We start from the raw sequence: 56,838 nt of genomic DNA, 5'->3' as shown, positions 1-56,838 counted from the left end.
GGGGCACCACGGCCAGGCCCTGCATGGCCATGCCGAGGTTGGAGCGGATCATCGTGGACAGGCGGTTGGCCTTGCCCTCCAGGGAGAGCTGGGCGCCCTCCACCTTCTCGAAGTGCTCCAGCTCCAGCTGGAACAGCTTGACCATCTCCACGGCGATGCCGGCCGTGCCGGCGATGCCGACCGCGGAGTACTCGTCGGCCGGGAACACCTTCTCGATGTCCCGCTGGGCGATGACGTTGCCCATCGTCGCCCGCCGGTCGCCGGCCAGGACCACGCCGCCCGGGAACGTCACGGCCACGATCGTCGTGCCGTGCGGCGCCTCGATCGTGCCCTTGACCGGCGGCAGCTGCCGGTTGCCCGGCAGGAGCTCCGGCTGGTGCTCGGCGAGGAAGTCCATGAACGAAGAGGATCCAGGCGTCAGGAAGGCAGCTGGTAGACGCCCGGCGCCACGAGAGTTGGCTTCCACGAGTTTCCTTCCACGTATGCGGCAGCCCGCCTTATGACGTCGGGCCGATCCTTGAACTGCCCCAGTGCGGCGGTGCAGCTGAAGCAAAGTACGCCACGGACCCTACCCGTCTCGTGACAGTGATCCACATGAGTGGGCGGAGCCGGGAGACAGGGGCGCCGGACGCCGCCCCAAGCGGCGACCCGCGCGTCACGCCCGGCTTCGGTGAGGCCGTACCGGCACTCGGGAGGGAGCTTTCGGCCCTGCGCCGCCCGGCACGCCCCGCACCGCGTGGACAGCCCGCGGGAGGCGCCGGCGTCGCGGTGCCGTCCACCGTGCGGTTTGATCCCGCCGCCTGTCCGGCAGGGCTGGTGCCCGGACGGGACGTCCGCCTTCTCCCGCACCGGCTCGCCCAGGGCCTCCCGGTGCTGCCGGGAGTGCGCGGCGCCGTGCTCCGCCACGCACTTCCGGCAGTGCGCCCGGAGGCCGTCACGCCGCTTCCCGTCCCGCGCATCTGCGGCACGTGGCGGGACCCGCTTGCATGTCCCACCCTGCTCCGCGTCCGCACCGCCGGCCACCCCTACCCCCCATTGCTTTCAGTTCGAGGGCATCAGCGCGCCGACGACCTTCACTCTCCGCCCTTCTGCACGAAACTCCGCACGAAATCCTCGGCGTTTTCCTCGAGTACGTCGTCGATCTCGTCCAGGACGGAGTCCACGTCGTCGCTCAGCTTCTCGTGGCGCTCCTTGAGGTCTTCCGAGGCCTGCGCGTCCTGCGCCTGCTGCTCGGTCTCCTCCGTGGAGCGCGTGGCCTTCTGCTGGCCGCCGCCGGTGTCCTTGGTCGCCATGTCCTCACCCCGCTCTTTCACCTGCCGTGGGTCGGCAGATCCGCATTCCTGCCGATCGGTGATGATCAGACCCTACAAGCCGGGTCCGACATCGGCCCCGCAGTTTGCTCAACGTACGGGGGCCACCTCGATGATTCCCGGCCGCCGCGTTTTTCACCCCGCCCGGCCGATCCGCCACGCGTCTTCGCTCAGCCGCCGGAGAGCACCCTGACCAGGTCCTCCGCCGTGCGGCAGCGGTCCAGCAGCGCCTTGACGTGATTACGCGTTCCGCGAAGCGGTTCCAGGGTTGGCACCCGCTGCAGCGAGTCACGGCCGGGCAGATCGAAGATCACCGAGTCCCAGGAGGCGGCCGCGACGTCGTCCGCGTACTGCTCCAGGCAGCGCCCGCGGAAGTAGGCGCGGGTGTCCTCCGGCGGCTTGGTCCTGGCCCGCTCGACCTCCGCCTCGTCCAGCAGCCGCTTCATCCGGCCACGGGCCACCAGGCGGTTGTACAGGCCCTTGTCGGGGCGTACGTCGGCGTACTGCAGGTCGACCAGGTGCAGCCGGGCGGAGTCCCAGTCGATGCCGTCGCGGCGCCGGTAGCCCTCCATGAGCTCCCGCTTGGCGACCCAGTCCAGCTCGCCGGCCAGGCTCATCGGGTCGTTCTCCAGGCGGCTGAGGGTGTCCTCCCAGCGCGCCAGGACGTCCTTGGTCTGCTCGTCGGCGTCGGCGCCGAAGCGCTCCTCCACGTACTTGCGCGCCAGCTCGTAGTACTCCATCTGCAGCTGGACCGCGGTCAGGGTACGGCCGCTGCGGAGCGTGACCAGGCGCTTGAGCGACGGGTCGTGGGAGACCTGGTGCAGGGTGCGCACGGGCTGGTCGACGGCGAGGTCGACGGCGATGAAGCCGTCCTCGATCATCGACAGCACCAGAGCCGTGGTGCCGAGCTTGAGGTAGGTCGAGATCTCCGACAGGTTCGCGTCGCCGATGATCACGTGCAGGCGGCGGTACTTCTCCGCGTCGGCGTGCGGCTCGTCGCGGGTGTTGATGATCGGCCGTTTGAGGGTCGTCTCGAGGCCCACCTCGACCTCGAAGTAGTCCGCGCGCTGGCTGAGCTGGAAGCCGTGCTCGTGGCCGTCCTGGCCGATGCCGACGCGGCCGGCGCCGGCGAAGACCTGCCGGGTGACGAAGAAGGGCGTCAGGTGGCGCACGATGTCCGAGAAGGGGGTCTCCCGCCTCATCAGGTAGTTCTCGTGCGTGCCGTAGGAGGCGCCCTTGTTGTCGGTGTTGTTCTTGTAGAGGTGGATCGGCTGGGCGCCGGGCAGCTGGGCGGCCCGCTCCGCCGCCTCGGCCATGATGCGCTCGCCGGCCTTGTCCCACAGCACGGCGTCGCGCGGGTTGGTGACCTCGGGCGCGCTGTACTCCGGATGGGCGTGGTCGACGTAGAGGCGCGCACCGTTGGTGAGGATCACGTTGGCCAGGCCGATGTCCTCGTCGGTGAGCTGGCTGGCGTCGGCGGCCTCCCGGGCGAGGTCGAAGCCCCGCGCGTCGCGCAGCGGATTCTCCTCCTCGAAGTCCCAGCGGGCCCGCCGGGCCCGGTGCATCGCCGCGGCGTAGGCGTTGACGATCTGGGACGAGGTGAGCATGGCATTGGCGTTGGGATGGCCCGGGACGGAGATCCCGTACTCCGTCTCGATGCCCATTACTCGCCGTACGGTCATGCGGCCCTCCTTGCCCGGCGGCACCCTCGGTCGTGGGCGCCGCGCCCGTACCGCTGGCGATCGGCTGCCTGTGCGGTGCCCGTCCCCGCACTGCGCAACGCGGCGGTAGAAAAGAGCCTAGAACGCCTTTGCGCTGGTGGGGAGATCATTTGCGTCATTGCTGTGCTCCAGCCGTGGCCCGGAAAACACTCGGCTGCGGGTACCCCGCGGAGGGCACCCGCAGCCGCCCTGTCGTTACAGGTACTGCCCGGTGTTGGCCACCGTGTCGATGGAGCGTCCGGTGTCCGCGCCCTGCTTTCCGGTGATGAGGGTGCGGATGTAGACGATCCGCTCGCCCTTCTTTCCGGAGATCCGGGCCCAGTCGTCCGGGTTGGTGGTGTTGGGCAGGTCCTCGTTCTCCTTGAACTCGTCCACGCACGCCTGGAGCAGATGGGAGACGCGCAGGCCTTTCTGGTTCTTTTCCAGGAAGTCCTTGATCGCCATTTTCTTGGCGCGGCCCACGATGTTCTCGATCATGGCACCGGAATTGAAGTCCTTGAAGTAGAGGACTTCCTTGTCGCCGTTGGCGTAGGTGACTTCCAGGAAGCGGTTCTCCTCCGATTCGGCGTACATGTGCTCCACGACCGTCTGGATCATCGCCTGGACGGTCGCCGCCTTGTCGCCGCCGTGCTCGGCGAGGTCGTCCGCGTGCAGCGGCAGGCGCTCGGTGAGGTACTTGCCGAAGATGTCCTTGGCCGCCTCCGCGTCCGGACGCTCGATCTTGATCTTCACGTCGAGCCGGCCGGGCCGCAGGATCGCCGGGTCGATCATGTCCTCGCGGTTGGAGGCGCCGATCACGACCACGTTCTGCAGGCCCTCCACGCCGTCGATCTCGGCGAGCAGCTGCGGGACGATGGTGTTCTCTACGTCCGAGCTGACACCGGAGCCGCGGGTGCGGAAGAGGGACTCCATCTCGTCGAAGAAGACGATGACCGGGGTGCCCTCGCCGGCCTTCTCCCGGGCCCGCTGGAAGACCAGGCGGATCTGCCGCTCGGTCTCGCCGACGTACTTGTTCAGCAGCTCCGGGCCCTTGATGTTGAGGAAGAAGCTCTTGCCGGCGGGCCGGCCGGTGACCTCGGCGACCTTCTTGGCCAGCGAGTTCGCCACCGCCTTGGCGATCAGCGTCTTGCCGCATCCGGGAGGCCCGTAGAGCAGCACGCCCTTGGGCGGGCGCAGCTCGTGCTCCTTGAACAGGTCCGGGTAGAGGTACGGCAGCTCGACCGCGTCGCGGATCGCCTCGATCTGGGTGCCGAGGCCGCCGATCTGCTCGTAGCCGATGTCCGGGACCTCTTCGAGGACGAGCTCCTCGACCTCGCTCTTGGGCACGACCTCGTAGACGTAACCGGAGCGCGGCTCGAGCAGCAGCGCGTCGCCGGGACGGATGGTGACGTCCAGCAGCGGCTCGGCCAGCCGCACCACCCGCTCCTCGTCGGTGTGCCCGAGGACCAGGGCGCGCTCGCCGTCCTCCAGGACCTCCTTGAGGGTGACGATCTCGCCGACGCGCTCGAACTCCATGGCCTCGACCACGTTGAGCGCCTCGTTGAGCATCACCTCCTGGCCGCGCCGGAGGTCCTCGAGCTCCACGCTGGGGCTGACGTTCACCCTCAGCTTGCGGCCGCCGGTGAAGATGTCGGCGGTGCCGTCCTCGTTCGCCTGCAGGAAGACACCGAAGCCGGCCGGCGGCTGCGCGAGCCGGTCGACCTCCTCCTTGAGGGCCACGATCTGGTCGCGGGCCTCACGGAGCGTGTTGGCGAGTCGTTCGTTCTGGGCGGACACGCCGGCCAGGTTGGTCTGCAGCTCGACGATCCGCTCCTCGAGAATCCTCGTGTGTCGCGGAGAGTCGGCGAGCTTGCGTCGCAGGACGGCGATCTCCTGCTCAAGGTAGGCGATCTGCCCGGCCGGGTCCTCGGACCCTCGACCCGGGCGGATGCCGCGGTCAATGTCGTCGTCGTGGGCTGCCACGGTCCTCACCTCCTCCAAGGGGAGCTGGACGCTTCCAGACCCTACCTGGGTGGGTGCTGATTGAAACCCCTAGATCACAAAGACGGTCGAGGAGTGTCCGATCTTCACCCTTGCGCTCTCCCTCACGGCAGGGGGATACCCAGCGAATCTGATTCGAAAGCAGGCAGAGGTAGGGTCGAGGCGTTCAACACCCGCCGGAGCTGGCCCGACTTGTGCCTTTTCGGGGCGGCCCGGCGGCCGGAAACGGCAGGAGAGATGACCGTGCAGCAGCAGGGCGGCGCCGACGGCGAGGCACTGGAGGTCTGGATCGACCAGGACCTGTGCACCGGCGACGGGATCTGCGCCCAGTACGCGCCCGAGGTGTTCGAGCTGGACATCGACGGTCTGGCCTACGTCAAAGGGCCGGACCAGGAACTCCTACAGGAGCGGGGCGCCACGGCGCCCGTACCGCTGCCGCTGCTCACGGACGTGATCGACTCCGCGAAGGAATGTCCGGGCGAGTGCATTCACGTACGGCGGATTTCGGACAAGGTCGAGATGTACGGCCCTGACGCGAAGTGAACGGCCCGCGACATTCGGTAACTACTGTCTGATACGTCACATTTCTGCCGCGTCGGGCGGGCGCGGGCGCTCCGGGTCCTCCCGGGCGGCGCCCGCCGGTGCGGTCAGACGCCGCGGGCGCCCGCCGGGGTGGTGCGGACGAACGCGTCGTTCTTCCACTGCCACTTGGCGTCGGTCTTCACGTCGGGGCAGCAACTGGGCACGTCGGCCGAGGAGTAGCCGAGCAGCGAGGCGACGACGGCGCCGTCGCGCACGGAGATCGCGGTGACGGTCCGGCGCTCCCTGGGCTCGACGAGGGTCGCCACCACGCGCGGTTTTCCCGTGTCCGCGGCCCGGGTGAGGACGTAGACGGCGTCCGGCGGGGTGCCCATGGGGGCGTCGCAGTGGACCACCGCCACCGTCTCCGGCCGGCCGTCGCCGTCCAGGTCCCCGGTGGCCTTCTTCACCACGACGGCCTTCACCGGGCCGCACTCGACGGGGAAGTCGACGCCCGTGGTGGCCGGGGCGGCCACGCTCGCGGTCCGCGGAGGGGAGGCGGGCTGGGCGGCGGTGGCCGAACCGGGGTGGAAGACCGAGGAGAGTGCCACGACACCGGTGACGGCGGCGGCGGTGGCGAGCCAGTGCAGGGGGCGGGTGTCGGTGTGGGCCAGTTCCGGAACGGCGGATTGCTGCACGAGGAGCGTCTCCTGTGAGGGCTGTGCCGGTAGAGGTGGCCAGCATCGTGCCACACGTCACACGCGTGGGGAACCTCGGGGTGGGTACGCGGGCCGGTCACCCTGCCGCCGGTGGGCCGACGGGACGTCAACACGAGGGCGCCGCGGCCGAGTTCCGAGGCGGTCGGAACTCGGCCGCGGCGCCAGGGCGTTGGGACCGTGAGAACGCCGAGAGCCCGGAACACCGAGAGTTCGGAACACCGAGAGTTCGGAACACCGAGAGTTCGGAACGCCGTGAACGCCGCGAACGCCGGGATCACGAAGAACGCGGAACCGGGGCGGGCGGGGTGTCGGGAACGCGGAGGAGGGGTGCCCGGCGGTCCCCGCCGCCGGGCACGGGCGTGCGCCCCGTCCCGCCGGTCAGCGGCCGAGGCCGCCGTCGGCGTTGGGACCGGTGTAGTCCTCGCCGTAGGCGCCCTTGGCGGGGCGGCGCCGGCGCAGCGGGGGCTCGACGCCGTCGGCCAGGCGGCGGGCGGTGAGCAGGAAGCCGGTGTGGCCGATCATGCGGTGGTCGGGGCGGACGGCCAGTCCCTCGATGTGCCAGTTGCGGATCATCGTCTCCCAGGCGGTCGGCTCGTTGAAGCAGCCGATCTCCCGGATGGACTCCACGGTCCGCGCCAGCTGGGTGGTGGTGGCCACGTAGCAGCACAGGATGCCGCCGGGCACCAGGGCCTTGGAGACGGCCTCCAGGCACTCCCAGGGCGCGAGCATGTCGAGGATGACGCGGTCGACATCGGTGTCGGACAGGTTGTCCTGCAGGTCGCCGACGGTGAGCTGCCAGGCGGGGTGCGGGCCGCCGAAGTAGCGCTCGACGTTCTGCCGGGCGATGTCGGCGAAGTCCGCGCGGCGCTCGTAGGAGTGCAGCATGCCCTGGTCGCCGACGGCGCGCAGCAGGAAGGTGCTGAGCGAGCCGGAGCCCACGCCGGCCTCCACGACGCGCGCGCCGGGGAAGATGTCGGCGAAGGCGAGGATCTGCCCCGCGTCCTTGGGGTACACGACGGCTGCCCCGCGGGGCATGGACAGGACGTAGTCGGGGAGCAGGGGGCGCAGCGCGAGGTAGGCGACGTTGCCGGTGGTGCGGACGACGCTGCCCTCGGGGGCGCCGATCAGCTCGTCGTGCGGGAAGGAACCCTTGTGGGTGTGGAAGTTCTTCCCGGCCTCGAGCGTGAACGTGTAGTGGCGGCCCTTGGGGTCGGTCAGCTGTACCTGGTCCCCGACCTTGAAGGGCCCGCGCCTGCGGGCGGCACCGGTCGGTTCGGACATGTGACCAGCGTACCGGCACCCGAGGGGGCCGCCGACCACCGGGACGGCCCCCGGGCGGGGCGGGAGGGACGGCGGGGCGGCCCCTGGCAGGGGTCCCTGGGAGGAGCACTCAGGAGGGGCGGGCCATCGCCTTGACGAAGGCGCGCTCGACGTCCGAGGCGGACAGCACGCCGTAGATCTCGCCGGTCTCCTCCACGACCAGGTATTCGGTGGCCGGGGTGGCGCGCAGGACGTCCAGGAGCTCCTCGCCGGCCAGCTCGGCGGAGACGCGCATGCCCTCGGTGAGCTCCTGGGCGAGGCCGCCGACCGGCACCCAGGGGCGGCGGTGCTCGGGTACGCCGACGATGGCGGCCTCGCGCACGATCGACTGCGGGGTGCCGTCGGCGTCGACGACCACCAGGGCCCGCGCGCCGGCGGCGTTGGCCCGGCGCAGCGCCTCCGAGAGGGGGGTGTCGGTCCGCACGGGCACCGCACGCCGGGTGAGGGTGCGGGCGCGCAGCTCGGGGAGGTGTTCGCGCAGGCGCGCCATGCGCAGGCTGTTGCCGGCGCCGGTCCAGATGATCGCGGCGAGGATGGCGGCCAGCAAGGCGTCGGTGACGGTGTCCATGCCGACGTTGTCCTCGGCGTTGCTGCCGAGCGCCCCGGACTGGGTGATCAGGGGCAGGCCGATCAGGACGGCGACGGCGAGGGCGCGGCCGACCCAGGCCGCGGCGACCGTGCCGCTCATCGGGCGGCCGGTGAGCTTCCAGACGACGGCGCGGAGCATGCGGCCGCCGTCGAGGGGCAGGCCGGGCAGGAGGTTGAAGACGGCCACGATGAGGTTGGAGACCATCAGGCCCGCGAGCAGCACGCCGGGGACCGTGCCGGGCCGGACGGGCTGCAGCGCCAGATAGAACAGGCCGGCGAGGGCGAGGGAGAGCAGCGGGCCGACGAACGCCAGCACGAACTCCCTGCCCGGTGTCTCGGCCTCCTTCTCGATCTCCGAGACACCGCCGAAGAACTGCAGCTGGATGCGGCGCACGGGCAGCTTGAACCGCAGCGCGGCGACCGTGTGGGCGAGCTCGTGCACCAGCACGGAGGCGTAGAACGCCACCGCGAAGAACAGGGAGACCAGGTAGCGAGCGGCGCCCAGCTCCGGCAGCACCCGGTCCAGCTGGCCGCCGAACACCCACGTGATCAGCGCCGCGACCAGGAACCAGCTCGGCGCCACGTACACCGGCACCCCGAACGGCCGCCCCATCAGCAGCCCTCCGCCGGGTTCCCGGGACCGCCGCGGCGGCCTCGGCCCGGCGCCGCCGGCGAAGGCGCGCGACCGCTCGCCTGCGGGGGCGGACGCGGGGCCCTGCTCATCGAGGGCGGGGGCGGGGACGGACGTACGGTCCCGCTCGCCGGGGAGCGGGACGGTCGTACGGCGCCGGTCCTCGGCGGTCCGCGCCGGGCCGGCGCCGGCCCGGCGGCCGGTCTCCGGGGCATCGGCGGGCGCCCGGTCCGCCTCGTGCGGTCCTTCCGGCCCGCCCGGTCCGCTCGGTGCATCCGGTCCGCTCGGCCCATCCGGTCCGCCCGGCCCATCCGGTCCGCCCGATCCGCTCGGCGCACCCGGTCCGCCCGGCCCATCCGACCCGTCCGTCTCGCCCGGTCCACCCGGCCCACCCGGTCCGCTCGCCACGGGCTCGCCGGGCGTCCCGGGTGTCGTCCGCGCGCCGTTCGCGGTGGGCGCGTCGGTGGTCCGGTCGTCGTCGGCCCGCGCGTCCCGGGGCGTTTCCGCGCCCGGATCCGCGCCCGGAGGGGTGGAACCGGTGCGGGGCGCCGGGCCGGGACCGGTGGTGGGGTCCGCCGGGCGCTCGGCCGGCTCGTCGGTGCCGGACCGCGGCTGCCCGTTCCCGCCGCTTACGTCCACGGTGTCCCCTCGTTCGAAGCGTCTCCGCGCCTGCCGGGCGGAAGGGTCTCGGGTCGATGGTATGCGTCCGTCGCGAGGTGTTTCTCCCCGGCACCCCAGGCGTCCCCGCCGCCGTCGCCCGGACCGGCACGGGCACCGCGCCGTGTCAGTGCCGGGCCGTAAGGTCTTGGGACATGGAGACGAGCACCGAGGACGCCTCGCGGGCGCACACCGGGGACACGGCGGCTGCGGCACCGGCACCGGAGCCGGGGGCGGCCCCCGCGGCCGGGCCGCCGCTCGCCGTCGTGCCGCCGGACTCGCTGTCGCCCTCGCGCGCCGGTGACTTCATGCAGTGCCCGCTGCTGTACCGCTTCCGGGTCATCGACCGCCTGCCGGAGAAGCCGAGCGAGGCGGCGACCCGGGGCACCCTGGTGCACGCCGTGCTCGAGCGACTGTTCGACATGCCGGCCGGGGAGCGGACCGCGCCGCGCGCCAGGTCGCTGGTTCCCGCGCAGTGGGACCGGCTGCGCGCCTCCCGTCCGGAGCTGGCGGAGCTGTTCGCGGACGACCCGGACGGCGAACGGCTGGCGCGCTGGCTGGCCGAGGCCGAGCGGCTGGTGGAGCGCTGGTTCACGCTGGAGGACCCGACCCGGCTGGAGCCGGCCGAGCGCGAGCTGTTCGTCGAGGCCGAGCTGGACTCGGGGCTGAAGCTGCGCGGCATCATCGACCGGGTCGACGTGGCCCCCACGGGCGAGGTGCGGATCGTCGACTACAAGACGGGGAAGGCGCCACGGCCGGAGTACGCCGAGGGCGCGCTGTTCCAGATGAAGTTCTACGCCCTGGTGGTGTGGCGGCTGAAGGGCGTCGTCCCACGGCGGCTGCAGCTGGTCTACCTCGGCAGCGGGGACGTGGTGACGTACGACCCCGTCCTCGCCGACCTGGAGCGCGTCGAGCGCAAGCTGCACGCGCTGTGGGAGGCCATCCGGCGGGCCACCGAGACGGGCGACTGGCGCCCGCGTCCGACGAAGCTGTGCAACTGGTGCGACCACCAGGCGCACTGCCCCGAGTTCGGCGGCACTCCCCCGCCCTACCCGCTGCCGCTGAGGGCGGCGCCGACCGGTGCCGGGGCGCAGGGCAGAATGGGGCCGGACTAGTGAAGGAGAGTCACGTGGCCATCCGCGTCCTGCTGGTCGACGACCAGCCGCTGCTGCGTACGGGCTTCCGGATGATCCTGGAGGCGGAGCAGGACCTCGCGGTCGTCGGCGAGGCCGGGGACGGCCTCCAGGCCCTGGACCAGGTGCGCGCCCTGCAGCCCGACGTGGTCCTGATGGACATTCGCATGCCGCGGATGGACGGGGTGGAGGCGACCCGGCAGATCACCGGGCCCGGACGGGACGGCCCGGCCAAGGTGCTGGTGCTGACCACCTTCGACCTGGACGAGTACGTGGTGGAGGCGCTCAAGGCGGGTGCCAGCGGCTTCCTGCTCAAGGACGCCCCCGCCCACGAGCTGGTGCAGGCGATCCGGGTCGTCGCGGCCGGCGAGGCGATGCTGGCGCCGAGCATCACCCGGCGGCTGCTGGACAAGTACGCCACGCACCTGCCCTCCGGTGAGGAGCCGGTGCCGGACACGCTGCACACGCTCACCGAGCGCGAGGTGGAGGTGCTGAAGCTGGTGGCGCGCGGGCTGTCCAACGCCGAGATCGCCGCCGACCTGTTCGTCAGCGAGACGACCGTCAAGACGCACGTCGGGCACGTGCTGACCAAGCTGGGCCTGCGGGACCGGGTGCAGGCCGCAGTGTACGCGTACGAGAGCGGGCTGGTGCGTCCGGGCTCGCAGTGAGCGCCGCGGGCCCGGTGCGGAGATCCCGGGCGTCCGGTGTCCGGCGTCCGGAGGCCGGGCGCCGCGGACCCGGTCCGTCCCCGATGGCGTGACGTCCCCGATGGCGTGAAGGGCGCCCTCCCGCGCGGGAGGGCGCCCTTCACGCCGTCGTCGTGGCGCCGCCGTACCGCCGGCCACGCCCCGGGGAGCCGTCACACGCCCCGGGGCGACGCCGCGTCAGTTGCTCGTGCCGCGGCCGAGCTCCCACAGCTGCAGAGTGGCGGTGGAGTTCAGGGCGTAGGCGGTGCCCGTGATGTCGTCGCGCGCGGCCACGTACTGCTTGCCCTGCCACAGCGGCAGCAGCGGCACGTCGTCGGCGACGATGTCCTGGATCTCCGTCAGGCTCTTGGCGGCGGCCAGGCGGTCGGCCTCGCGACGGGACGCCGGGATCAGGTTGTTGCGGATCGTGCTGTTGGCGTACGGCGAGTTGAGGGTGTTGTCCTTGTCGAGGAACGGCGCGATGTAGTTGTCGGCGTCCGGGAAGTCGGGGAACCAGCCCATGCCGTAGACCGCGTACTCGCCCTTGCGCTCGGCCGTGTTGAAGGTCCCCCACGGCGTGCCCTTGAGGGTGACGTCGAACAGGCCGGAGGCGTCGAGCTGCTGCTTGAGCACCTCGAACTCCTTGCGCGTGGCCGGACCGTAGTGGTCGGTCGTGTAGTGCAGCGTCAGCTTCACCGGGGTGGCGATGCCGGCCCTGGTCAGCAGCGCCTTGGCCTTGGCGGTGCTGGGGTCGCCGTACTTGTTGAAGAAGGAGTTGGAGTGACCGGTGACGGTGGCCGGGACCATCGAGTACAGCGGCTCGGCCTGGGAGCCGTACACCTTGGACACCAGCGCGCTGCGGTCGACGATCTGGGCGATGGCCTGGCGCACGGCCTTGCTCTTCACGACGGGCGCGTCGGTGTCGAAGCCCAGGTAGCGGATCTCCAGGCCGGGCATCTCCACCAGGTCGACCTTGCCGTCGTCGGAGAGGGACAGCTTGCGGATCTGCTCCGGCGACATGGTGCGGGTCATGAGGTCGATGTCGCCCTTGTCCAGCGCGGCGCCCATGGCGTCGGTGCTGGGGAAGGAGCGCAGCTCGACCTTGTTGTTGTTGAGCTTGAACGTGCCCTTGTAGTGCGGGTTCTTGGTGAAGACGGCGTCGACCATCTCGCCGTTCTTCACCTCGGCCTTGAGGGTGTACGGCCCGGAGCCGTCCACCTCGAAGCCCTCCCGCAGCTTGTTCTTCGGGTAGTCCTTGGGGTCGACGATGCCCGCCACCGGGGTGGACAGCTTGTACGGGAAGGTCGCGTCGGCGGTCTTGAGGTGGAAGATCACCTCGCGGTCGCCCTGCGTCTCCACGGTGTCGACGGTGGACAGCAGGCCGGCCACGCCGGTGTCGGCGTTGATGGCGATGGCGCGGTCGATGGAGTACTTCACGTCGGCCGCGGTGATGGGGTCGCCGTTGGCGAACTTCAGGCCCGGGCGCAGCCGGCACGCGTACCGCTCGTTGCCGCTGTCGGTGAATCCGCAGCTCTCGGCGGCCTCGGGCACCGGATCGCCGTCGCCCTTGGGCAGCGTCATCAGGGTCTGGACGGTCTGCCGCAGGATGTTCCAGGTGCCGACGTCGTAGGCGTAGGCGGGATCCAGGGGCGCGGGGGCTTCCTTCGAGGCGGTGAACCGATCCGTGGTGCCCACGACGATCGCGTCGCCGCCGCCGCTGCCGCTGTCGGACCCGCCGCAGGCGGCGAGCACCGGCGCGAGCAGGCCGGCCACGGCCGGCAGCACCAAAGTCTTGCGGTTCATGCTCGAGTTTCTCCAGCTGTCAGGTCCGTGTATCCGGCAAGCAGGGGTGGTGCAGCCGGACACGGGTAAGGGGGCGATGTTCTCGCGATGAGATTAGTCGGCGCCCGCAGCGGGGTTGGCGGCCGCGGGAGTTGAGCCCCCATCACGCAGCGGAATCAGGTGCGGACGGTCCGAAAACCGGACAGCGGAATGATTGGCGCAGCCATTGACCAATCGGGACACAAGGGTGCGCCGGGACGGCACGGGACGGCGTCGACAGCACACCGCGGGCGGCGTGTCGACCCCTTGGAGGGTGGGGAACGTCACACGATCGATCAGGTCGCCGGCCGTGGGAATTCGGCCTGCGGGGGGCGCTGCAAATTCTTTGCCGTGCGCCCCCCGGTCGGTTTTTCGCGCCCCTTGAGCGCCCCTTCGGCACCCCCTTGAGCGCCTTTTCACCGGCCGGGCCCGCACCCTTTTGCACGCTGGGTGAACGCCCGGCCCATTTCCGTCATCGGCCGATGACGAGCCCGCGCAGAAAAGGCAGGTCGACCTCTTCCAGCGAGTTCACCACGGTGCGCCGGGCCGCCGGGGCGATGGGCGCCACCGAGGGCACCGCCACGACGTGGCAGCCCGCCGCCTCGGCCGCCGCCACGCCGGTCGCGGTGTCCTCGACGACCGCGCACCGGGCCGGGTCCACGCCGAGCCCGGCGGCGGCGTGCAGGTAGGGGTCGGGGTGCGGCTTGGTGCGCGGCACCTCGTCGCCGGCGATCGACAGGTGGAAGTGGTGCGGGCCGAGCACGTCCAGGACGCGGTCGATGATGCGGCGGTGCGAGGCGGAGACCAGCGCGGTGGGGACGCGGTGTCTGGACAGCTCGGCCAGCAGCCGTTCGGCGCCGGGCATCAGCGGCAGGTCGCGCCCGATGCGCTCCTCGAAGCCCTCGTTCAGCAGCACCGTGAGCTCGGCGAGGGTGATGGCGGCGCCGGTGGCCTCGATCAGGAACCCCGCGCTGCGCGTCATGGGACCGCCGACCACGACATGGCGCCAGGCCTCGTCCAGGGTGTGGCCGAGGGAGGCGAACACCTCGACCTCGACCTCCCACCAGAATCCCTCGGTGTCCACCAGCGTGCCGTCCATGTCCAGGAACACGGCCTGCAGGGCGGACCCTTCCGCCGTCGGGGTCTTCCCCGCCCGGGCGGAGCCGAGGGCGGGGGGAAGGGTTCCGGGCGCGGGGACCGTTGCGGTCATCCGGGCACACCTCCTTGCGGGACGCGCAGGCCGGTTCCCGCGCGGGAACCGGCCTGCAGTGGACCGACCAGTGTACGTCGTGTGCACCGGAAACGCCTCGTTTATCCAGCGGGGGCCGGGGGTACGGCACGCGAGTGCCAGTGCCAGTGCCAGTGCCAGTGCCAGTGCCAGTGCCAGTGCCAGTGCCAGTGCCAGTGCCAGTGCCAGTGCCAGTGCCGGCACGACCGCCGGCGCCGGTGCCCGCGCCCCGCCGCCCGGCTCAGCGCGCGTTGAAGTACTTGGCCTCGGGGTGGTGGACGACGATGGCGTCGGTGGACTGCTCGGGGTGGAGCTGGAACTCCTCCGAGAGGTGGACGCCGATCCGCTCCGGCCGGAGGAGGTCGGCGATCTTGGCGCGGTCCTCCAGGTCGGGGCAGGCGCCGTAGCCGAGGGAGAAGCGGGCGCCGCGATACTTCAGCGCGAACATGTCCTCGATCGCCTCCGGATCCTCCCCGGCGAAGCCGAGTTCGGCGCGCACGCGGGCGTGCCAGTACTCGGCGAGGGCCTCGGCCAGCTGCACGGACAGGCCGTGCAGTTCGAGGTAGTCGCGGTAGGCGTCGGCCGCGAAGAGGCGGGCGGTCTCCTCGCCGATGCGGGAGCCGATGGTGACGACCTGCAGGCCGACGACGTCCTTCTCGCCGGACTCCTCCGGGCGGAAGAAGTCGGCCAGGCACAGGCGGCGGCCGCGGCGCTGGCGCGGGAAGGTGAAGCGGGTGCGCTCGTTGCCGGCCTCGTCGAGGATGATGAGGTCGTCGTCCTTGGAGACGCACGGGAAGTAGCCGTAGACCACGGCCGCTTCCAGCAGGTTGTCGGTCTGCAGCCGGTCCAGCAGGCCGCGCAGGCGGGGGCGGCCCTCGGTCTCGACGAGCTCCTCGTAGCTGGGCCCGCCCCCGGCGCGGGCCTGCCGCAGGCCCCACTGGCCCTTGAACAGCGCGTCCTCGTCCAGCCAGCCGGCGTACTCCTTGAGCTGGATGCCCTTGATCACCCGGGTGCCCCAGAACGGCGGCTTGGGGACGGGGTTGTCGGTGGCGACGTCGGAGCGGACGTGGCCCTCGGCCGGGCGTTCCTCGACCTCCACGGTCCTCGCGCGCACCCGGCGCTGCCGCAGCTCCGGCAGCTTGGCGCCGGGCACCCCGCGCTTGACCCCGATGAGGGCGTCCATCAGGTGCAGTCCCTCGAAGGCGTCGCGGGCGTAGCGGACCTCGCCCTGGTAGATCTCGTGCAGGTCCTGCTCGACGTAGGCGCGGGTGAGGGCGGCGCCGCCGAGGATGACCGGGTACTTCGCCGCCAGGCCCCGGGCGTTGAGCTCCTCGAGGTTCTCCTTCATCACCACCGTGGACTTCACCAGCAGCCCGGACATGCCGATCACGTCGGCGCCGTGCTCCTCGGCGGCCTCCAGGATCGCCGAGACCGGCTGCTTGATGCCCAGGTTGACGACGTTGTAGCCGTTGTTGGACAGGATGATGTCGACCAGGTTCTTGCCGATGTCGTGCACGTCGCCGCGGACGGTGGCCAGCACGATGGTGCCCTTGCCGGCCTCGTCGGTCTTCTCCATGTGCGGCTCCAGGTGGGCGACGGCGGCCTTCATCACCTCCGCCGACTGCAGCACGAACGGCAGTTGCATCTGCCCGGAGCCGAACAGCTCGCCGACGACCTTCATGCCGTCCAGCAGCGTGTCGTTGACGATGTCCAGCGCCTTGCGGGTCTTCAGGGCCTCGTCGAGGTCGGCCTCCAGGCCGTTGCGCTCGCCGTCGATGATGCGCCGCTTGAGCCGTTCCTCCAGCGGCAGCGCCGCCAGCTCCTCCGCCTTCGAGGCCCGCAGGGACTTGGCCGTGGCGCCCTCGAAGAGCTGCATGAGCTTCTGGAGCGGGTCGTAGCCCTCGCGGCGCCGGTCGTAGATCAGGTCCAGCGCCGTGCGCACCTGCTCCTCGTCGAACCGGGAGATCGGCAGGATCTTGCTGGCGTGCACGATCGCCGAGTCCAGGCCCGCCTTGACGCACTCGTCCAGGAAGACGGAGTTGAGCAGGATGCGCGCGGCCGGGTTCAGGCCGAAGGAGATGTTCGACAGCCCCAGCGTGGTCTGCACGCGCGGGTGGCGCTTCTTCAGCTCGCGGATGGCCTCGATGGTGGCCAGCCCGTCCTTGCGGGACTCCTCCTGACCGGTGCAGATGGTGAAGGTCAGGCAGTCGACGAGGATGTCCTCCTCGCGGATGCCCCAGTTGCCGGTCAGGTCCGCGATCAGCCGTTCGGCGACGGCGACCTTGCGCTCCGCGGTGCGGGCCTGGCCCTCCTCGTCGATGGTCAGCGCGATCAGCGCCGCGCCGTGCTCCTTGGCCAGGGCCGTGACCTTGGCGAAGCGGGACTCGGGTCCGTCGCCGTCCTCGTAGTTCACCGAGTTGATCACCGCGCGGCCGCCGAGCTTCTCCAGGCCGGCCCGGAGGACGTCGACCTCGGTGGAGTCCAGCACGATCGGCAGCGTGGAGGCGGTGGCCAGCCGCCCGGCCAGCTCGCTCATGTCGGCCACGCCGTCGCGGCCGACGTAGTCCACGCACAGGTCGAGCATGTGCGCGCCCTCGCGGATCTGCTCGCGCGCCATCTCCACGCAGTCGTCCCAGCGGCCCTCCAGCATGGCCTCGCGGAACTTCTTCGACCCGTTGGCGTTGGTGCGCTCGCCGATCGCCAGGTACGCGGTGTCCTGGCGGAAGGGCACGGCCTGGTAGAGGGAGGCGGCGCCGGGCTCGGGCCGGGGGTCGCGCTCGGGCGGGGTGGTGCCGCGGAGGCGTTCCACCAGTTGCCGCAGGTGCTCGGGCGTGGTGCCGCAGCAGCCGCCCACCAGCGACAGCCCATAGTCGCGCACGAAGGTCTCCTGCGCCTCCGCCAGGCCCTGCGGCTCCAGCGGGAAGTGCGCGCCGTCCTTGGTGAGGACGGGCAGGCCCGCGTTGGGCATGCACAGCAGCGGGATGCGGGAGTGGCGGGAGAGGTAGCGCAGGTGCTCGCTCATCTCGGCCGGGCCGGTGGAGCAGTTCAGGCCGATCAGGTCGATGCCGAGCGGCTCCAGCGCGGTCAGCGCGGCGCCGATCTCCGAGCCCAGCAGCATCGTGCCGGTCGTCTCGAACGCCATCGACACCAGCAGCGGCACCTCGGCGCCGGTCGCCTCCATGGCCCGGCGGGCGCCCAGCACGGCGGCCTTGGCCTGCAGCAGGTCCTGCGCGGTCTCGATGATCAGCGCGTCGGCGCCGCCGGCCAGCAGGCCCTCGGCGTTGGCCTGGTAGCCGTCGCGGATCGTGGCGTACGGCACGTGGCCGAGGGTGGGCAGCTTGGTGCCGGGGCCGATGGAGCCGAGCACCCAGCGGGTACGGCCGTCCCGCGCGGCGTACTCGTCGGCGACCTCGCGCGCGATGCGGGCGCCCGCCTCGGACAGCTCGTGGATGCGGTCGGAGATCTCGTACTCCGCGGTGGCGGTGTGGTTGGCGCCGAAGGTGTTGGTCTCCACGCAGTCCACGCCGACCGCGAAGTACGCCTCGTGGACGGAGCGGACGATGTCCGGACGGGTGACGTTCAGGACCTCGTTGCATCCTTCGAGGGACTGGAAGTCCTCCAGCGTGGGTTCCTGCGCCTGGAGCATCGTGCCCATCGCTCCGTCGGCCACGACCACACGGGTGGCGAGCGCTTCGCGCAGGGCGTCCACGCGGCTGCGGCTGTCGGCGGAAGAAGGGGTCGGCGGCAACGAGGCCATGAAGGGGCTCCCTCGGGTGCGACGGCTGTCGGCTATGCGGCTCCCCGCTCTTCTGGGAGGAGGCGCACGTCGTCAGGGTAACGGGGAGCGGGCTCGGATGGGCAGGGCGTCCACGAGGCGGACGGCCGCGGGGCCGCCGACGCGGTGACCGGGGCGACCAGGATGTGACAACCGGGGGTCCGTTGACGTAACAGATCCGGAAACAGATCCGGACCGACCATTGGCGGGAGGTCGGCATGGACCGGTAGTGTTCGGCATTGCCGAACAGCGGCGTCGGCGGTGTCGGCCCGCTGCGGGCAGTCGAAGGGGACGGAGGCAGGACGGCGATGGCACGGAACATCCAGTCGCTCGAACGGGCGGCCGCGATGCTGCGGTTGCTCGCGGGCGGCGAGCGGCGGCTCGGCCTGTCGGACATCGCCTCGGCACTGGGCCTGGCCAAGGGCACGGCCCACGGCATCCTGCGCACCCTGCAGCAGGAGGGCTTCGTCGAACAGGACGAGACCTCCGGCCGCTACCAGCTCGGCGCGGAGCTGCTGCGCCTGGGCACCACCTACCTGGACGTGCACGAGCTGCGGGCGCGCGCCCTGGTGTGGACCGACGACCTGGCCCGCTCCAGCGGCGAGAGCGTCTACCTGGGCGTCCTGCACCAGCACGGGGTGCTGATCGTGCACCACGTCTTCCGGCCCGACGACAGCCGGCAGGTGCTGGAGATCGGCGCCATGCAGCCGCTGCACTCCACGGCCCTGGGCAAGGTGCTGTCGGCGTACGACCCGGTGGCGCACAGCGAGGCCGTGGAGGCCGACCGCAAGGCGTTCACGGACCGCACGGTGTGCGACCTGGCGGCGTTCGAGCAGATCCTCGATCTCACGCGCGCACGGGGCTACGCGGCCGACGTCGAGGAGACCTGGGAGGGCGTGGCCTCCGTCGCCGCGCCCATCCACGACCGGCGCCGCATGCCGGTCGGCGCGGTCGGCATCACCGGCGCCGTGGAACGGGTCTGCCGGGACGGCGAGCTGCGCCCCGAGCTGATCGCGGCGGTGCGGGACTGCGCCCGCGCGGTGTCGCGGGACCTGGGCGCGCAGCGCTTCTGAGGCTTCCGGGGCCCCGCGGGGCCTCCAAGACCTTTTCCGGAACCTTCCGGGCACACCCGGGAAGGCTTCCGGGCGCATTGAGAAGGCTTCCGGACACACCGGGAAGGAGCGAAGACCGAGACCGGGACGCCCCCACGGCGGCGTCCCGGCCTTCGACGTGCCCGCGTGCCGGTGCCGCCCGGAATCCGATAACCCGTGTCGATCAATAACGATCGGGCTTTCGATTACAGAAGTCTTGACGCACCCGGAACACCGAGGTGAGACTCCCGTCCATCGGTCGGCATTGTCGAACGGCTATCGGCAATACACGTTAGAGTGAGACAAGGCCAGGGCCGCTATCGCTCCCCTGGACGTAGGACAAAGGAGTCGCGGGTGTCCAGCTCCGACATCTTCATCGGCGAGACCATCGGTACCGCCCTACTCATCCTCCTCGGCGGCGGCGTCTGCGCCGCCGTCACCCTGAAGGCCTCCAAGGCCCGCAACGCCGGATGGCTCGCCATCACCTTCGGGTGGGGTTTCGCCGTTCTCACGGCGGTCTACACCTCGGCGCCGCTGTCCGGCGCCCACCTCAATCCGGCGGTGACCCTGGCACTCGCGATCAAGAACGGCGACTGGGGCGACGTCCCCGTCTACTGGGCCGGGCAGCTGCTCGGTGCCATGATCGGCGCGGCCCTGGTCTGGGCCGCCTACTACGGCCAGTTCCACGCCCACCTCACCGACAAGGAGATCGTCGGCGGCCCGGGCGCGCAGGCCACCACCGCCAAGGCGGTCGAGGCGCAGGAGAAGGGCGCCGGCCCGGTCCTCGGCGTCTTCTCCACCGGCCCGGAGATCCGGAACACGGTGCAGAACCTGATCACGGAGATCATCGGCACCGTCGTCCTGGTGCTCGCCGTCCTCACCCAGGGCCTCAACGACAGCGGCAAGGGCCTGGGCACCCTGGGCGCCCTGGTCACCGCGCTCGTGGTGGTCTCCATCGGCCTCTCGCTCGGCGGCCCGACCGGCTACGCGATCAACCCGGCCCGCGACCTGGGCCCGCGCATCGTGCACGCCCTGCTCCCCCTGCCCAACAAGGGCGGCTCCGACTGGGGCTACGCCTGGATCCCGGTGGCCGGTCCGCTGATCGGCGGCGCCGTCGCCGCGGGCCTCTACCACCTCGCCTTCGCGTGAGCCGCGCGGTATCGACGTGACACGCACCGGCGCCGCAGGACACCTGCCGGCCGCCCGCAGCGGGCACCGGACCGCGCCGCAGGCGCCGTATGTTCAGCCCCACACCAGCCACGGACCACACCACCAGGAGCACACAGTGACCGACGCCCACACCGCAGGCATCGCCTCCCACGGCCAGGGCCCGTTCATCGCCGCCATCGACCAGGGCACCACCTCCAGCCGCTGCATCGTCTTCGACCGCGACGGCCGCATCGTCGCCGTCGACCAGAAGGAGCACGAGCAGATCTTCCCCAAGCCGGGCTGGGTCGAGCACGACGCCACCGAGATCTGGACCAACGTCCAGGAGGTGGTCGCCGGAGCGATCGAGAAGGCCGGCATCACCCGCGACGACATCAAGGCCATCGGCATCACCAACCAGCGCGAGACGACCGTGCTGTGGGACCGGCACACCGGTGAGCCCGTCCACAACGCCATCGTCTGGCAGGACACCCGCACCGACGCCCTGTGCCGGGAACTCGGCCGCAACGTCGGCCAGGACCGCTTCCGCCGCGAGACCGGCCTCCCCCTGGCCTCCTACTTCGCCGGCCCCAAGGCGCGCTGGCTGCTGGACCACGTCGAGGGCCTCAAGGAGCGCGCCGAGCGGGGCGACATCCTCTTCGGCACCATGGACACCTGGGTCATCTGGAACCTGACCGGCGGCACGGACGGCGGCCGGCACGTCACCGACGTCACCAACGCCTCCCGCACGCTGCTGATGAACCTCCACACCATGGAGTGGGACGAGCGCATCTGCGAGTCCATCGGCGTGCCGCAGCAGATCCTCCCCGAGATCCGCTCCTCCGCCGAGGTGTACGGCGAGATCCGGGGCGGCCGGCTCGGCGAACTGCTCGGCGGCGTCCCGGTCGCCTCCGCGCTCGGCGACCAGCAGGCGGCGCTGTTCGGCCAGACCTGCTTCGCCGAGGGCGAGACCAAGTCGACGTACGGCACCGGCACCTTCATGGTGATGAACACCGGCGAAAAGATCATCAACTCCTACTCCGGCCTGCTGACCACCGTCGGCTACCAGATCGACGGCCAGAAGCCGGTGTACGCCCTGGAGGGCTCCATCGCCGTCACCGGCGCGCTGGTGCAGTGGATGCGCGACCAGATGGGCCTGATCTCCACCGCCGCCGAGATCGAGACGCTCGCGCTGTCGGTCGAGGACAACGGCGGCGCCTACTTCGTGCCCGCCTTCTCCGGCCTGTTCGCCCCGTACTGGCGCTCCGACGCCCGCGGTGTGATCGCCGGCCTGACCCGGTACGTCACCAAGGCGCACCTGGCCCGCGCCGTCCTGGAGGCCACCGCCTGGCAGACCCGCGAGATCGCCGACGCCATGACGAAGGACTCCGGCGTGGAGCTGACCACGCTCAAGGTCGACGGCGGCATGACCTCCAACAACCTGCTGATGCAGACCCTCGCCGACGTGCTGGACGCGCCCGTCGTGCGCCCGATGGTCGCCGAGACCACCTGCCTGGGCGCCGCGTACGCCGCCGGCCTCGCCGTCGGCTTCTGGAACAGCACCGACGACCTGCGCGCCAACTGGCGCCGGGCCGCCGAGTGGACCCCCCGCATGGACGCGGAGACCCGCGACCGTGAGTACAAGAACTGGCTCAAGGCCGTCGAGCGGACCATGGGCTGGCTCGAGGAAGAGGAGTAAGAACCCGTAATGACCAGTCCCTCCACCCTGCAGTCCGTCCCTGCCCTCGGCACGCACCCGGCCTCCGGCGCGAACCCGAGCCGGGCCGAGGTCCGGGAGCAGCTCTCCAGGGCGACGTACGACCTCCTCGTGGTCGGCGGCGGCATCCTCGGCATCTCCACCGCCTGGCACGCCGCGCAGTCCGGCCTGCGGGTGGCGCTGGTCGACGCCGGCGACTTCGCCGGCGCCACCTCCTCCGCCTCCTCCAAGCTGCTCCACGGCGGTCTGCGCTACCTGCAGACCGGCGCGGTGAAGCTGGTGGCGGAGAACCACTTCGAGCGCCGTGCGGTCTCCCGCCAGGTGGCCCCCCACCTGGCGAACCCGCTCACCTTCTACCTCCCCGTGTACAAGGGCGGGCCGCACGGCGCGGCGAAGCTCGGGGCGGGCGTGTTCGCCTACTCCGCGCTCTCCGCCTTCGGCGACGGCGTGGGCCACCTGCTCAGCCCCTCGCGGGCCGCGCAGGACGTGCCCGCGCTGCGCACCGAGAACCTGAAGGCCGTGGCCGTCTACGGCGACGACCAGATGAACGACGCCCGCATGGCGCTGATGACGGTCCGCGCGGCCGTCGAGGCGGGCGCGGTCGTCCTCAACCACGCCGAGGTCACCGGCCTGCGCTTCACCCGCGGCCGGGTCACCGGCGCCGAGGTGCGCGACCGGCGCTCCGGCGAGGAGTTCGGCATCGACGCCCGCCTGGTGCTGAACGCGACCGGCCCGTGGGTGGACCACCTGCGCCGCCTGGAGGACCCCGGCGCGGCGCCCTCCATCCGCCTGTCCAAGGGCGCCCACCTGGTGCTCAGGCGGACCTCCCCGTGGAAGGCCGCGCTGGCCACCCCGATCGACAAGTACCGCATCACCTTCGCCCTGCCGTGGGAGGACATGCTCCTGCTCGGCACCACCGACGAGGTCTACGAGGGCGACCCGGCCGAGGTCGCCGTCACCGACCGGGACATAGCCCAGATCCTGGACGAGGCGTCGGTGTCGGTGCGCGACGAGCAGCTCAGGCGGGAGCTGATCACGTACGCCTTCGCCGGGCTGCGCGTGCTGCCGGGCGGCCCCGGCGACACCGCCAAGGCCAAGCGCGAGACGGTCGTCACCGAGGGCAAGGGCGGCATGCTGTCCGTGGCCGGCGGCAAGTGGACCACCTTCCGCCACATCGGCCGCACGGTGATGAAGAAGCTTCAGACGCTGCCGGGCCGCCCGCTCGGCGAGGACTTCGAACCGGTCTCGGCACTGCCGAGGAAGCTGCCGCTGCCGGGCATCGCCAACCCGCGCGCGGTCGCCCACCGGCTGCTGTCCGACGGCCCGGCCCCCGGTCCCCGGATGGCCGCGGACACCGCCCGGCACCTGGCCACCCACTACGGCTCGCTGGCCTTCGACATCGCGCGCCTGGCCAACGACGACCCTCGGCTGGGCGAGCGGATCCACCCCGACGCCCCGGAGATCTGGGCGCAGGTGGTGTGGGCCCGCGACCACGAGTGGGCCGAGACCGTCGACGACGTGCTGCGCCGCCGTACCACGCTGACCATCCGCGGTCTGGACACCGAGGAGGTGCGGGCCCGGGTGCAGGAGCTGCTCGGCAAGAAGTAGCCCGAAGAAGCAGCCCGGCAAGAAGCAGACAAGAAGCAGCCCGGCAAGAAGCAGACGGCCGCGGCGGCAGACGCGCGGCGGGAGACACGGCGCGCGACACGCGGCGGGAAGCCGCCCGAAGGCGCCGGCCCGACTCGGGCCGGCGCCTTCGGCCTGCCCGGGGCGGGCCCGGGCCACCTCCCCCGGCAATGAGCCGGATCTGCCGTCCGGACCTGCCGTCCGGGTCGTCCGTCCGGGCCCGCGTCCGGCGCGGGCCGACCCGGCGGGGCACGCTCCGCGCCGACCGGTGCGATCATGGAAACGGCTCGTGGGGATGACGGACGAGGGAGTGTTCCCGGACGTCCGACGGGGCAGTGATCCGTCGTTCGCTCCCCGCGCGAGGGGCTGCGGGGGTACCCGCCGCACGCCGTAAGGTTGGGGCGTCAAGCGAGGGCACGTCGGAAGGAGGCACTGGGTGATCGAGCTCGAGGGGGTTCCCGAGCTGATCGACCCGGTCATGGTGGCCGCGTTCGAGGGCTGGAACGATGCCGGCGACGCCGCCTCCACCGCGGTCGCGCATCTGGAGAGGGAGTGGAAGGGCGAGGTGTTCGCGGCGCTGGACGCCGAGGACTACTACGACTTCCAGGTCAACCGCCCCACCGTGTTCATCGAAGGCGGCGTCCGCAAGATCACCTGGCCCACGACAAGGTTGTCGGTGGTCCGCGTCGGCGGCGACAAGCCGCGGGACCTGGTGCTGGTCCGCGGCATCGAACCGTCCATGCGCTGGCGCTCGTTCTGCAACGAACTGCTCGGCTTCGCGCACGAGCTGGGCGTGGAGCTGGTGGTCATCCTGGGCGCCCTGCTCGGCGACACCCCGCACACGCGTCCGGTGCCGATCAGCGGCACCACGTCCGACCCGGAGCTGGCCCGCCGGATGAACCTGGAGGAGACCAAGTACGAGGGCCCCACGGGCATCGTCGGCGTCCTGCAGGAGGCCTGCACGCACGCCGGCGTCCCGGCCGTGTCCCTGTGGGCGGCCGTGCCGCACTACGTGTCGCAGCCGCCGAACCCCAAGGCCACCCTGGCCCTGCTCAATCGCCTGGAGGACCTGCTCGACCTGAGCATCCCGCTGGGCGAACTGCCCGAGGACGCGCGCGCCTGGCAGGTGGGCGTGGACCAACTGGCCGCCGAGGACAGCGAGGTCGCCGAGTACGTCCAGACGCTGGAGGAGGCCCGGGACACCGCGGAGCTGCCGGAGGCGTCGGGCGAGGCGATCGCCCGCGAGTTCGAGCGGTACCTGCGGCGCCGGGACGGCGGCTCCGGCACCTCCGGGCACGCGACGGAGAGCGGTGACGGCGGCTCGTACCGGCGGGATGCCCCGGGTGGTCCGGCGCGCCCGCCGAAGCCGCCGAAGGCGGGCCCGGACGACGAGGAGCCGCCGGAGGAATGAGACGGCGGGAGCACGAAAAAGGGGCGCGGCCTTCGGCCGCGCCCCTTCCCGCTTCCTGCGGGCCCGGCCCTACAGGGCCACGCCCAGCAGCGCGTCCACCGCGCGTGAGACGAGGCCCGGGGCGGCCGGGTCGGTACCGCCCTGTTCGTGCTGGAGGGCCGCCCAGCGGTCCACGGCGGCGAGGGCGGCCGGGGCGTCCAGGTCGGCGGCGAGGGCGTCGCGGATCTCCTCGACGAGGGCGTCGGCGCTCGGCCCGTCGGGCCGGGAGACGGCCGCGCGCCAGCGCTCCAGCCGGGTCACGGCCTCCCGCAGCACCTGGTCGGTCCACTCCCAGTCGGCGCGGTAGTGGTGGGCGTGCAGCGCGAGCCGGATGGCGGCCGGGTCGACGCCGTCGCGCCGCAGCCGGGAGACGAAGACGAGGTTGCCCCGGGACTTGGACATCTTCTCGCCGTCCAGGGCGACCATGCCGGCGTGCACGTACGCCCGGGCCATGGGGAAATCGCCGGTGAGCACCTGGGCGTGCGAGGCGCCCATCTCGTGGTGCGGGAAGGCCAGGTCGCTGCCGCCGCCCTGCACGTCGAAGCCCATGCCGAGGTGCTGCAGGGCGATGGCCACGCACTCGATGTGCCAGCCGGGCCGGCCGGGGCCGAGCGAGCCGCCGTCCCAGCTCGGTTCGCCGTCGCGGGCGGCCATCCACAGCAGCGGGTCGAGCGGGTTCTTCTTCCCGGGCCGCTCGGGGTCGCCGCCCCGCTCGGCGGACAGCGCCCGCATCGCGGCCGCGTCGAGGTGGGAGACGGAGCCGAAGTGCGGGTCGGACTCCACGGAGAAGTAGATGTCGCCGTCGAGTTCGTAGGCGGCGCCGGCGTCCCGCAGCCGTTCCACGAGCGGGACGATCGCGGGTATCGCCTCCACGGCGCCCACGTAGTGCCGGGGCGGCAGCATCCGCAGGGCGGTCATGTCCTCGCGGAACAGGGCGGTCTCCCGCTCCGCGAGCGCCTCCCACTCGACGCCGTCGCGCTCGGCCCGCTCCAGCAGCGGATCGTCGACGTCGGTGACGTTCTGCACGTAATGCACCTGCCGCTTGGTGTCGAGCCACACGCGCTGCACGAGGTCGAACGCGTTGTAGGTGGCCGCGTGCCCCATGTGGGTGGCGTCGTACGGGGTGATGCCGCAGACGTAGATGCGGGCGACGGGACCGGGGGTGAGGGTGACGAGTCCGCCGGTCGCGGTGTCGTGGATCCTCAGGTCGCGGCCCTGACCAGGCAGGGCGGGGACCTCGGAAGCGGGCCAGGCATGCATGTCATGAGCCTAACCGGCGGGAAGTTGCGCATACGAGCGGGACCGGGCCCGATGGCCGGAAGGGCGGTCTTGCGCGATACGGGCCCGTTCGATTACGTGCGCCGCTTTTCCCCGTGGCTTCCCCGCGGCTTCCCCCGTGGCTCTTCACACCGGCGGCCAGGGGATCGCCGGCCACTCCCCCGTCGGCTCCGGATGCCGGCCGGTGGCCAGCAGGGCCTCCACGCGCGCGCGGGTGGCCGCCACCTCGGCGGGGGTGATCAGCCCGGCCAGCCGCGCCGCCAGCGCGCCGCCCTCCCCCAGGTCCTCCCGCAGGCTCTTCAGGACCTCCACGGCCTCCGCAGGGAGCGGCTCGCCGGCCCAGCCCCACAGCAGCGTGCGCAGCTTGGTCTCGACGTGGAAGGTGACGCCGTGGTCGATGCCGTACAGCCGCCCGTCCGCGGTGGGCAGCAGGTGGCCGCCCTTGCGGTCGGCGTTGTTGATCACCGCGTCGAGCACGGCGAGGCGGCGCAGCCGCTCGTCGTCGGCGTGCACGAGCAGGGCGGGCCGCCCGTCGCCGGTGTCGGCGAAACCTATCGCCTTCCAGCCGGGTTCGGGCTCCTCGCCCTCCACCAGCGCGAGCAGTTCGGTCCCGGGGCCCTCGGCGGCCGCCTCGATCCACAGTTGGCACATGCCCTCGCCGTAGGGGCCGTCGCGCAGCACGGTGGGCGGCACCAGGTCCCAGCCGGTCGCCTCGGACACCGCGTAGGCGGCGACCTCCCGCCCGGCGAGCGTGCCGTCGGGGAAGTCCCACAGCGGGCGCTCGCCGGCCACCGGCTTGTAGACGCAGGCGGCCTCGCGGCCCTCGTACGCCACCGTGCAGTACAGCGCCGCGTTGGAGGCGTCCCGGATGCGGCCGCGCACGGTCAGCTCACCGCGGGCGAGCAGCTCGGCCGCGGTCGCGCCCGCGGTCACGCTCCGCGGCGGTATCCGTTCTGGCGCGGACATACGTGTCCTTCCGGGTCGAGCGGGAGACTGCACAGCGGGCACGGCGGCCGCCCGGCGTTGACGACATCGAGGGCGCGTTTGGCGAAGGCGCGGGCCTGCGCGCCGGTGAGCCGGACCCGCAGCATCGGGGGCCCGTTCTCCTCGTCCTGCAGCAGCCGCTCCTCGGCCTCGGCGAGGTCCTCGTCGGAGTCGGCGTCGAGTTCGACCAGGGCCTGCGCCTCGACGATCATCCGCTCGGCCTCGCCGTCCCAGGCGAGCGCCATGGTGCCGACCCGGAACTCCTCCTCGATGGGGGTGTCCAGGGGCGCGGTGTCGGTGATGTCGGCGGGCGCCACGGCGGGCACGGCCGCGCTGCCGCCGCTGCGGCGTACGACCTCGTCGAGCAGTTCCTCCATGCGCTCGGCGAGCGCGGCGACCTGGGTCTTCTCCAGGGCCACGCTGGTCACCCGGGAGCCGGCGGAGGCCTGGAGGTAGAACGTACGGCGCCCGGGCAGTCCGACCGTACCGGCCACGAAGCGGTCCGGTTGGTCGTATTGGAACACCTGACGGGACACGTCCTGACTCCATTGGATCGTGATGGGATCGTGGATCGACTTCGGGGCGCCGACGGGACCGGCTGACGCTCCGGCCCGCGCCGGCGGCCGGCGCGTGCGGTCACTGCGACCGCTTCACCCTACTGCGCACGACGATCACGGTGCGCCCGCACCGCCCCCCACCGCGGCTTCGTCGCCGGGAGTCTCCTCGCGCGGCACCAGGGAGGCGAAGTCGCCGGTGTCGCCGAGGCGCACCAGAAACGGGCGCAGCCGGGTGTAACGGATCGCGGTGATGGAACACGGTTCCACGGAGATCCGCTGGAAGAGGTCGAGATGGAGTCCGAGGGCGTCCGCGACGAGGGACTTGATGATGTCCCCGTGCGAGCACATGAGGTACACGGCGTCGGGGCCGTGGTCGCGTTCCACGCGCGCGTTCCACTCGCGCACCGCCTCGGCGGCGCGCGTCTGCATCGCGCGCAGGGACTCCCCGCCGGGGAACGCCGCCGCGGCAGGGTGCGCCTGCACCACCTCCATCAGCGGCTCGTCCTTGAGTTCGGCGAGCTTGCGGCCGGACCAGTCGCCGTAGTGGCACTCCCCGATCCGCTCGTCGGTGTGGGCGGTCAGCCCCGGGCGGGCGTCGAGCAGCGGCTGGAGGGTCTCCCGGCAGCGCTGCAGCGGGCTGGTGACGACCTCGGCGAGCGGCACGGCGGCGAGCCGCCCGGGCAGCGCGGCGGCCTGTGCGGCGCCGCGTTCGTCGAGGCCGACGCCGGGCGTCCACCCGGCGAGGATTCCCTCGGTGTTGGCGGTGGAGCGTCCGTGGCGGACCAGGATCAGCGTGGGCATGCGGCCCAGAGTAGGCCGAGACGGCGCCGCGACGGCGGACGAGGGACGGGAGAACACGCTCTGTGATTGTCGATTGCGCGATATACCGCGGCGGGCAGCGCACCCGGGGCCCGCAGGACCTGTCGGACGCGCTGCAGGAGGCGCGGGCGGCGGGCGGCTTCGTGTGGATCGGGCTGCACGAGCCGAGCGAGAAGGAGTTCGACCACGTCGCCGAGGAGTTCGGGCTGCACCCGCTGGCCGTGGAGGACGCCCTCAAGGCGCACCAGCGGCCGAAGCTGGAGGTGTACGACGACTCGCTGTTCGCGGTGCTGAAGCCGGTGGTGTACGAGCCGGAGAGCGACGCCGTCTCCACCGGCGAGGTCATGGTCTTCGTGGGCGACGCCTTCGCGGTCACCGTCCGGCACGGCGAGGGGGCGCCGCTGGCGGCGGTGCGGCGCCGGCTGGAGCAGGAGCCGCACCTGCTGGCCAAGGGGCCCACGGCGGTGCTGTACGCGATCGCGGACGCGGCCGTCGACCACTACCTGGACGTGGCCACGGAGCTGCAGACGGACCTGGAGGAGCTGGAGGCGGAGGTGTTCTCCCCGGACGGCGGCGGTTCACGGAACACGGCGTCCCGGATCTACACCTTCAAGCGGCAGATCCTGGAGTTCCGGCGGGCGACCGTGCCGCTGGCGCTGCCGCTGAGCCGGCTGGCGGGCACGGCGCCGTTCGGCACGGCGGTGCCGTTCGTGGACGAGCGGGCGCGGCCGTTCTTCCGGGACGTCAGCGACCACCTCACGCGCGTGAACGAGTCCGTGGAGGGCCTGGACCGGCTGGTGTCGGACGTCCTGTCGGCGCACCTGGCGCAGATGAGCGTGCGGCAGAACGACGACATGCGGAAGATCTCCGCGTGGGCGGCCATGGCCGCCGTCCCGACGATGATCGCCGGCATCTACGGCATGAACTTCGCGCACATGCCGGAGCTGCACTGGGTGTGGTCGTACCCGGCGGTGATCGCCCTGATGGCCGTCCTGGTGTTCACGCTGTACCGGCTGTTCCGGCGGCGCGGCTGGATGTGACGGCGGCTCAGACGAACTCGGGGGCCGCCGTCGCCTCCCCGCCGAGGGCGTTGCGCCGCTCGGGCATCGCCAGGGTGACCATCCGGCGCCATCCGCCGAGCCGCTCGTAGAGGTAGGCCGCGCGGATGCCGGCGGCGAGCAGCGCCGACTTGGCCCTCGGCCAGCGCAGGATGCGCCCCATGTGGGCCATGACGGCGAGGCTGACGTCCCGGTGGACGCGGATCTCGGCGAGCGCGCACGCGCGCAGGGCGTGCTGGATCGTACGGCCGTGTCCCGCGCGGGCGAGGCGCAGCAGCTCCTCGTGGCAGTAGGCGAGGTGGTTCTCCTCGTCCTCGGCGATCATCCGCACGGCGCGGCCGATGTCGGGGTGGTCGGCGAAGTGGCGGCGCAGCAGGGCCATCTGCTCGCTGGCGCGCTGCTCGGTGACCCGGCTGTGGGCGAGGTAGACAACGATGTCGCGCACGGTCAGCGGCTCGTCGCGCCGGAGCTTGTCGTGGGCGAGGCCGATGCCGCGCCGCTCCAGGAGCATCGTGTAGTCGGTCTCGGGCGGCACCGGGACGGGGGTGAGGCCGCGTCTGCGCAGCAGGGCGGTGAAGATCCGCCCGTGCTTGTCCTCGTCCGCGCCGTGCCGGGTGATCTTGGGGACCATGGCGCGTTCCTCGGCCGGCACCAGGGCGGCGATGCGGGCGTTCTCCCAGCCGCCCTGGGACTCGCCGCTGGCCGCGATGGAGCAGAACAGCCGGAAGGACTCGTCGTTGTCGAGGATTTCCCGGAACAGACGCTTGGCCGACGGCATCGGGGGCCCACCTCTCTGCAGGGTTCCGCAAAGAACGAGTCAAATCCCGCGGAAGAGGGGGTGCAACACGTGCGTACGGCAACTCCTCCGAACGGAGGACGCCGCGTGCGCCCCGGGAGCGCGACCGGAGCGGCACACGCGCGTTGTGCCCGGTGACGGCCGTGGCGGGGAGGACCCCCGAGCCCCCGCCACGGTCCCGGCACGTCCCGCGCCGCGGGTCGGGCCGGTCCGGCGCTCAGGCCGGTCCGGCGGTCAGGCCGGTCCGGCGGTCAGGCCAGTCCGGCGCGCTCCAGGGCCTCGGCGCCCGCGCGGAGCGCGGCGATGCGCTCCTGGAGGGTGAAGCCGGCCGGGGCGAGGGTGAGGGTGGTGACCCCGGCGGCCGCGTAGGTCTTCATCCGGTCGGCGATCCTGGCCACGGAACCCAGCAGCGTGGTGCGGTCGATGAGGTCGTGCGGCACGGCGGCCGCGGCGCCGTCCTTGTCCCCGGCGAGGTACTTGTCCTGGATCTCGGCGGCCGCCTGCTCGTAGCCCATGCGCCGGGCGAGCTGGTTGTAGAAGTTCTGCTTGCGGCTGCCCATGCCGCCGACGTACAGGGCGGTGTAGGGGCGGAAGGTGTCGGCCAGCTTCGCCACGTCCTTGTCGTCGCCGACGGCCAGGGGCAGCGTGGGGCAGACGTCGAAGCCGTCCATGGTCTTGCCGGCCTTCTCGCGGCCCGCCCGCAGGTGCCTGATCGCGGTCTCCTCGAGGTGGTCGGCGGAGGGGAAGATGAGCAGGGCGCCGTCGGCGATCTCGCCGGTCTGCTCCAGGTTCTTCGGGCCGATGGCGGCGATGTAGAGCGGGATGTGCTCGCGCTGCGGGTGCACGGTCAGCTTGATCGGCTTGCCCGGGCCGCCGGGCAGCGGCAGCGTCCAGTGCTCGCCCTCGTACGTCAGGCGCTCGCGCCGCATGGCCTTGCGCACGATCTCCACGTACTCGCGGGTGCGGGCCAGCGGCTTGTCGAACTTCACGCCGTACCAGCCCTCGGAGACCTGCGGGCCGGAGACGCCGAGGCCGAGGCGGAAGCGACCGCCGGAGAGGGAGTCGAGGGTGGCCGCGGTCATCGCCGTCATCGCGGGCTGGCGGGCCGGGATCTGGAAGATGGCCGAGCCGACGTCGATGCGCTCGGTGTGCGCGGCGACCCAGGCCAGCACGGTGGCCGCGTCGGAGCCGTAGGCCTCGGCGGCCCAGCACACGGCGTACCCGAGCCGGTCGGCCTCCTTGGCGACCTCCAGGTTGTCCGAGTCCATTCCGGCACCCCAGTAGCCGAGGTTGATCCCGAGCTGCATGGCCGATTCCCCTTACTGGTCAGTAACGTCCCTGTGAGGGAGACAGTAGCGCGGGGCGGGCCCGACGGGCAGCGGGCCGCGGGGCGACGGGGATCACGTCGCGCGGCGGAGGCTGGTGTGCCGCGCGGCGGAGGCCGGTGCCGCGCGGCGGAGGCCGGTGCCGCGCGGCGGAGGCCGGTGTGCCGCGCGGCGGAGGCCGGTGTGCCGCGCGGCGGAGGCCGGTGTGCCGCGCGGCGGAGGCCGGTGCCGTACGGCGGGGGCCGGTGCCGCGCGGCGGAGGCCGGTGCCGCGTGGCGGGGGCCGCGGGCGGATTCCGCCGTCCGCGGGCCGGGGCGGCATCGGTCCGCGGGCCGGGGCGGCGTCGGTCCGCGGGCCGCCCCGGGCGCCCGCCCGGGAGCCGCAGGATCGTCCGGCCGGGGCTGCGGGATCGCCCGTTCGGGGCCGTGGAATCGCCCGTTCGGGGCCGCGGTGCGTCCGTCCACGGATCGGTGGCATTCCGTTGCCCGCGCACTCCCCTGCACACCACCCCTGGCCAGTAATCTCGGCGTCCATGGAGCAGAGGCAACTCGGCCGTACCGGCCTGCGCGTGTCCCGGCTCGGGCTCGGCACCCTGACCTGGGGACGGGACACCGACGAGCACGACGCCGCGGACCTGCTGAAGGCGTTCTGGGAGGCGGGCGGCACCCTGGTCGACACGGCGGACGTGTACGGGGACGGGGAGGCCGAGTACCTGCTGGGACGCCTCATGGACGGGCTGGTGCCCCGGCGCGACCTGGTCATCTCGACCAAGGCGGGCAGCGTGCCGGACCCCGACCGCCGCTTCGACGCCTCCCGCGGCCATCTGCTCTCCGCCCTGGACGCCTCCCTCGCCCGGCTCGGCACCGACCACGTCGACCTGTGGCACGTGCACGCCTACGACCCGTACACCCCGCTGGAGGAGACCCTCCAGGCCCTCGACCTCGCCGTCAGCAGCGGCCGGGTGCGCTACGCCGGCGTGTCCAACTTCTGCGGCTGGCAACTGGCCAAGGCGGCGACCTGGCAGCTGGCCGCGCCGGGAACGCGCACCCGGCTGGCGAGCACGCAGATGGAGTACTCGCTGCTGCAGCGCGGCATAGAGCGGGAGGTGCTGCCCGCCGCGCTGGACCTGGGGATCGGCCTGCTGCCCTCCTCCCCGCTCGGCCGCGGGGTGCTCACCGGCAAGTACCGCAAGGAGACGCCCCCGGACTCGCGGGGCGCCTCCGAGCACCTGGCGCCGTTCGTCGCGCCGTACCTCGACGACACCGCGAGCCGCATCGTCGACGCGGTGGCGACGGCGGCGGACGGACTGGCGGTGACCCCGCTGCAGGTGGCCCTCGCCTGGGTGCGCGACCGGCCCGGCGTGGCCGCGCCCATCGTCGGCGCGCGCAACGCGCAGCAGCTCACGGCGGTTTTGTCAGTGGAGACGCTTACTCTTCCTGACGAGATCTGCCGGGCGCTGGACGACGTGTCGGCGCCCGTGCACCGCTATCCCGATCACGACTGGAGCACGCTGTGAGCACGGAGCCGGAGACCACGGAGGACGACACGCCGGGGACCCCAGACCCGGCGGAGGACACCGCGGAAGCGGGCGGAGGCCCGCGGGCCGGCGCGGCGCCGGAGGCGGAGGCGGGCGGCACGACCGGTGCCGCGGCGGACGGCGGGGAGACCGGCGCCGACGAGGGCGCGGCCAGTGGCGGCGGAGGCGCAGCCGGCACCGACGAGGGCGCGGCCGGTAGCGACGAAGACGCAGCCGGCACCGACGAGGGCGCGGCCGGTACCGACGAAGACGCAGCCGGTACTGACGAAGACGCGGCCGGTGACGGCGAGGGTGTGTCCGGTGCCGGTGCGCAGGCGGCCGGTGCCGGCCGGGGCGAGGCCGGTGCCGAGGGGGCGGGCCCGCTGTCGGAGGCGGAGGCCGAGCTGGCGGCGCAGCGGCTGGAGCGGGAGCGGATCGAGCGGCGGAAGGCCGCGAAGAAGGGACCGATCGAGAGCGGCGGCAAGCTCAGCGGCAGGGCGGCCGACCTGCTCGCGGCCGTACGCGCGGTGGAGAGCGGCGAGAAGCCCGTGACCGGCGTGTTCGCCGAGCCCGGACCGGCACCGCGGCGGCCCGCTCCCGAGCCGGCCCGGCGGCCGCGGCCGGACGCGGCCGGGCCCGCGGCTCCCGCCGCCCCGCCGCCGCCCTCGGCCCAGGCCGTGGCGGCCGTGCGGCGGGTGCTGGCCGACGGCGGCGCGCCCGAGACGCTGGCGCCGCAGGTCGCCGCGGTCCTCGGCGAGGGCGCGGCCGAGCGGCTGCGGGCGGACCCCTGGCACCTGCTGCGGGTCACCGGGGTACGGCCCGAGCAGGCGGACGGCTTCGCGCGGGCGCTGCTGGGCGCCGGGTGCGGTCCGGACGACGAGCGGCGCCTGCGGGCGGTGACCGGCTGGCTCCTGGAGCAGGCCGCGCTGGCCGGGCACACCGCCCTGGAGGCGCCGGCGCTGACCGCCGCGCTGGGCCGGCGGGGGGTGCCGGACCCGGACGCGGCCCTCAGGACCGCGATCGAGCACGGGGACGTCCTGGTGTTCCAGGACACCCCGAACGCATCGGACACCCCGAACGTATCGGGCGCCCCGAACGCCCCGGCCGAAGCGGCGGGAGACGGCGCGCAGGAGGCCGAGGGCGCCGAGCGGCCGGTCCGCGTCCTGGTCGGGCTGGAGCGGTACGCCCTGGCCGAGGAGAGTCTCGCCGACGGCCTGCTCCGGATCGTCAACTCGGTGCCGAAGCAGGAGGGTTCCACCGAGGGCTGGGAGCGGGCGGCCGGCGCGGTGCGGGGTTCCGCCGCCGAGCTGATCCGCGCGGTCGCGGGCCACGGCCTGGTCCTGCACACCGGCGGCGCCGCGTCCCTGGCCGAGCCCGCCGCGCTGCTGCACGCCGCGGCCGGCCTGGGCCTGCGGGCGTGGGCCGCCGCGCACAGCCCGCTGGGCCGGGACGGCTTCGCGGCGCTGCTGCGCCGGGACGCGGATGCGGCGGCGGCCGGCGCCGCGGACGGCGCGCCCGTGCCGCACCGGCCCGGTGCCGCCACCGTCGCCGGTCTGTTGTCGGGGGCCGAGGGCCCGGGCCGGGACGCGGACGGGACGCTGGACCTGGACCTGCTCGTGGTGCTGGACGCGCCGCAACTGGACGTGGAGACGGCGGCCCTGCTGGTGGAGTCGCTGCCGGACGGGGCCCGGCTGGTGCTGGCCGGGGATCCGGCGGTGCTGTGGTCGGTGGGGGCGGGGCGGGTCTTCGCCGATCTGCTGCAGGCGCGCGTCTGCCCGCAGGTCGCCTCGCGCACCCCGGACCCCGGGCCGCTGGGCGAGCTGGTCTCCGGGATCGGCATCGGCGAGCTGGCCCAGGTGGAGGCGCCCGGCAAGGAGGTCGTGATCGTGCCGGTGCGGGACGCGGGCGAGGCCGTGCACCGCACGGTGCAGCTCGTCGCGGACTCCGTGCCCCGGGCCATCGGCGTCCCCGCCGAGCAGACGGTGGTGATCACCCCCGGTCACGGCGGCGCGGCCGGCACCCGGGCGCTCAACGCGGCCCTCAAGGAGCGGCTCAACCCGGGCCCCGGGCGCTTCGGCGGCTTCGACCCCGGCGACCGGGTCGTCCACTCCCCCGCCCCGGGCCGCGTGCTGCCCGGCCACGTCGTGACGGCCGACGCGGAGGGGCTGCACCTGTCGTGCTCGGGCACCCCGGTGGTCGTCCCCCGCGAGCGGGTGGAGCAGTGCGTCCGGCACGGGTGGGCGCTGACCGCGCACCAGGCGGTGGGCGCGCGGTGGCCCGCGGTCGTCGTGGTCCTGCCCGGTGACGCCGTCCAGGCGCTCAGCCGCCCCTGGGTCTACACGGCGTTCAGCCGGGCCGTCCGCCACCTGTCCGTCGTGCACGGCGTGGAGCAGGCCCTGCCGCGCGCCGTCGCCGAAGTCCCGGCCAGACCACGTACGACCCGTCTACCGCTCCTGCTCGCCCAGGCCCCGGCCGCGGCCTGACCGGCCCGGACACGGCCCCGGCACAACGGGCGGGCACGCCCCCGGTACGACGGGACGGCGGATGCCGGGCGCAGCGCCCGGCATCCGCCGTCCCGTACCCGGAGCCGCCTGGAGGTCGCCCGGGAACCGCCCGGAGTCGCCGCCGGTGGCTAGCGGTCGGCGTCCAGGGGCTCCAGGTCCTCGTCGTCCTCGTCCCCGTCGGCGTCTTCTTCGTCTCCTTCGTCGTCCAGCTCCGCCTCCAGGTCGTCGTCCTCGAGGTCGTCCTCGTCGATCGCGTCGTCGTCGAAGACCGCGCTGACGTCGAAGCGGCAGACCACCCGCTGCGGGTCGGCCTGCTCGAACGGCGCCTCGAGCCATTCGCCGGGGTCGGCGGGCTCGTCGGCGGCCGTCACCCACAGCGTGGAGTCGCCCTCCTCCAGGCCGAACTCCTTGTGCCGGGAGGCGATCTCGTCGGGCTCGTACTCGCCGAACAGGATGCCCAGCGCACCGTGGACGGTGCCAGTGGCGTCCGTGCCGGTGCCCTCCTCGCCGTCCGCCGCCTCCACCCGCCGCGCCTGCGCCAGCAGCCGCTGCGGATCCGCCACGGTGTAGTCGCGGCGGATCAGGACGCTCAGGGCGTGCGGCTCCTCGGGGCCCGTGTACGGCGGCAGCGTGTCCTCCGCGCCGGGGATCTCGAAGGGCGTGACCTCGTCATAGCGGTCGTAGAGCAGCTCGTCGTACGCCTCGGCGGCCGAGGCGAGCTGGTTGAACGCCTCGTAGACGGCGGGGTCGTCCTCCCCCGACCGGCGTTCGACCGCCGCCAGGTGACGGTCGAGCGCGGCCTTGAGCGCCTCCGCGGCGGCGCGTACCTCGGCAGCGGTGGGCTGCGCAGCATCAGACATACTGCAGACGCTATCCGTACCGGGCCCCAGCCCGCACAATAGATGCGATGCCGGAATACGAATTTGTCGACGTGTACGTCCCGCGCGGGGTGTCCCGCAAGGAGACGACACGGCTGTTGACGGATCACGCCGAGTACGGTCACTGGGAGCTGTACCGTCTGAGCCTGCTGCGCGACGGCAGCCGCAGGGTGCGGTTGCGCCGGCGGATCATCCGCCAGGTGCGTGCCACGTGGTGAGCGGCGGACGGCGGGACGGAGCGGTGCCCGCGGGCGCGGATCCCGCTCCGTACCCCGGTCGGGGCCGGGCGTCCCCCTACGCCGAGGCGCGCGCCCGGCGGTAGAGGACGGCGCCCGCGAGGAGCGCGCCCGCGCCGGTCGGCAGGACGACGCCGAGGGGCAGTCCGCTGCCGGTGTGGGCGAGCTGCGCCGCGCTGTCGGCCGCGGGGGTCACGAGGTGCGTGCGCGGCAGGCTCCGGTGCGCGGAGGTGTCCGTGGCCCCGCCCGGTCCGGGGACGTGCCCCGGCGTGTCACCCGAGCCGCCGGAGTGCCCGCCCGGCTGCTCCGGCGTCCCCGGGTGCCGCGGACCTTCCGGGTTGCCCGGGTGACCGGGGTGGCCCGGGTGCCCCGGGTGTCCGGGCGGGTTGGTCCGGTGGCCGCCGCCCGGACGGGTGCCGTGGTGCCCGCCGTTGGCGCAGTCGTTGCCCGCGGTCGCGTTGCCCGCGCCGATCACGTTGACGCTGTTGCCGCAGACGTTCACCGGGGCGTTGACGGGCACCTGGATGACGTTGCCGGAGGCGACGCCCGGGGAACCGTCGGCGTGCCCGCCGGCGTGCGCTCCGCCGCCGGAGCCCGCGTGCCCGGAGTGCGCGTGCGAGCCGGCGTGCCCGGAGCCGCCGTGCCCGCGCTGGGACGCGTCCCCGCCGTCGTGGTTGACGCAGGTGTTGCCCACCGCCGGGTTGAGGATCCCGACGACGTCGACGGTGTTGCCACAGACGTTGACCGGCACGTTCACCGGCACCTGCACCGTGTTGCCCGACAGCACGCCGGGCGAGCCGGTCGCGGAGCCGTGCGCCCCGGAGTCGGCGTGGGCGTAACCCCCTGCCGCGGCGAGCACGCCGGTGGCGGCCGCCACGGTCATCAGGCCCTTGCGGGTGACCTGTCGCATTGCTGATTCCCTGCTTTCGACGCTTCTTCGGACCTTCCGGAAGCCGGTCGGCCCCGGAGCGCGGGGCGCGCGCTCCGGGGCCGACGGCCAGACCCCCATGGAGTCGACGAGTCGGCCCCGCCCGGAACGGGGCACGACGTCACTTGTTGACGCAGGCGTTGCCGAAGGCGGGGTTCAGCAGGCCGATGACGTTGACCGTGTTGCCGCAGACGTTCACCGGGACGTGGACGGGCACCTGGACGACGTTGCCGGAGGCGACACCCGGGGAGTGCACCGCGGCCCCCTGGGCACCGGCGTCGGCAACGGCCAGACCCGCACCGGCGAGAACCAGACCACCGGTGACAGCGGCAGTGGCGACGACCTTCTTGATCATTCTTCCTCCTCATGAGCAAAGTGATCCACATCGCGGATCACGTCACCAGTAACGACGAGGAGGTAATCGAGCTACGAGCGTATGGTCGCAATCACCCTTTCCGGTAAAACCCGCACACCCGACCGATTACCGCGGTGTCACGGAAGGCCGGACGGTGCGGAGCCGGACAGTGCCGGGCCGGACGGTGCCGGGCCGGACGGTGCCGGGCGGGACAGCGCCGGGCGGGACAGCGCCGGGTCGGACAGTACCGTGCCGGACGGTCCGTCAGGCCGCGTCGAGGAACCGGTCGAGCACCCGCACGCCGAACTTCAGGCCCTCCACCGGGACGCGCTCGTCGACGCCGTGGAACATGCCCGCGAAGTCCAGCTCCGGCGGCAGCTTCAGCGGCGCGAAGCCGAAGCCGCGGATGCCGAGGTCGTCGAAGGACTTGGCGTCGGTGCCGCCGGACAGCATGTACGGGATGGCCTTGGCGGCCGGGTCCTCGGCGACCAGCGCGGACTGCATGGCCTCCACCAGCGCCCCGTCGAAGGTGGTCTCGACGGCCTTGTCGGCGTGCACGTCCTCGCGCTTGACCCGGGGGCCGAGGATGCGGTCGAGGTCGGCGAGGAACTCCTCCTCGTAGCCGGGCAGGAAGCGGCCGTCGACGTGCGCGGTGGCCTCGCCCGGAATGACGTTGACCTTGTAGCCGGCGCCGAGCTGGGTGGGGTTGGCGGTGTTGCTCAGCGTGGCCCCGATGAGCTTGGCGATGCCGCCGAGCCGGGCGAGCGTGGACTCCATGTCCTCCGGGTCCAGCTCGGTGCCGAGCGCGTCGCCGAGTTCGTCGAGGAAGGCCCGGGTGGTCTTGGTGACCCGCACCGGGAACTTGTGCCGGCCGAGGCGGGCGACGGCCTCGGACAGCTCGGTGATCGCGTTGTCCCGGTGGATCATCGAGCCGTGCCCGGCGGTGCCGGCCACGGTCAGCTTCATCCAGTGCATGCCCTTCTCGGCGGTCTGGATCAGGTACAGCCGCCGCTGCTCGTTCACCGTGAACGAGAATCCGCCGACCTCGCTGATCGCCTCGGTGACGCCCTCGAAGAGGTCCGGGTGGTGGTCGACGAGGTACCGGGCGCCGTAGGTGCCGCCGGCCTCCTCGTCGGCGAGGAAGGCCAGCACGACGTCGCGCGACGGCCGGCGCCCGCTGCGCAGCCGGTCGCGGACGACCGCCAGCGTCATGGCGTCCATGTCCTTCATGTCGACGGCGCCGCGCCCCCACACGCAGCCGTCGGCGATCTCGCCGGAGAACGGGCCGTGGGTCCAGTCGGCCGCGTTGGCCGGTACGACGTCCAGGTGGCCGTGGATGAGCAGCGCGGGCCGGGACGGGTCCTCGCCCTCGATGCGGGCCACGGTGGAGGCGCGACCCGGGTGCGACTCGAAGATCCTCGGTTCGAGGCCCACCTCGGCGAGCTTCTCGGCGACGTACTCGGCGGCCTTGCGCTCGCCCGGGCCGGAGTGGTCGCCGTAGTTGCTGGTGTCGATCCGGATCAGGTCGCGGCAGAGGTCCACGACCTCGTCCTCGCCGGTGACGCCCCTGGCCGTGTCCGTGTCGCTCACGCTGCTACCTCCCGGTGTCCCTGCTGGTGGTCCCCTCATCCTCCCCCTACCGGGCCCGCGCCCCAAGACGGGCCCGGCCCCGTCACACGCCGTTCACGCGGGGCCGGGGGGTGATCGGCGGCCTCGAAAGCCTGGTAAAGTTTCCTCCGTCGCCGCGCGGGGAAACCCCCGCCGGTCAGACCCACACCAAGTCCGGGTGGCGGAATGGCAGACGCGCTAGCTTGAGGTGCTAGTGCCCGTTTAAGGGCGTGGGGGTTCAAGTCCCCCCTCGGACACTCACCGTGACGACACGGACGCGAGGACCTCGACCTGACGGTCGCGGTCCTCGTCGCGTTTTCGCACCGAGTCGCGCCGAGTCGCGCTGATTCGTGCTGATTCAGGGCACAGCGGACGCACCGGCCCCCTGCCCCCCTGCCCGTCGAACCGGGCGCCGCCCCTCCGACCACCATCGCCGGCCCCACCAGCCCCGTCGGTCTCGTCGGCCCGTCGGTCCCGTCGGCTCCGGCCCGGTGACCACGCGACGACAGAGGGCGACTGTACGCGCGGCGCCCGCGCCTGTAGGCGCCGCGCGCCGTAACGGCTTCCTCCGCGCGGGCGTTGGGCCAGGGAGGTGGCGAGGGAGTGGTGAGGGACATGACGGAGCGCAAGGACGCGGAGGCGGGGGCCGGAGCGGCCCCCGGGGAGCGTGGGAACGGCGGCACGGGAGCGGCGGTCGTGAGCCCCGGGGACGGCCGGGTGAACGACGGCGGGGCCGGGCGGCGGCCGGAGGACGAGGCCGGGCGGGGCGTCATCGTCGCGTTCGGGCAGACCATGAAGATGCTGCGGCTGCGAAAGGGGCTGGAGCGCGAGGAGTTCGGCAGGCGGCTCGGGTACTCGGCGTCCACCGTCGCGTCGTTCGAGCAGGGACGGAGGATTCCGTCGCCCAGGACGATCGAGCGGGCCGACGAGGTACTGGAGGCGGGCGGGCTGCTGTGCGTGTGGAAGGAGCAGGTGGAGCGGGCCCAGTACCCGGTGTTCTTCCAGGGGATGGCGGTCCTGGAGAAGGAGTGCCTTGAACTGCTCATGTACGACACCCATGTCGTCAACGGGCTGCTTCAGACCGAGGAGTACATGAGGGCGCTGCTCGCGATGCGGCGTCCGCCCCTGGACCCGGAAACGGTCGAGCAGCGGGTGGCCGCTCGGTTGGCCCGGCAGGACATCTTCGACCGGCGACCCGCCCCACTTTTGAGCTTCGTGATGGATGAGGCGGTGCTGCGGCACCGGTACGGCGGCACGGACGTGCTGCGGGGACAACTGGAACTCATCCTCCTCATCGGCCAGAAGCAGAACGTCGAGATCCAGGTCATGCCGACCGAGTGTGAGGAGAACGCAGGCGTGAACGGGCCGTTCACGGTCGCCACCCGGAAGGACGGCAAGAAGTTCGTCTACGCCGAGACGCACGCGACCAGTGTTTTTGAGACCGACCCGGAACAGACGGCTCTCGCGGCCGCACGCTATGGGATCATCCGATCACAGGCTCTCAGTCCGCGAGAGTCGATGAAGTTCGTCGAAGGGTTGCTGGGAGCGCTATGAACAACGTCGAGTCCTCGACCCCCGCATCCGGCCTCGTCTGGTTCAAGAGCAGCTACAGCGGAACCGAGGGTGGTCAGTGCGTAGAAGTCGCTGCCGCCAAGGCAGTTGTGCACGTCCGCGACTCCAAGGCCGTCGCCGGACCCGTCCTCACGGTCTCGCGTGAGGCGTGGGCGGGGTTGGTCGGGCTGGCCTCGTCGGAGCCGCGGGTCTGACGTTCGTACGCCCGTGAGGGCCCTGCCGGTTCCCGTCGGCCGGCAGGGCCCTCGCGCAGGTGCGGATGTCCGCCGGTCCTCCGGACCCCCGTGCGCGGACCGCTGCGCGGGCAGGCGGCAGAATGGCGGGCATGACCACGCGTACCTGCCCGTGCGGGCTGCCCCGGGTGTACGAGGAGTGCTGCGGCCGTCTGCACTCCGGTGCCGCCGCCGCGCCGAGTGCCGAGGCGCTGATGCGGTCGCGCTACAGCGCCTTCGTGAAGGGTGACGCGGGGTACCTGCTGCGGACCTGGCATCCGCGCACCCGGCCGGCGCGGCTCGACCTGGACCCGGGGATGCGGTGGACCGGCCTGGAGGTGCTGGACACCAGCGGCGGCTCCGCCTTCCACCGCACCGGGACGGTGACCTTCCGCGCCTCCTACCGGGGCGGCGTGCTGCACGAGCGGAGCCGGTTCGAGCGCCTCGACGGGGCGTGGGTGTACGTGGACGGGGAGTTCCTGGAGTAGCCGTAGCGCCGGGGTCCGGCGCGGCCGCGGCCCGGCCGCCGACTCCGATCCGACTCCGGTCCGGTCCGGCTCGGCTACGGCTACGGCTACGGCTACGGCTACGGCTACGGCTACGGCGCCAGGATGTCCAGTTCCTGCAGCGCCCCCAGGGTGATTTCGCGGGTGAGTTCCTCCGCGCGGGCCGCGTCGCCGGCGCGGACGGCCTCGGCGAGCCGGACGTGGAGGGTGACGGCGGCCGGGTCGGGGTCGTCGAACATGACGTCGTGGTGGGTGCGGCCGGCCAGGACCTCCGCGACGACGTCGCCGAGGCGGGCGAACATCTCGTTGCCGGAGGCGTCGAGGATCACGCGGTGGAAGGCGACGTCGTGGACGAGGTACTCCTGCAGGCGGTGGCCGCGTGAGTTGGCGACCATGCCGAGGGCGCACTCGGTGAGTTGGGCGCACTGCTCGGGCGTGGCGTGCCGGGCCGCCAGGCGCGCGGCTACCGGTTCGATCGCCGAGCGCAGCACGGTGAGCGAGCGCAGCTGGCGCGGGCGGTCGGCGCCGGCCAGGCGCCAGCGGATGACCTGCGGGTCGTAGACGTTCCACCGCGCCGGAGGCAGGACCGTCACGCCCACGCGGCGGCGGGACTCGACCAGGTGCATCGATTCCAGGACCCGCACCGCCTCGCGCATCACCGAGCGGGAGACCTCGAAGCGCTGGGCGAGTTCGTCGGTGCGCAGGACGCTGCCCGGTGGGTACTCGCCCGCGGTGATGGCGGGGCCGAGGGTGTCCAGTACACGGCCGTGCAGCCCCCGGCCCGGTGTGCTCATGCGACTCAGAGTACGGGGTGGATCACGCGAACAAAAAGTCAGACTTATTTGGCGCAGACTCTTGAATTCGTCGTACCTAATGGGTTTCAGTTGCGTCGACATCACGTGTCGAAGAAGACAGCGCAACCAGTGAGGCAGCGATGAGCACCCCCCACGTCGTCGTGGTCATGGGCGTCGCGGGCACCGGCAAGACCACCATCGGTCCCCTGCTCGCGGCCCGGTTCGGCGTCCCGTACGCCGAGGGCGACGAGTTCCACCCGCCGGCCAACATCGCCAAGATGTCGGCCGGCGTCCCGCTGACGGACGACGACCGCCGGCCCTGGCTGGACGCCATCGGCGCCTGGGCGCACGAGCGGTCCGGGCTGGGCGGGGTGGTCAGTTGCTCGGCGCTGAAGCGGTCCTACCGGGACCGGTTGCGCGCGGCGGCCCCCGGGTTGGTGTTCGTGCACCTCACCGGCGGCCGCGCGCTGATCGAGGACCGGATGTCGCACCGGCGGGGGCACTTCATGCCCACGGCGCTGCTCGACTCCCAGTTCGCCACGCTCGAACCGCTCGGGCCGGACGAGCCGGGCGTCGAGGTGGACGTCGCGGGCAGCCCGGAGGAGATCACCGAGCGCGCGGCGAACGCCCTGCGCAGGCTCCCCGAGCCCGCCTCCTGACGCCGGTTCACCACCCCCCACCCCACAGCACCACCCCCCACGGCACCACACCCCCCACGGCACCACCGCACCGCGGACCGTGGCGCACCCGCGACGGCCCCGGCGCCCTCCCCTGTCCCCGTACCGCAAGGAAACCACCGTGACCAGACTCAGCGTCGAGATGCTGGCAGCGGACACCGTCGAGCCGATCACCTCCGCGGGCCACGCCCGGTTGGGCATCGCCGTGCTGGCGGGCATCGCCGTCATCGTCCTGCTCATCACCCGGTTCAAACTCCACGCCTTCCTGGCGCTGACCATCGGGTCGCTGGCGCTCGGGGCGTTCGCCGGGGCCCCGCTCGACAAGGTCATCATCAGCTTCGGCACCGGTCTCGGGTCGACCGTGGCGGGTGTGGGCGTACTGATCGCGCTGGGCGCGATCCTGGGCCGGCTGCTCGCCGACTCCGGCGGCGCCGACCAGATCGTCGACACCATCCTGGCCCGGGCCGGGGGGCGGGCGATGCCGTGGGCGATGGTGCTGATCGCCTCCGTCATCGGGCTGCCGCTGTTCTTCGAGGTCGGCATCGTGCTGCTGATCCCGGTGGTGCTGATGGTCGCCCGGCGCGGCAACTACTCGCTGATGCGCATCGGCATCCCGGCGCTGGCGGGCCTGTCCGTGATGCACGGCCTGATCCCGCCGCACCCCGGCCCGCTCGCCGCGATCGACGCGGTGAAGGCCGACCTCGGGGTGACGCTCGCGCTCGGCGTGCTGGTGGCGATCCCGACGGTGATCGTCGCCGGTCCGGTCTTCTCCCGGTTCGCCGCCCGCTGGGTGGACGTCCAGGCGCCGGACCGCATGATCCCCCAGCGCACCTCGGAGGAGCTGGAGCGGCGGCCCGGTTTCGGCGTCACCCTGGGCACGATGCTGCTGCCGGTCGTGCTCATGCTGGCCAAGGCGCTGGTGGACATCGTCGTCGACGACCCGCAGCACACCGTGCAGCGCGTCTTCGACGTGATCGGCTCGCCGCTCATCGCCCTGCTCGCGGCGGTCGTCGTGGGCATCTTCACGCTGGGCCGGCCGGCCGGGATCACCGGGCAGCGGCTGTCGGAGGCGGTCGAGAAGGGCCTGGCGCCCATCGCGGGCATCCTGCTCATCGTGGGCGCGGGCGGCGGCTTCAAACAGACGCTGATCGACTGCGGCGTGGGCCGGATGGTGCTGGACATATCCAAGGACTGGTCGATCCCGGCGCTGCTGCTGGCCTGGCTGATCGCGGTGGCGATCCGGCTGGCGACGGGCTCGGCGACGGTCGCGACCGTCTCGGCGGCCGGTCTGGTCGCGCCGCTCGCGGCCGACATGTCGACCACGCACACCGCCCTGCTGGTCCTGGCCATCGGCGCCGGCTCACTGTTCCTCAGCCATGTCAACGACGCCGGATTCTGGCTGGTCAAGGAGTACTTCGGGCTGAGCGTCGGGCAGAACCTGAAAACCTGGTCGGTGATGGAGTGCGTCATCTCCGTGGTCGCCGGCGGCCTGGTGCTCCTGCTCTCCCTCGTGATCTAGCGTCCTGCTCTCCCTCGTGATCCAGCGGGGGTACGGCGGCGCGGGCCCGCCCGCTCCCCGACGGCCGTACGCCGGCGCCGGGAGAGCGGGCGGGCCCGTCGCGTTCCCGGCGCTCGCGATCCTCGGGCGCTCACGGCCGCCACAGCGGGTGTTCGCGCTCCGCCCAGTCGCGGCCGACCCGGCCGGTGCGCAGGCCGCGGCGGGCCTCGGGATCGGCGAGGGCCATGCCGATGTGGCCGCCGAGGACGACGCCGAGGGTGAGGGCGAGCCAGTCGTGGACGAAGGTGGCGCTGGTGCGCCACATCAGCGGGGTGAGGTGGGTGAACCACATCAGCAGGCCGGTGCCGAGCATGACGAGGACGGCGCCGGCGAGCCAGGAGGCGTAGAGCTTCTGGCCGGCGTTGAACTTGCCGGCGGGGCGGGAGGCGGGGCGCCGGTCGCGGCGCAGGGCGGCGCGCAGCCAGACGCGGTCGTGCGGGCCGAAGCGGTTGAGGAGGCCCAGGTCGGCGCGGAAGGCGCGGGAGGCGAGGCCGGCCAGGACGGGCAGCGGCAGGCAGACGCCGGAGATCTCGTGGACGCGGACGACGAGGTCGCGGCGGCCCACGAGTTCGGCGAGCTGGGGGACGTAGAGGCAGGCCGCGGTCAGCACGCACAGGCCCATGAGGGCGGCCGTGGTGCGGTGCACCCAGCGTTCGGCGCGGGTGAAGCGGCGCACGCGGGCGGTGGTGGGCGGGGCGTCGGCGCTCAGGGGCATCGTCGGCTCGTCAGGTGGTGGGGGCGGCTCTTGGGGGTGGCTCTTGGCATCGGCCGTGGGGTCAGGTCGTGGGGTCGGCTCGTGGGGTCAGGTCGTGGGGTCAGCTCGTAGGGGTGTCGTCGCGTCCGTTGGAGCGGCCGACCCAGGCGTCCACGTCGTAGCCGCGCTCCTCCCAGTAGCCCGGCCGCACCTCGTCGGTGACGGTGATGCCGGAGAGCCACTTGGCGGACTTGTAGAAGTACATGGGCGCCACGTAGAGGCGGACGGGGCCGCCGTGGGCGTGGCCGAGGGGCTTGTCCTGCAGGCGCAGGGCGACCAGGACGTCGGAGCGGCGGGCCTGGGCGAGGGTGAGGCTCTCGGTGTAGGCGCCGTCGAAGCAGGTGAAGCGGACGGCTCGCGCGGTGGGGCGGACGCCGGCCGCGTCCAGCAGGACGGAGAGGCGGACGCCCGTGAAGGGGGTGTGCGGGACGCGCCAGCCGGTGACGCACTGGACGTCGCGCACCAGGCGGGTCTGCGGCAGCGCCTCGAGGTCGGCCAGGGTGTAGGTGCGCGGGCGGTCGACCAGGCCGTCCACGGTGAGGCGGTAGGTGGCGGCGGTGCGGTGCGGGACGGAGGCGGTGACCGAGTAGTAGCGGAAGCCGCCGCCGTTGGGCAGCAGACCGGTCAGGCCGGTGGGGTCCTTGTCGGCCGCGCCGGCGAGCAGGGACTCCGTGGCGCGCTGCAGGGCGGGCGCGGCGACCACGCCGAGCGCGCCCAGGCCGAGGGTGCCGAGCAGGACGCGGCGGCCGATCGGCCGGCCGGCCGCGTCTGCCTCGGGCTGCGCCGGTCGCTCCAACTCCTCCGGCTTTTCCGGCTGTTCCGGCCGTTCCGGCCGTTCCGGCCGTTCCTGCTGCGGCTGCGGCTGCGATTCCGGCTGCGATTCCGGCCGGGACGGTTGCGGCCGCAGCTTCTCCGACTGCGGCCGCTGTTCCGGCCGCGGCTTCTCGGACCGCGGCCTCTCCGGCTGCGCGGGCGATTCGGGTGGTGGTTCAAGGGTCACATTGCCATTCGAGCACCCGCGCTCCCCTCGCGGCCAGGGATTGCGGGTGCTCGTCAGGGTTTCCGTAACCACGTTCCCGCGGGGCGGCGGACAGAGACGGGCCCGCGGCGAGTCCGCAGCGGCCCCGCGGCGGCTACGCGGTCTCGCCCGCCGCCTTCTCCAGTTGGAACGCCTCGTTGCCCAGGCCGATGCGGGCGTGCGCCTCGGGGCGGCGGGCGCGCAGGACCAGGCCCTGCGCCAGGCCCGCGACCAGGGCGAGGCCGATGATGCCGGGCAGGATCCAGCTCAGGGAGGAACCGGGCCCGGCGCCGACGAGGACGTCGAAGTCCTTGACCGTGTACACCGCGATGACCAGCAGGGCCAGGCCCGCCAGCGCCGAGGTGACCAGCCGCCACGCCTGGGCGCCCGCCGCGCCGCGCCGCGCGAAGAATACGATCACCGACAGGCTGGCGGCGGCCATCAGCACGATCACGCCGAGGGCGCCGACGTTGCCGAACCAGGTGAACAGGTGCAGCACCGGCTGGGTGGGGTCGCCGGCCGGCCGTCCGTCGGTGGCCGCGAAGGCGACGACGACCACCGCGGAGACGGCGGTCTGCAGCAGCGAGCCGGTGCCGGGGGCACCGCCGCCGCTGGTGGTGCGGCTGAAGGCGGCGGGCAGCAGGCCCTCGCGGCCCATGGCGAAGGCGTAGCGGGCGCAGACGTTGTGGAAGCTGAGCATGGCCGCGAACATGCCGGTCACGAACAGCACGTGCAGCACGTCGGTGAAGGTGCCGCCGAGGCGGGACTCGGTCAGCGAGAACAGCAGGCCGGCGCTTTCCTTCCGGGACTGCGCGACGATGTGCGACGGGCCGGTGGCCACGGTCAGCGCCCAGCTGCTGAGCGCGAAGAAGACGGCGACGCCGGCCACGGCGAGGAACATCACGCGCGGGACGAGGACGTGCGGACGGGAGGTCTCCTCGGCGTAGACGGGCGCCTGCTCGAAGCCGAGGAAGGCGGCGATGCAGAAGCACAGCGCGGTGCCGACGCCGGCGCCGGTGAGCGTGCCGGGGTCGAAGGCGTGCAGGGACAGGCCCTCCGCGGCGGGGTCGGTGACGGCGGCGAGGTCGAAGACGACGACGAGGAGGACCTCGACGACCAGCAGCACGCCGAGCACGCGCGCGTTGACGTCGATCTTCAGCCAGCCGAGCACGCCGACGACGGCGACGGCCGCCAGGGCCGGGATCCACCAGGAGACGGTGACGTCGGCGTAGGTGGCGAACAGGTGGGAGACCTCGAAGCCGAAGATGCCGTAGATGCCGGCCTGCAGGGCGTTGTAGGCGACGAGCGCGACCAGCGCGGCGCAGGCGCCGGCGGTGCCGCCCAGGCCGCGGGAGATGTACGCGTAGAAGGCTCCGGCGTTGTGGACGTGCCGGCTCATCTCGGCGTAGCCGACGCCGAAGAGGACCAGGACCGCGCCGAGGAGGACGAAGATCAGCGGCTGGCCGACGACGCCGATCACCGCGAATGTGGTGGGCATGACACCGGCGACCACCATGAGGGGGGCGGTCGCGGCCAGCACGGAGAGCAGCAGGCCCCCCGTGCCGAGGCGGTCGGCGCGCAGCGCGCGCTCCTGCCCCTTGAAGGTGCTGATGCCGCCGTCGGCGGCCGGTCTGCTCGTGCGCGAACTGCCCGTCGTCATCGCGGGTCGGTCCTTTCCGGCTGTCGGGGTGCTCGGGGACTGTCGGGGTGCTTGCTCGGGGTGCGGGGGGCGGTGGGTCATACGGTGCCGAGCGCGTCGTCGCGCGCGGCGCGGAAGGCGGTGTACGGATCGCGGTCGGGGTACGACCACGGTTGTGCGGTGACGTGCGGGCCGATGCGGTGGAACAGGGCGGCGGCCTCGGCGCCCCGGCCCTGGCACACCTTGGCGTGCGCCAGGTAGTTGAGGTCGACCATGCGGCGCGGATGCTCCTCCTGCTCCCACTCCAGCCACCAGTCGAAGGCGGCCTTCATCACCTGGCGGGCCCGGCGGCCCACCCAGTGCCCGGAGGCGGCGGGGTCGGCCGGCTCCAGGCCCGCGGCGGCCAGGGCCCGGTAGCGCTCGGTGTGGGCCACCACCGGCAGCAGGGCCAACGGCGAGTCGGCGGGGGCCTGTTCGGCGGCCCAGGCGGCGAAGTCGTAGACCTCGTGCAGCGGGTCGGGGCCGGCCGCGGCGTGGCGCTCGGCGAGCCGGGCGACGACCAGGTGGTGGGCGTGGTGGTGGTCGGGGTGGCGCAGGCGGACCTCGTCGAGCAGGCGGACCACGTCGTCCTCGCCGCCCAGGGTGCGTTCCAGCAGGAGCAGGCCGAGCCACGGGGTGGGGTCGGCGGGCGCGAGCCCGGCGGCGGCCCGGCAGGACTCGCGGGCCCGGTCGGGCTTCTCCCTGCCGCGCAGGGCGGCCTGGACGAGGGCGAGGGCCAGCAGCGTCGCGGCGTCGGCGGAGTCGGGTTCGGCCAGCAGCCAGTCGCGGGTCCAGGCGGCGGTGGTCGGCTCCAGGGCGAGGACGGTGATCCGGTGGCCGCGCCGGTCCCAGTCGTCGCCGGTGCTCCTCAGCAGGCAGCGCACCGCCTGCCACCGGCCCTGGGCCAACGCGGTCCGCGCGGTGACGAGTTCGGCGTCGTCGAGGGCCGCGTCGAGGACCGGGGCGCCGCGTCTGCGGCCGCGGCCCAGGGGAGGCGGGGGTGGGGACACCGCGGGACTTCCTCACGCGCTCTCTCCGGCCCGGTGTCGCCTGCGGGACGCTGCGGTCCCTTTCGGCTCGCACGCCGCGACGGGGAGCCGGATCACCCGGCGCGGTCTCCGGCTGCCATGAACTGATCACGCACAGCAAACCCGGAGCCCGCACTCGGCGTCAAGCGCCGTCGGCCCGTTACACGCGTCAACTGCCTTTCGACGTGCGTCATTTGAGACACAGGGCGACCTGCGGGGCAGGAAGTGCACGGCCGCCGGCCGGCCGCGCCCGCGGTGTAGGTCTCCTCAGGGACCGGCCGCGCGCCGGCGCCGGGGCGCGGCCGGTCCGGGAGGCGGCCGGGCTCGCGGCGGTCGTCGCCGGGGCCGTCCCGCCGGGGCCGCGTACGCGGCGGGCCGGGGACCCGCCTGCTTGGATGGCGGGCATGAGTTCCGCTGACGAGATCCTCGACATCGTCGACGAGGAGGACCGGGTGATCGGGCAGGCGCCCCGCGGCGAGGCGTACGCCCGCGGCCTGCGGCACCGGTGCGTCTTCGTCCAGGCCCGCGACGCCGACGGCCGCGTCTTCGTGCACCGCCGCACGCCGACCAAGCTGGTCTTCCCCTCCCTGTACGACATGTTCGTCGGCGGGGTGGTCGGCGCCGGCGAGTCCTACGACGACGCGGCGCTGCGCGAGGCGCGGGAGGAGCTCGGCGTCACCGGGCTGCCGCGGCCGCGGTACCTGTTCAAGTTCCTCTACTCCGACGGGGCCGGGCTGAGCTGGTGGTCGGCCGTCTACGAGGTCCGCTGCGACCTGCCGGTGCGGCCGCAGGCCGAGGAGGTGGCCTGGCACGCGTTCCTGCCCGAGGACGAGGTGGAGCGGCGGCTGCGGGAGTGGGAGTGGGTGCCGGACGGTCTGGCGGCGTACGAGCGGCTGAAGGCGTACCGGTCCATGGGGTGAGGACGATCATGGGGGAAGACGGTCATGGCGGCGAGGACGGTCATGGGGGGTGAGGACCGTCTCACCGCGGCGTCGGCACCCCTGGATAGGGTCCTGTGCGTGAGTGGATTCGTACGAAACGTCCGGCTGTGGTTCGCGCCCGAGGAGGTGCGCGGGGAGGGCAGTACGCCGGACTACCGGTTCTCGCTCGCGAACGAGCGGACGTTCCTGGCGTGGCTGCGCACGGCGCTGGCGCTGATCGGCGGGGGGTTCGCGGTGGACCAGTTCCTGCCGGACCTGGGGCGGGGCTGGCGGGTGGGTCTCGCGCTGGCGCTGCTCGCGGCGGGCGTGCTGTGCGCGCTGCGGGCGGTGAACCACTGGGTGCGGTGCGAGCGGGCCATGCGACGCGGGGAGGACCTGCCGGTGTCGCGCTTCCCGGCCGTCCTCAGCCTGGTCGTGGCCGTGGTCGCCGTGGCCATGGTGGCCGTCGTCCTGCTCGGGTGGGAGGGCTGAGCGGGGTGGGTGGAACCGGCGGGACCGGCGGAACCGGCGGGACGAGCGGGGCGGCCACCGGGGCCGGCGCCGGGCGGGATCCCGGGCTGCAGCCGGAGCGGACGCGGCTGGCGTGGCGGCGTACGACCCTGTCCGGGACCGCCGCCGCCGTCCTCGCCGTGCGGACCGCGCTGCACGGCGGGGCCCTTCCCGGCGGGGTCGTGGCGTGCGCGGGCTGCTGCGCGGCGTGGCTGGGGCTGCTCCTGGTCGCCGAACGCCGCATGCGCGCGCTCGCGCGGACGCCGCGCCCGCGGGCCATGGCGCCGCGGCTCGCCGCGGCGGCGGCCCTGTGCGCGGTGGCCCTGGCCCTGGGCGCCGCCGCGCTCGTCGTGTGACGCGGGGCGGTGCGGTGCGGCACGCACGCCCGCGGGGCGGCGCGGCACGCCTGCGGGGCGGCGGTCCGCCACCGCCCGGATCAGTCCACGGTGGTCCCGGATCGGTCCACGACGCCCCCGGATCAGTCCACCGTGATGACGATCTTGCCGCGGGTGCGGCCCTGCTGGTTGAGCCGGTGCGCGTCCGCCGTGCGCCGCAGCGGGAACGTCTCGGAGACGTGCACCGACACCGCGCCCTGCTCGGCCAGCTCCGCCAGCCGGGTGAGGTCCTGCGGGTCGGGCCGGACGAAGCAGTACTGGCCGCCGTACGCCTTCACCTCGGGGTCGGCGATGGAGGCGAGCCGGCCCTCGGGGGCGAGGAGGTTGGCGGAGGTCTTCATGGTGTCGCCGCCGATGGTGTCGAAGGCGGCGTCCACGCCCTCGGGGGCGAGCCCGCGGACGCGTTCGGCGAGTCCGTCGCCGTAGGCCACCGGCTCCCCGCCGAGGGAGCGCACGAAGTCGTGGTTGGCCTCGCTCGCGGTGCCGATGACGCGGGCGCCGAGGTGGTGGGCGATCTGCACGGCGAGCGAGCCCACGCCGCCGGCCGCCGCGTGCACCAGCACCGTCTCGCCCCGCCGGACCCGGAGCGCCTTGGTGAGCACCTGGTAGGCGGTGAGTCCGGCCAGCGGCAGCCCGGCGGCCTCCTCGAAGGAGAGGCCGGCCGGTTTGCGGGCCAGGGTGCGCACGGGGGCGGCGACGTACTCGGCGCAGGTGCCGCGGGAGAGGAAGTCCTCGCGGACGTAGCCGATGACCTCGTCGCCCTCGGCGAACTCGGTGACCGCGAGGCCCGGCCGCACCACCACCCCGGCCAGGTCCCAGCCCGGGACCACCGGGAAGACGGGGTCGAGGACCGCGTCGAGGTAGCCCTCGCGGCATTTCCAGTCCACGGGGTTCACGGCGCTTGCGCGCACCTTCACCAGCACCGTGTCGGGGCCGACCTTGGGGTCGGGCACCTCTCCGTACTCCAGCACCTCGGGTCCGCCGTAGCGGCGGTAGCTGATGGCCTTCATGGAATCCGACCCTCCGGGGTCGACGGGCGCCACGCAAACCGTAAGGAGCGGATCCGGGCCGTTCGCGTGGCGGCGGTCCGACAGGGGCACCGGGTGCGGGTTCCCGTCCGGCCGCGCCGGCATCACGGCCGGCACCGTGGCACCGATCACGTCGGCTCCCCGCACTGGACGGCATACCGACCGGTCGGCATCATATGACGCGTCACCTTCATCCGCCCGTAGATCCGCCCGTAGGAGAGACGATGGCACCCGACCACCCGCCCGGACTCGATCTCGACCGGTTGCACGCCCTGCTGGAGCGCGAGCGGCCCGGCCTGGTGCGCGGGCCGCTGACCGGCCGGCTGATCGAGGGCGGACGGTCGAACCTCACCTACGCGGTCACCGACGGCACCTCGCGCTGGGTCGTCCGGCGTCCCCCGCTCGGCCACGTCCTGGCCACCGCCCACGACATGCGGCGCGAGCACCGGGTGCTCAGCGCCCTGCACCCCACGTCCGTGCCGGTGCCGCGCCCGGTGCTGCTGTGCGAGGACGAAGAGGTGCTGGGGGCACCGTTCTACGTCATGGACTTCGTGCCGGGCACGCCGTACCGCACCGCCGACCAGCTCGCCCCGCTCGGCCCGGAGCGGACCCGCGGCGCGGTGCTGTCGCTGGTGGACACCCTCGTCGACCTGCACGCGGTGGACCCGCGGGAGGTGGGCCTCGACGACTTCGGCCGGCCGGAGGGCTTCCTCGACCGGCAGCTGCGCCGCTGGGGCAAGCAGCTCGCCGCCTCCCGCAGCCGCGAGCTGCCGGGCATCGACGAGCTGCACGCGGCCCTCGGCCGCGACCTGCCCCGCTCCCCCGCCCCCACCGTCGTGCACGGCGACTACCGGCTCGACAACGTCCTGCTCGACGACGACGACCGGATCACCGCCGTCCTGGACTGGGAGATGTCCACGCTCGGCGACCCGCTGACCGACCTGGGCCTGCTGGTGATGTACAGCGTGCCGCTCCACCTGCCCGACTCGCCGGTCTCCACGACCGCCTCGGCCCCGGGCCACCCGGAACCGGGCGAACTGGTGCAGCGGTACGCCGCGCGCTCGGGGCGCGACGTGTCGCAGGTGGCCTGGTACACGGCGTTCGCCTGGTTCAAGCTCGCCGTGATCCTGGAGGGCATCCACTACCGCTACACGCTCGGCCAGACGGTCGGGCGGGGATTCGACCGCATCGGGGACCTGGTCCCCGTCTTCATCGAGCACGGTCTGACGACGCTTCACGAGGGCCTCCAGGAGGGCTGATCCACCATGGACTTCGCATTCGACGCCCGTACCGAGGAGCTGCGCGCCCGGCTCCTGGCCTTCATGGACGAGTACGTCCACCCCGCCGAGCCGGTCGCCCACGAGCAGCGCGCCCAGCTCCCCTCCCCCTGGCACACCCCGCCCGTGGTCGAGGAGTTGAAGGCCGAGGCCCGCCGCCAGGGCCTGTGGAACCTGTTTCTGCCGGACGCCGAGTACGGCGCCGGGCTGACCAACCTCCAGTACGCCCCGCTCGCCGAGATCACCGGCCGCTCGCCGCAGCTGGCGCCCACGGCCACCAACTGCGCGGCCCCCGACACCGGCAACATGGAGGTGCTGGCCCAGTTCGGCACCGAGGAGCAGAAGAAGCAGTGGCTCCAGCCGCTGCTGGCCGGGGAGATCCGCTCGGCGTTCGCCATGACCGAGCCGGAGGTGGCCTCCTCCGACGCCACCAACATCACCACGCGCATCGAGCGGGACGGCGACGAGTACGTCATCACCGGCCGCAAGTGGTACATCTCCGGCGCGATGCACCCGGACTGCAAGATCTTCATCGTCATGGGCAAGACCGATCCGGACGGCCCCGACATCCGCCGCCAGCAGTCCATGGTGCTCGTCCCGCGCGACACCCCCGGCGTCACCGTGACGCGGGCGATGCAGGTCTTCGGCTACGAGGACCACTACCACGGCGGTCACGCGGAGGTGGTCTTCGACCACGTGCGCGTACCGGTGTCGAACCTGATCGGCGAGGAGGGCGGCGGCTTCGCCATCGCCCAGGCCCGGCTCGGCCCCGGCCGCATCCACCACTGCATGCGGCTCATCGGCATGGCCGAGCGGGCGATCGAGCTGATGTGCCGGCGGGCGGTGTCGCGCACGGCGTTCGGCAAGCCGCTCGCCCAGCAGGGCGTCGTGCAGAACTGGATCGCCGACGCCCGGGTCGCCGTCGAGCAGGTGCGGCTGCTGGTGCTGAAGACGGCCTGGATGATGGACACCGTCGGCAACAAGGGCGCCCACACCGAGATCCAGGCCATCAAGATCGCCACCCCGCGCACCGTCGTCGGCATCCTCGACCAGGCGATCCAGCTCTACGGGGCGGGCGGCGTCAGCCAGGACTTCCCCCTGGCCGAGCTGTACGCCGCCGCCCGCACCCTCCGCCTGGCCGACGGCCCCGACGAGGTCCACCAGCGGTCGCTGGCGCGGCGGGAGCTGAAGAAGTACCTGTGAGGCACGGGGCCGGATGAGGGCCGGAGGTCGGCGGCCGCCCGTTGCGCGCGGCCGCCGCATCGGCGGTGCGGTCTTTCGCATCGGCGGTGCGGTCTTCCGCATCGGCGGCGCGGTCTTCCGCATCGGCGGCGCGCTCTTCGCCGACGCGGTGAAGACGGCGGGCGGGCGCGGCGGGCAGCCTGGGACTGCGCCCGGATCCCGGGCGCCCCGTCCCGACACCGGAAGGCTCACCATGACCGGCCCGACCCCCGCCGCCCTGCGGCGTGAGCGCATCCTGCGGGAAGCCGTGCGGCAGAGGCTGCTGGACCCCGAGCAGTCCCTGCTGGCCGCCTTCGTCGACCTCGACGGCGTCGCCGAGACCGTCGGGAGCCTGCACCGTGCCTTTCCCGGGGACGTCCCCGTCCTGCACGCGTTCGCCGCCAAGGCGAACTGCCTGGTGCCCGTCCTGCGGGAGCTGCGGCGCGGCGGCATGGGCTGCGAGGTCGCCACCGCGGGCGAGCTGGCCCGGGCGCTGGCCGCCGGTTTCCCGCCGGAGAGGATCGTCTTCGACTCGCCGGCCAAGACCCGTGGGGAACTCGAGCACGCCCTGGCCCTGGGAGTGGCCGTCAACGCGGACAACTTCCAGGAGCTGGAACGGATCGACCGGGTGCTCGCCGGCCGGGTTCCCGTCTCGCGCATCGGAGTGCGCGTCAACCCCCAGGTCGGCGGCGGCTCCATCACCGCGATGAGCACGGCGACGAGCACCTCCAAGTTCGGCGTCCCGCTGTCGGACCCGGGCAGCCGCGGAAAGCTGCTGGAGGCGTTCGGGAAGCACCGGTGGCTGACCTGGGTGCACACGCACGCCGGTTCGCAGGGCTGCCCGCTCGACCTCATGGCCCGGGGAGTGGCGCAGGCCGTGGAGTTCGCCGAGGAGGTCGACGCCGCTTACGGCAGGGGCCGGGTGGCCGGCATCGACATCGGCGGCGGGCTGCCCGTCAACTTCGCCGACGACGAGGTCACGCCCACCTTCGGCGCGTACGTCGAGCGGCTCGCCGCCCACGCGCCGGCCCTCTTCGGGGGCGGGTACGCGCTCGTCACCGAGTTCGGGCGCTCCGTCCTGGCCAAGAACGGCTTCATGGCCGCGTACGTGGAGTACACCAAGAGCGCGGGAGGCCGGCCGATCGCCGTCACTCACGCCGGCGCGCAGGTCGCCACCCGGACCGTCTTCGCGCCGGACGCCTGGCCGCTGCGGATCGAGGCGCACGACGGGAGCGGCGGCCTCAAGCGGGGGCGGCCCGTCCGCCAGGACGTCGCGGGCCCCGCCTGCTTCGCCGGCGACCTGCTGGCCCGCGACCGCGCGCTGCCGCTGCTGGAACCCGGCGACCTCGTCGTCGTCCCGGACACCGGCGCCTACTACTTCTCGACGCCGTTCCACTACAACAGCCTGCCGGAACCCGCCGTGCACGGCGTCCGGGTGCGCCCGGACGGCCGGGTCGAGTTCACGCCCGTCCGCCCCGCCCAGGACCCGTGGGACCTGCCGGAACAGGACTCCCGGGCCGCGTTCCCCCGCGTCCCGACCGGGACGGACCGCTCCTGACCCGGCGCGCCGCCGTCGTGTTCCCGCCGGCGGCGCCGGCCGGCATCGGTTCCGCCGTCCTGGCGGCCCTGGCCGGCAACGCGTGGCCCGTCGCGGTGGGCGTCGGCGGCAGCGCGACGGCCGCGGCCGTCCTGTCCTTCAAGGAGATCATCGGCCGGCGGCGCGCCCGTGG

General features: G+C 73.0%; 50 protein-coding genes and 1 tRNA gene (1 of these 51 only partly in view). 24 read left to right on the top strand and 27 right to left on the bottom strand.

Annotated elements, in window-relative coordinates:
• The 5 genes from prcB to arc all read right to left on the bottom strand — a co-directional run.
• Positions 1 to 466: the 5' portion of a proteasome subunit beta gene (prcB, locus tag IE225_RS16820; RefSeq protein WP_190058342.1), read on the bottom strand. It extends 380 nt beyond the left edge of the window; 466 of the gene's 846 nt are visible here — the first part of the coding sequence; its start codon is at positions 464 to 466; its stop codon lies off the left edge, out of view.
• Positions 418 to 849 carry an endonuclease domain-containing protein gene (locus IE225_RS16815; protein WP_308432512.1) on the bottom strand — a complete coding sequence of 144 codons (432 nt, stop codon included), beginning with the start codon at positions 847 to 849 and terminating at the stop codon, positions 418 to 420. Before IE225_RS16815 ends, prcB begins: the two co-directional genes overlap by 49 nt.
• Before the next feature lie 224 nt (positions 850 to 1,073).
• Complete coding sequence (locus tag IE225_RS16810) at positions 1,074 to 1,292, bottom strand: ubiquitin-like protein Pup (protein ID WP_190058340.1); 219 nt, start codon at positions 1,290 to 1,292, stop codon at positions 1,074 to 1,076.
• Positions 1,293 to 1,480: 188 nt separating this feature from the next.
• Positions 1,481 to 2,992, bottom strand: a complete 1,512-nt coding sequence (gene dop / locus IE225_RS16805; RefSeq protein ID WP_373303206.1) for a depupylase/deamidase Dop — start codon at positions 2,990 to 2,992, stop codon at positions 1,481 to 1,483.
• Positions 2,993 to 3,226: 234 nt separating this feature from the next.
• Positions 3,227 to 4,993, bottom strand: a complete 1,767-nt coding sequence (gene arc, locus IE225_RS16800; RefSeq protein ID WP_190058339.1) for a proteasome ATPase — start codon at positions 4,991 to 4,993, stop codon at positions 3,227 to 3,229.
• Between the two features lie 255 nt (positions 4,994 to 5,248).
• On the opposite strand from arc, the gene IE225_RS16795 reads away from it, so the two are divergent.
• A complete protein-coding gene (locus tag IE225_RS16795) occupies positions 5,249 to 5,554 on the top strand; it encodes a ferredoxin (RefSeq protein ID WP_190058338.1) in 306 nt (101 codons plus the stop codon).
• Between the two features lie 104 nt (positions 5,555 to 5,658).
• Here the strand turns inward: IE225_RS16795 and IE225_RS16790 are convergent, their stop codons facing one another.
• From IE225_RS16790 to IE225_RS16780, 3 genes are all read right to left on the bottom strand, one after another.
• Entirely contained in the window at positions 5,659 to 6,228 is a 570-nt protein-coding gene (locus tag IE225_RS16790) for a hypothetical protein (protein WP_190058337.1), read from the bottom strand.
• Positions 6,229 to 6,627: 399 nt separating this feature from the next.
• Positions 6,628 to 7,530, bottom strand: a complete 903-nt coding sequence (locus IE225_RS16785) for a tRNA (adenine-N1)-methyltransferase (protein ID WP_190058336.1) — start codon at positions 7,528 to 7,530, stop codon at positions 6,628 to 6,630.
• 109 nt (positions 7,531 to 7,639) lie between these two features.
• Positions 7,640 to 9,196, bottom strand: coding sequence for a site-2 protease family protein (locus tag IE225_RS16780; RefSeq protein ID WP_444545066.1), 1,557 nt, complete (start codon positions 9,194 to 9,196; stop codon positions 7,640 to 7,642).
• A gap of 404 nt (positions 9,197 to 9,600) precedes the next feature.
• Here IE225_RS16780 and IE225_RS16775 point away from each other — a divergent pair, with 404 nt between their 5' ends.
• Positions 9,601 to 10,560 carry a RecB family exonuclease gene (locus IE225_RS16775; protein WP_190058334.1) on the top strand — a complete coding sequence of 320 codons (960 nt, stop codon included), beginning with the start codon at positions 9,601 to 9,603 and terminating at the stop codon, positions 10,558 to 10,560.
• A gap of 14 nt (positions 10,561 to 10,574) precedes the next feature.
• A complete protein-coding gene (locus IE225_RS16770) occupies positions 10,575 to 11,246 on the top strand; it encodes a response regulator (protein WP_190058333.1) in 672 nt (223 codons plus the stop codon).
• A gap of 216 nt (positions 11,247 to 11,462) precedes the next feature.
• Here the strand turns inward: IE225_RS16770 and IE225_RS16765 are convergent, their stop codons facing one another.
• The 3 genes from IE225_RS16765 to metH all read right to left on the bottom strand — a co-directional run bounded on the left by IE225_RS16765 (position 11,463) and on the right by metH (position 18,070).
• A complete protein-coding gene (locus IE225_RS16765) occupies positions 11,463 to 13,067 on the bottom strand; it encodes an ABC transporter substrate-binding protein (RefSeq protein ID WP_190058332.1) in 1,605 nt (534 codons plus the stop codon).
• A 490-nt stretch (positions 13,068 to 13,557) separates the two neighbouring features.
• Complete coding sequence (locus tag IE225_RS16760) at positions 13,558 to 14,295, bottom strand: HAD family hydrolase (RefSeq protein WP_190058331.1); 738 nt, start codon at positions 14,293 to 14,295, stop codon at positions 13,558 to 13,560.
• A gap of 259 nt (positions 14,296 to 14,554) precedes the next feature.
• Complete coding sequence (gene metH, locus IE225_RS16755) at positions 14,555 to 18,070, bottom strand: methionine synthase (protein ID WP_190058330.1); 3,516 nt, start codon at positions 18,068 to 18,070, stop codon at positions 14,555 to 14,557.
• A gap of 326 nt (positions 18,071 to 18,396) precedes the next feature.
• Here metH and IE225_RS16750 point away from each other — a divergent pair, with 326 nt between their 5' ends.
• The 5 genes from IE225_RS16750 (at position 18,397) to IE225_RS16730 (ending at position 25,079) form a co-directional block, all read left to right on the top strand.
• A complete protein-coding gene (locus IE225_RS16750; protein WP_190058329.1) occupies positions 18,397 to 19,161 on the top strand; it encodes an IclR family transcriptional regulator in 765 nt (254 codons plus the stop codon).
• A 372-nt stretch (positions 19,162 to 19,533) separates the two neighbouring features.
• A complete protein-coding gene (locus tag IE225_RS16745) occupies positions 19,534 to 20,328 on the top strand; it encodes an MIP/aquaporin family protein (protein ID WP_190058328.1) in 795 nt (264 codons plus the stop codon).
• Between the two features lie 136 nt (positions 20,329 to 20,464).
• Entirely contained in the window at positions 20,465 to 22,024 is a 1,560-nt protein-coding gene (gene glpK, locus IE225_RS16740) for a glycerol kinase GlpK (RefSeq protein ID WP_190058327.1), read from the top strand.
• Between the two features lie 9 nt (positions 22,025 to 22,033).
• Positions 22,034 to 23,650 carry a glycerol-3-phosphate dehydrogenase/oxidase gene (locus IE225_RS16735; RefSeq protein WP_190058326.1) on the top strand — a complete coding sequence of 539 codons (1,617 nt, stop codon included), beginning with the start codon at positions 22,034 to 22,036 and terminating at the stop codon, positions 23,648 to 23,650.
• Between the two features lie 454 nt (positions 23,651 to 24,104).
• A complete protein-coding gene (locus IE225_RS16730) occupies positions 24,105 to 25,079 on the top strand; it encodes a PAC2 family protein (RefSeq protein ID WP_190058325.1) in 975 nt (324 codons plus the stop codon).
• A gap of 69 nt (positions 25,080 to 25,148) precedes the next feature.
• On the opposite strand, the gene mshC is transcribed toward IE225_RS16730, so the two are convergent.
• The 4 genes from mshC to IE225_RS16710 all read right to left on the bottom strand — a co-directional run bounded on the left by mshC (position 25,149) and on the right by IE225_RS16710 (position 28,738).
• Complete coding sequence (gene mshC, locus IE225_RS16725) at positions 25,149 to 26,378, bottom strand: cysteine--1-D-myo-inosityl 2-amino-2-deoxy-alpha-D-glucopyranoside ligase (protein ID WP_190058324.1); 1,230 nt, start codon at positions 26,376 to 26,378, stop codon at positions 25,149 to 25,151.
• Between the two features lie 144 nt (positions 26,379 to 26,522).
• On the bottom strand, positions 26,523 to 27,362 hold the full coding sequence (locus IE225_RS16720) for an SCO1664 family protein (RefSeq protein ID WP_190058323.1): 840 nt from the start codon (positions 27,360 to 27,362) through the stop codon (positions 26,523 to 26,525).
• Entirely contained in the window at positions 27,326 to 27,916 is a 591-nt protein-coding gene (locus IE225_RS16715; protein ID WP_190058322.1) for a DUF3090 domain-containing protein, read from the bottom strand. The genes IE225_RS16720 and IE225_RS16715 overlap by 37 nt, the downstream gene beginning before the upstream one ends.
• A gap of 135 nt (positions 27,917 to 28,051) precedes the next feature.
• Positions 28,052 to 28,738: a histidine phosphatase family protein gene (locus IE225_RS16710; RefSeq protein WP_190058321.1), complete on the bottom strand. Its 687-nt coding sequence runs from the start codon at positions 28,736 to 28,738 to the stop codon at positions 28,052 to 28,054.
• A gap of 62 nt (positions 28,739 to 28,800) precedes the next feature.
• Between IE225_RS16710 and corA the strand changes: the two genes are divergently transcribed.
• The gene (gene corA, locus IE225_RS16705; protein ID WP_190058320.1) at positions 28,801 to 29,796 is read left to right on the top strand and encodes a magnesium/cobalt transporter CorA; all 996 of its coding nucleotides are present in this window, start codon (positions 28,801 to 28,803) and stop codon (positions 29,794 to 29,796) included.
• 7 nt (positions 29,797 to 29,803) lie between these two features.
• Here the strand turns inward: corA and IE225_RS16700 are convergent, their stop codons facing one another.
• The gene (locus IE225_RS16700; RefSeq protein WP_190058319.1) at positions 29,804 to 30,592 is read right to left on the bottom strand and encodes a ferritin-like domain-containing protein; all 789 of its coding nucleotides are present in this window, start codon (positions 30,590 to 30,592) and stop codon (positions 29,804 to 29,806) included.
• Positions 30,593 to 30,861: 269 nt separating this feature from the next.
• Positions 30,862 to 31,917 (bottom strand): LLM class F420-dependent oxidoreductase, encoded by a 1,056-nt coding sequence (locus IE225_RS16695; protein ID WP_190058318.1) that lies wholly within the window; start codon positions 31,915 to 31,917, stop codon positions 30,862 to 30,864.
• 550 nt (positions 31,918 to 32,467) lie between these two features.
• Here IE225_RS16695 and IE225_RS16690 point away from each other — a divergent pair.
• Positions 32,468 to 33,451 (top strand): aldo/keto reductase, encoded by a 984-nt coding sequence (locus tag IE225_RS16690; RefSeq protein WP_190058317.1) that lies wholly within the window; start codon positions 32,468 to 32,470, stop codon positions 33,449 to 33,451.
• Positions 33,448 to 35,934, top strand: coding sequence for a helix-hairpin-helix domain-containing protein (locus tag IE225_RS16685; RefSeq protein WP_190058316.1), 2,487 nt, complete (start codon positions 33,448 to 33,450; stop codon positions 35,932 to 35,934). Before IE225_RS16690 ends, IE225_RS16685 begins: the two co-directional genes overlap by 4 nt.
• A gap of 149 nt (positions 35,935 to 36,083) precedes the next feature.
• On the opposite strand, the gene IE225_RS16680 is transcribed toward IE225_RS16685, so the two are convergent.
• Complete coding sequence (locus IE225_RS16680) at positions 36,084 to 36,815, bottom strand: hypothetical protein (RefSeq protein ID WP_190058315.1); 732 nt, start codon at positions 36,813 to 36,815, stop codon at positions 36,084 to 36,086.
• 47 nt (positions 36,816 to 36,862) lie between these two features.
• On the opposite strand from IE225_RS16680, the gene IE225_RS16675 reads away from it, so the two are divergent.
• The gene (locus tag IE225_RS16675; protein WP_027758838.1) at positions 36,863 to 37,051 is read left to right on the top strand and encodes a DUF5703 family protein; all 189 of its coding nucleotides are present in this window, start codon (positions 36,863 to 36,865) and stop codon (positions 37,049 to 37,051) included.
• Between the two features lie 76 nt (positions 37,052 to 37,127).
• Here the strand turns inward: IE225_RS16675 and IE225_RS33905 are convergent, their stop codons facing one another.
• The 3 genes from IE225_RS33905 to IE225_RS16660 all read right to left on the bottom strand — a co-directional run bounded on the left by IE225_RS33905 (position 37,128) and on the right by IE225_RS16660 (position 39,942).
• On the bottom strand, positions 37,128 to 37,979 hold the full coding sequence (locus IE225_RS33905) for a chaplin (protein WP_190058314.1): 852 nt from the start codon (positions 37,977 to 37,979) through the stop codon (positions 37,128 to 37,130).
• A 139-nt stretch (positions 37,980 to 38,118) separates the two neighbouring features.
• On the bottom strand, positions 38,119 to 38,352 hold the full coding sequence (chpH, locus tag IE225_RS16665) for a chaplin ChpH (RefSeq protein WP_190058313.1): 234 nt from the start codon (positions 38,350 to 38,352) through the stop codon (positions 38,119 to 38,121).
• A gap of 264 nt (positions 38,353 to 38,616) precedes the next feature.
• Positions 38,617 to 39,942 (bottom strand): M20/M25/M40 family metallo-hydrolase, encoded by a 1,326-nt coding sequence (locus tag IE225_RS16660; protein WP_190058312.1) that lies wholly within the window; start codon positions 39,940 to 39,942, stop codon positions 38,617 to 38,619.
• A 190-nt stretch (positions 39,943 to 40,132) separates the two neighbouring features.
• On the opposite strand from IE225_RS16660, the gene IE225_RS16655 reads away from it, so the two are divergent.
• The 4 genes from IE225_RS16655 to IE225_RS16640 all read left to right on the top strand — a co-directional run bounded on the left by IE225_RS16655 (position 40,133) and on the right by IE225_RS16640 (position 42,232).
• Positions 40,133 to 40,217, top strand: a tRNA-Leu gene (locus IE225_RS16655).
• A 358-nt stretch (positions 40,218 to 40,575) separates the two neighbouring features.
• The gene (locus IE225_RS16650; RefSeq protein WP_190058311.1) at positions 40,576 to 41,514 is read left to right on the top strand and encodes a helix-turn-helix domain-containing protein; all 939 of its coding nucleotides are present in this window, start codon (positions 40,576 to 40,578) and stop codon (positions 41,512 to 41,514) included.
• On the top strand, positions 41,511 to 41,726 hold the full coding sequence (locus IE225_RS16645) for a DUF397 domain-containing protein (RefSeq protein ID WP_190058310.1): 216 nt from the start codon (positions 41,511 to 41,513) through the stop codon (positions 41,724 to 41,726). The genes IE225_RS16650 and IE225_RS16645 overlap by 4 nt, the downstream gene beginning before the upstream one ends.
• Before the next feature lie 131 nt (positions 41,727 to 41,857).
• Positions 41,858 to 42,232: a YchJ family protein gene (locus IE225_RS16640; protein WP_190058309.1), complete on the top strand. Its 375-nt coding sequence runs from the start codon at positions 41,858 to 41,860 to the stop codon at positions 42,230 to 42,232.
• A 110-nt stretch (positions 42,233 to 42,342) separates the two neighbouring features.
• On the opposite strand, the gene IE225_RS16635 is transcribed toward IE225_RS16640, so the two are convergent.
• Positions 42,343 to 43,044 carry a FadR/GntR family transcriptional regulator gene (locus tag IE225_RS16635; protein WP_190058308.1) on the bottom strand — a complete coding sequence of 234 codons (702 nt, stop codon included), beginning with the start codon at positions 43,042 to 43,044 and terminating at the stop codon, positions 42,343 to 42,345.
• A 140-nt stretch (positions 43,045 to 43,184) separates the two neighbouring features.
• On the opposite strand from IE225_RS16635, the gene IE225_RS16630 reads away from it, so the two are divergent.
• Positions 43,185 to 43,703, top strand: coding sequence for a gluconokinase (locus tag IE225_RS16630; RefSeq protein WP_190058307.1), 519 nt, complete (start codon positions 43,185 to 43,187; stop codon positions 43,701 to 43,703).
• Between the two features lie 139 nt (positions 43,704 to 43,842).
• A complete protein-coding gene (locus IE225_RS16625; protein WP_190058306.1) occupies positions 43,843 to 45,240 on the top strand; it encodes a GntP family permease in 1,398 nt (465 codons plus the stop codon).
• Between the two features lie 130 nt (positions 45,241 to 45,370).
• Here IE225_RS16625 and IE225_RS16620 read toward each other — a convergent pair whose 3' ends face one another.
• The 4 genes from IE225_RS16620 to IE225_RS16605 form a co-directional block, all read right to left on the bottom strand.
• Positions 45,371 to 45,994, bottom strand: coding sequence for a cytochrome b/b6 domain-containing protein (locus IE225_RS16620; protein WP_190058305.1), 624 nt, complete (start codon positions 45,992 to 45,994; stop codon positions 45,371 to 45,373).
• 100 nt (positions 45,995 to 46,094) lie between these two features.
• Entirely contained in the window at positions 46,095 to 46,829 is a 735-nt protein-coding gene (locus tag IE225_RS16615) for a molybdopterin-dependent oxidoreductase (RefSeq protein ID WP_190058304.1), read from the bottom strand.
• A 337-nt stretch (positions 46,830 to 47,166) separates the two neighbouring features.
• Positions 47,167 to 48,711, bottom strand: a complete 1,545-nt coding sequence (locus IE225_RS16610) for an APC family permease (protein ID WP_190058303.1) — start codon at positions 48,709 to 48,711, stop codon at positions 47,167 to 47,169.
• Between the two features lie 77 nt (positions 48,712 to 48,788).
• On the bottom strand, positions 48,789 to 49,739 hold the full coding sequence (locus IE225_RS16605; protein ID WP_190058302.1) for a hypothetical protein: 951 nt from the start codon (positions 49,737 to 49,739) through the stop codon (positions 48,789 to 48,791).
• 422 nt (positions 49,740 to 50,161) lie between these two features.
• On the opposite strand from IE225_RS16605, the gene IE225_RS16600 reads away from it, so the two are divergent.
• From IE225_RS16600 to IE225_RS16590, 3 genes are all read left to right on the top strand, one after another.
• Entirely contained in the window at positions 50,162 to 50,677 is a 516-nt protein-coding gene (locus IE225_RS16600; RefSeq protein WP_190058301.1) for an NUDIX hydrolase, read from the top strand.
• Positions 50,678 to 50,776: 99 nt separating this feature from the next.
• Positions 50,777 to 51,169: a YidH family protein gene (locus IE225_RS16595; protein WP_190058300.1), complete on the top strand. Its 393-nt coding sequence runs from the start codon at positions 50,777 to 50,779 to the stop codon at positions 51,167 to 51,169.
• A 5-nt stretch (positions 51,170 to 51,174) separates the two neighbouring features.
• On the top strand, positions 51,175 to 51,543 hold the full coding sequence (locus tag IE225_RS16590) for a DUF202 domain-containing protein (RefSeq protein WP_190058299.1): 369 nt from the start codon (positions 51,175 to 51,177) through the stop codon (positions 51,541 to 51,543).
• Positions 51,544 to 51,665: 122 nt separating this feature from the next.
• Here the strand turns inward: IE225_RS16590 and IE225_RS16585 are convergent, their stop codons facing one another.
• Entirely contained in the window at positions 51,666 to 52,592 is a 927-nt protein-coding gene (locus IE225_RS16585; RefSeq protein WP_190058298.1) for an NADP-dependent oxidoreductase, read from the bottom strand.
• A 242-nt stretch (positions 52,593 to 52,834) separates the two neighbouring features.
• Between IE225_RS16585 and IE225_RS16580 the strand changes: the two genes are divergently transcribed.
• The 3 genes from IE225_RS16580 (at position 52,835) to IE225_RS16570 (ending at position 56,666) form a co-directional block, all read left to right on the top strand.
• Positions 52,835 to 53,869 carry a phosphotransferase family protein gene (locus tag IE225_RS16580; protein ID WP_190058297.1) on the top strand — a complete coding sequence of 345 codons (1,035 nt, stop codon included), beginning with the start codon at positions 52,835 to 52,837 and terminating at the stop codon, positions 53,867 to 53,869.
• Positions 53,870 to 53,875: 6 nt separating this feature from the next.
• The gene (locus tag IE225_RS16575) at positions 53,876 to 55,090 is read left to right on the top strand and encodes an acyl-CoA dehydrogenase (protein ID WP_190058296.1); all 1,215 of its coding nucleotides are present in this window, start codon (positions 53,876 to 53,878) and stop codon (positions 55,088 to 55,090) included.
• Between the two features lie 232 nt (positions 55,091 to 55,322).
• Positions 55,323 to 56,666 (top strand): type III PLP-dependent enzyme domain-containing protein, encoded by a 1,344-nt coding sequence (locus IE225_RS16570; RefSeq protein WP_190058295.1) that lies wholly within the window; start codon positions 55,323 to 55,325, stop codon positions 56,664 to 56,666.
• Positions 56,667 to 56,838 lie beyond the last annotated feature (172 nt).

Source organism: Streptomyces echinoruber, assembly GCF_014651135.1.
Lineage (GTDB): Bacteria > Actinomycetota > Actinomycetes > Streptomycetales > Streptomycetaceae > Streptomyces > Streptomyces echinoruber.
The sequence above is the reverse complement of the archived record's forward strand: the minus strand, read 5'-3'. Positions and strand labels throughout refer to the sequence as shown.

Bases quoted from the DNA above. Each gene is read 5' to 3' on its own strand.
- IE225_RS16810 (WP_190058340.1), bottom strand. From the start codon at position 1,292: ATGGCGACCAAGGACACCGGCGGCGGCCAGCAGAAGGCCACGCGCTCC.
- dop (WP_373303206.1), bottom strand. From the start codon at position 2,992: ATGACCGTACGGCGAGTAATGGGCATCGAGACGGAGTACGGGATCTCC.
- IE225_RS16795 (WP_190058338.1), top strand. From the start codon at position 5,249: ATGACCGTGCAGCAGCAGGGCGGCGCCGACGGCGAGGCACTGGAGGTC.
- IE225_RS16785 (WP_190058336.1), bottom strand. From the start codon at position 7,530: ATGTCCGAACCGACCGGTGCCGCCCGCAGGCGCGGGCCCTTCAAGGTC.
- IE225_RS16775 (WP_190058334.1), top strand. From the start codon at position 9,601: ATGGAGACGAGCACCGAGGACGCCTCGCGGGCGCACACCGGGGACACG.
- IE225_RS16765 (WP_190058332.1), bottom strand. From the start codon at position 13,067: ATGAACCGCAAGACTTTGGTGCTGCCGGCCGTGGCCGGCCTGCTCGCG.
- IE225_RS16760 (WP_190058331.1), bottom strand. From the start codon at position 14,295: ATGACCGCAACGGTCCCCGCGCCCGGAACCCTTCCCCCCGCCCTCGGC.
- metH (WP_190058330.1), bottom strand. From the start codon at position 18,070: ATGGCCTCGTTGCCGCCGACCCCTTCTTCCGCCGACAGCCGCAGCCGC.
- IE225_RS16750 (WP_190058329.1), top strand. From the start codon at position 18,397: ATGGCACGGAACATCCAGTCGCTCGAACGGGCGGCCGCGATGCTGCGG.
- IE225_RS16735 (WP_190058326.1), top strand. From the start codon at position 22,034: ATGACCAGTCCCTCCACCCTGCAGTCCGTCCCTGCCCTCGGCACGCAC.
- mshC (WP_190058324.1), bottom strand. From the start codon at position 26,378: ATGCATGCCTGGCCCGCTTCCGAGGTCCCCGCCCTGCCTGGTCAGGGC.
- IE225_RS16720 (WP_190058323.1), bottom strand. From the start codon at position 27,362: ATGTCCGCGCCAGAACGGATACCGCCGCGGAGCGTGACCGCGGGCGCG.
- IE225_RS16710 (WP_190058321.1), bottom strand. From the start codon at position 28,738: ATGCCCACGCTGATCCTGGTCCGCCACGGACGCTCCACCGCCAACACC.
- IE225_RS16700 (WP_190058319.1), bottom strand. From the start codon at position 30,592: ATGCCGTCGGCCAAGCGTCTGTTCCGGGAAATCCTCGACAACGACGAG.
- IE225_RS16695 (WP_190058318.1), bottom strand. From the start codon at position 31,917: ATGCAGCTCGGGATCAACCTCGGCTACTGGGGTGCCGGAATGGACTCG.
- IE225_RS16690 (WP_190058317.1), top strand. From the start codon at position 32,468: ATGGAGCAGAGGCAACTCGGCCGTACCGGCCTGCGCGTGTCCCGGCTC.
- IE225_RS16680 (WP_190058315.1), bottom strand. From the start codon at position 36,815: ATGTCTGATGCTGCGCAGCCCACCGCTGCCGAGGTACGCGCCGCCGCG.
- IE225_RS16675 (WP_027758838.1), top strand. From the start codon at position 36,863: ATGCCGGAATACGAATTTGTCGACGTGTACGTCCCGCGCGGGGTGTCC.
- IE225_RS33905 (WP_190058314.1), bottom strand. From the start codon at position 37,979: ATGCGACAGGTCACCCGCAAGGGCCTGATGACCGTGGCGGCCGCCACC.
- chpH (WP_190058313.1), bottom strand. From the start codon at position 38,352: ATGATCAAGAAGGTCGTCGCCACTGCCGCTGTCACCGGTGGTCTGGTT.
- IE225_RS16650 (WP_190058311.1), top strand. From the start codon at position 40,576: ATGACGGAGCGCAAGGACGCGGAGGCGGGGGCCGGAGCGGCCCCCGGG.
- IE225_RS16645 (WP_190058310.1), top strand. From the start codon at position 41,511: ATGAACAACGTCGAGTCCTCGACCCCCGCATCCGGCCTCGTCTGGTTC.
- IE225_RS16640 (WP_190058309.1), top strand. From the start codon at position 41,858: ATGACCACGCGTACCTGCCCGTGCGGGCTGCCCCGGGTGTACGAGGAG.
- IE225_RS16635 (WP_190058308.1), bottom strand. From the start codon at position 43,044: ATGAGCACACCGGGCCGGGGGCTGCACGGCCGTGTACTGGACACCCTC.
- IE225_RS16630 (WP_190058307.1), top strand. From the start codon at position 43,185: ATGAGCACCCCCCACGTCGTCGTGGTCATGGGCGTCGCGGGCACCGGC.
- IE225_RS16620 (WP_190058305.1), bottom strand. From the start codon at position 45,994: ATGCCCCTGAGCGCCGACGCCCCGCCCACCACCGCCCGCGTGCGCCGC.
- IE225_RS16610 (WP_190058303.1), bottom strand. From the start codon at position 48,711: ATGACGACGGGCAGTTCGCGCACGAGCAGACCGGCCGCCGACGGCGGC.
- IE225_RS16600 (WP_190058301.1), top strand. From the start codon at position 50,162: ATGAGTTCCGCTGACGAGATCCTCGACATCGTCGACGAGGAGGACCGG.
- IE225_RS16585 (WP_190058298.1), bottom strand. From the start codon at position 52,592: ATGAAGGCCATCAGCTACCGCCGCTACGGCGGACCCGAGGTGCTGGAG.
- IE225_RS16580 (WP_190058297.1), top strand. From the start codon at position 52,835: ATGGCACCCGACCACCCGCCCGGACTCGATCTCGACCGGTTGCACGCC.
- IE225_RS16575 (WP_190058296.1), top strand. From the start codon at position 53,876: ATGGACTTCGCATTCGACGCCCGTACCGAGGAGCTGCGCGCCCGGCTC.
- IE225_RS16570 (WP_190058295.1), top strand. From the start codon at position 55,323: ATGACCGGCCCGACCCCCGCCGCCCTGCGGCGTGAGCGCATCCTGCGG.